Source organism: Streptomyces sp. NPDC098789 (assembly GCF_044759975.1).
In the GTDB taxonomy this organism is placed as follows: Bacteria; Actinomycetota; Actinomycetes; order Streptomycetales; family Streptomycetaceae; genus Streptomyces.
Genome location: NZ_JBIWAJ010000001.1, coordinates 542,267 through 599,775, shown reverse-complemented (window position 1 = coordinate 599,775; position 57,509 = coordinate 542,267). Strand labels below are relative to the sequence as shown.

Sequence of the window (57,509 nt, the reverse complement as noted above, 5' to 3'; positions counted from 1 at the left end):
GAGGCCGGCCTTGATCCGGGCCACCGCGCGGGTGATCTTGCGGGTCACGAAGGTCTCGCCGCGGCGCGGGGACTCGTGGTTGAAGAGGATGCCGTTCACCGCGAACATGCCGTACGCCTCGCGGTAGTTCACCGTGGTCCAGTAGGCGAAGACCTTGGCGGCGCCGTACGGGCTGCGCGGGTGGAAGGGGGTGCCCTCGTTCTGCGGCGGCGGAGTGGCGCCGAACATCTCCGAGGAGGAGGCCTGGTAGATCCGGGTGTCCACACCGCTGGCCCGGATGGCCTCCAGCAGGCGCAGCGCGCCGAGGCCGGTCACGTCGCCGGTGTAGAGCGGGGCGTCGAAGGAGACGCGGACGTGGGACTGCGCGCCGAGGTTGTAGACCTCGTCGGGCCGTATGTCGCGCAGCAGGTTCACGAGGGCGACGCCGTCCGAGAGGTCGGCGTGGTGCAGGACGAAGGACCGGTTGGCGGTCTGCGGGTCCTGGTAGACGTGGTCGATGCGCTCGGTGTTGAAGCTGGACGACCGCCGCACGAGGCCGTGCACCGTGTAGCCCTTGGAGAGCAGGAGCTCGGCGAGGTACGAGCCGTCCTGTCCGGTGACGCCGGTGATCAGTGCGGTCTTGCCCATGTGGTTCCCCTGGTGGTCGTTGCGGTTCGGTACGGGTGGGCGCGGCCCACCCCACTGCGGCGGGGCGGCGCCCCGGAGTTCGGCCCGGACGGTCGGGTCCCGGGCGCGGCGGCGGGAGTACCCGCGGGACTGCGGGCCCGGGTCCGACCGCGGATCCGGCGGCGGCTCCGGGTCCGGCAGGAGCCGCTGGGGAACTGGATGCGTACCGTACACGGCACATCCGGAGCCCCTTGATCCGGATCGCCCCCACGGCGGCCGGGGCGCACGACGGCTCCCGCACCCCGGGCGTGCGATCCGGCCGCTGCGGGCACCTGGGCCGCGGCGCGCTCCCGCGGGCTGGCATCATCGCCGGTATGACAAGCTCGCTGCCGCTCCTGCCCCCGCACGCCCGCGTCTTCGTCGCCGGTCACCGCGGCCTCGTCGGCTCCGCGGTCGCCCGACGGCTGACCGCCGACGGCCACGACGTGCTCACCCGGGGCCGTGCGGACCTCGACCTGCGGGACGCCGCCGCGACCGCCGCGTACCTGAAGGACGTCCGCCCGGACGCCGTCGTCCTGGCGGCCGCCAAGGTCGGCGGGATCATGGCCAACAGCACCTACCCGGTGCAGTTCCTGGAGGACAACCTCAAGATCCAGCTCAGCGTGATCGCCGGCGCGCACGACGCGGGAGTGGGCCGGCTGCTGTTCCTCGGCTCCTCCTGCATCTACCCGAAGCTCGCGCCGCAGCCGATCAGCGAGGACGCCCTGCTGACCGGCCCGCTGGAGCCGACCAACGAGGCGTACGCGCTGGCCAAGATCGCGGGCATCGTCCAGGTGCAGTCGTACCGCAAGCAGTACGGGGCCTCGTACGTCTCGGCCATGCCGACGAACCTCTACGGCCCGGGCGACAACTTCGACCTGGAGTCCTCGCACGTCCTGCCCGCCCTGATCCGGCGCTTCCACGAGGCGGCCGCGGCAGGCAGGGACGAGGTCGCGCTCTGGGGTTCGGGCACTCCCCGCCGGGAGTTCCTGCACGTCGACGACCTCGCGGCGGCCTGCGTGGTGCTGCTGGAGTCCTACGACGGGGACGAGCCGGTCAACATCGGCTGCGGCGAGGACCTCACCATCAAGGAACTGGCCGAGACGGTCGCCGAGGTGACCGGCTTCCGTGGCCGGCTCGCCTGGGACACGTCCAAGCCCGACGGGACCCCCCGCAAGCTGCTGGACGTGAGCCGGCTGACGTCGCTGGGCTGGAAGCCCGGCATCGGACTGCGCGAGGGCATCACGTCCACCTACCGGTGGTGGCTGGACTCCCAGGTCGGGAACTGAACGCATCGACTGACCTCAGTACGCTCCGCGACCGTCGACGACGGCGCGGAACGTACGGGCCACGACGTCGACGTCGCTGGTGAAGGACCAGTTGTCGACGTACTGAAGATCTAGCTGAATCGTTTCGTCCCACGACAGGTCGGAGCGTCCGCTGATCTGCCACAGCCCGGTCATCCCGGGACGCACGGTGAGCCGGCGCAGTGCGACCTCGTCGTACCGCGCCACCTCGTCCGGCAGCGGCGGGCGCGGGCCGACCAACGACATGTCCCCCGTCAGCACGTTCAGGAGCTGGGGGAGTTCGTCGAGCGAGGTCCGGCGCAGCAGCCGGCCGACCCGGGTCACCCGGGGGTCGCGGCGCATCTTGAACATCAGGCCGTCGTTCTCGTTGGAGCCGGAGAGCTCCGCCTTCTTCGCGTCGGCGTCGACCACCATCGTGCGGAACTTCCACATCACGAAGGGGGCGCCGTCGCGGCCGATCCGGCGCTGGCTGTAGAAGGCCGGGCCGCGGGAGCCGAAACGTATCGCCAGGGCGACCCCGAGGAAGAGCGGGGACAGCACCAGCAGCCCGAGCGCGGCCCCGACCCGGTCCAGTACGGACTTCAGTACGGGCTGGACGCCCCGGCTGACCGGCGGCGCGATCCGCAGCACGGTGAGCCCGCCGGCGGTCAGCGTCTCCAGCCGCTTGACGGATACCTCCACCAGACCGGGGAAGACGGCCAGTTCGAGGCCCGCGTCGTGCAGGGTCCAGGCGATCCGGCGCAGCCGCTCCCCCGCCATCCGGGCGCCGGGCGCCACGAGCACCAGGTCCGCGTGGTGGCTGGCGACCGCTTCCAGCACGGCCCCGGCGTCGCCGCCGGGCAGGGCGGGCATGTCCGCCGCGAGTCGGGCCGCGACCGGGAGGCCGCTGCCGAGCGCGCCCTGGCCGACCGGCACGACGCCGACGACCACGTACGGGTGGTCGGTGCGCGCGGCGAGGTGGGCGATGACGTCCTCGGCCGTGTCGGGCTCGCCGATGACGAGCACCCGGCTGACCGCCTGGGCCTCGCGGCGGGCGCCGGAGAGGTGCCGGTAGGTGAGCTTGTGGCAGGCGACCGTGATGAGGAGGGCGGGCAACAGCGCGCCGAGCGCGGCCATCCGAGGGGTGCTCTCGTCCGTCACCACGCGGGCCACGGCCAGGACACCGATGAGAATCAGCCAGTCGTGCACGACGGGCAGAACGCCGCGCGATTCTCCCAGCAGTCGGGAGGCATAACGGCGGCGCAAGGCCTGCACGGTGACCCAGGCGAAGGCCGCGCCGAGCGCGCAGTAGAAGGGTCGGGCCTGTTCGGCGGCCTCGAAGACCAGGCCGACGGGCACGGCCGCGCCGACGAGGTCGGCGGTCAGGGCCGCGGGCAGGTACCAACGGGCTTTGTCACCGAGGCGTCGCGCGGGCGCAGCTGTCCCCTGAGCCGTTCCGGCCACTCTTTGCGCAGGAAAATGGACATGCCTCATGGGCCCCCCTGGCACGTGGACTATGACGATGGCGTATGCCCGTGGCTTCCCCTGGCCCCGAACATGCGTCGCACCGGGAAACACTACGACAAACACCCGTACGGTAAGTGCCGTTTACGTGAACGAGCCGTCTCGTTGCCCGTTCGTTAGCGGCCGGTACGACCGGTTCCATATGTACGGCCCCTCCAACACGCACACGTTGGTGAACAGTTCGTATAGCGGACTCGTCTCTTCGGACAACGAACCGTTTCTGGCCAACCTTTTGACGCGCCCCTGACATCCCACTCGGTTGATGGCACTCTTCGATCCGTTCTGCGCACCAGCCTGTTCTGCCCGGAGGCCCACCCAGCTTCCGGAACCCCCTTGCAGAAGGAGTCTGCGTTGAGTCCCACCCCCCACCGGCGTGCCACCGCGGCCGGCGCTCTCGTTGCCGCTGCTGCACTGCTGGCCGTAGGCATCCAGACCGGCACCGCTTCCGCCGACGCCACCGCGTCGCAGGCCCGCACCGCCGCTCAGCCCAACCCGGGCGCGGCCGCTTACAACCTGTCGGCTTCGGAGCGTGCGACGCTCCTGTCAGAGGCCAACTCGACCACCGCGCAGGCTGCCAAGGCCCTCGGCCTCGGCGACCAGGAGAAGTTGATCGTCCGCGACGTCGTCAAGGACGTGGACGGCACCACCCACACCACCTACGAGCGCACCTTCGGCGGCCTGCCGGTGCTCGGCGGTGACCTGACCGTCCACGCCAAGGGCGGCGTCACCAAGAGCGTCACCAAGGCCACCAACGCCGAGATCAAGGTCGACACCACCGCCGCGGTGACCCCGTCCGCGGCCGAGGGCACGGCGTTCTCCGCCGCGTCCGCGGCGGGCGGCAAGGACGTCAAGGCCGCCAAGGGCGCGAAGAAGGTCGTCTGGGCGGCCGAAGGCGCCCCGGTCCTCGCCTACGAGACCGTGGTCGGCGGCGTCCAGCGCGACGGCACCCCGAGCGAGCTGCACGTGGTCACCAACGCCAAGACCGGCGCCAAGATCACCGAGTGGCAGAAGATCGAGTCCGGCGTCGGCAACACCATGTACAGCGGCCAGGTCACCCTGGGCACCACGCAGTCGGGCAGCAACTACACGCTGAACGACGCGGGCCGCGGCAACCACAAGACGTACGACCTCAACGGTGGTTCGTCGGGCACCGGCACCCTCTTCACCAACACCACCGACACCTGGGGCAACGGCGCGGCCTCCAACCGCGCGACCGCCGGTGCGGACGCGGCCTACGGCGCTCAGCTGACGTGGGACTACTACAAGAACGTGCACGGCCGCAACGGCCTGCGCAACGACGGCGTGGCCCCGTACAGCCGGGTCCACTACGGCAACGCGTACGTGAACGCGTTCTGGGACGACTCCTGCTTCTGCATGACGTACGGCGACGGTACGGGCAACACGCACCCGCTCACCTCGATCGACGTCGCGGCGCACGAGATGACCCACGGCCTCACCTCGGTCACCGGCAACATGACCTACAGCGGTGAGCCCGGCGGCCTGAACGAGGCGACCTCCGACATCATGGCGGCGGCCGTCGAGTTCAACGCCAACAACGCCAACGACGTCGGCGACTACCTCGTCGGCGAGAAGATCGACATCAACGGCGACGGCACCCCGCTGCGCTACATGGACAAGCCGAGCAAGGACGGCGGGTCCAAGGACGCGTGGTACTCCGGCATCGGAAGCATCGACGTGCACTACTCGTCGGGCCCGGCCAACCACGTCTTCTACCTGATGTCCGAGGGCTCCGGCGCCAAGGTCATCAACGGGGTCAGCTACAACTCCCCGACCTCGGACAACCTCCCGGTCACCGCGATAGGCCGCGACGCCGCCGCGAAGATCTGGTTCCGCGCCCTGACGGTCGGCTACTTCAAGTCGAACACCAACTACGCGGCCGCCCGTACGGCGACCCTGCAGGCGGCGGCCGACCTGTACGGCGCCAGCTCGGCCACCTACAACAACGTGGCCAACGCCTGGGCCGGTATCGCCGTCGGAGCCCGCCCGCCGGCGAGCGGAGTCTCCGTCACCGCGGTCCCCAACCAGACCACCCAGATCAACACCGCGGTGAGCCTGCAGGTCCAGGCCACCAGCACCAACCCGGGCGCGCTGAGCTACGCGGCGACCGGCCTCCCGGCCGGCCTGTCGATCAACGCCTCGACCGGTCTGATCTCGGGCACGCCGACCACCGCCGGCACGTCCAACGTGACCGTCACGGTGACCGACTCCGCCTCGAAGACGGGTACGACGTCCTTCACCTGGACCGTCGGCACCTCGCAGCAGAACGTCTTCGAGAACACGACCGACTACACGATCAACGACAACTCGACGGTCGAGTCGCCGATCACCGTGTCCCGCTCGGGCAACGCGCCGAGCACCCTCAAGGTCGACGTGAACATCGTCCACACCTACGTCGGTGACCTCAAGGTCGACCTGGTCGCCCCCGACGGCAGCGTGTACAACCTGCGCAACCGCACCGGCGGCAGCGCGGACAACATCGTCCAGCAGTTCACCGTGAACGCCTCCTCCGAGGTCGCCAACGGTGTCTGGAAGCTCCGGGTCGCGGACCTCGCGAGCCAGGACGTCGGCTACATCAACAGCTGGAAGCTCACCTTCTGATCCCCTCGGGGGCAGTGAGCACCAACTGATCCGACACGGGGCCGCCCGGGAGGAAACCTCCCGGACGGCCCTGTCCCATGTCCGGCGCCACGACCGCCGGGGCCACGGCCGAAGGGCCGCTCTGCTACGGGACCTGCTCCCCGCAGGTGCGGGACCTTCGGCGCCGGACAGGCGTGCCGGGCCGGTTCACACTGAACGGGAGCGAACCTACGGAACCGTAGGTTCAGGACACCCGCACCGGCACGGACGGACGCACACATGCCCGCGACAGCACAGCAGCCCCTCGCCGACACCCCCGCGCGCACCGGGTCCGACGACCACCCGTGGCTGATCCAGGGCGGCATGGGCGTCGGGGTCTCCGGCTGGCGGCTCGCCCGCGCGGTGGCGCTCACCGGTCAGCTGGGCGTCGTGTCCGGCACGGCCCTCGACGTGGTCCTGGCCCGCGTCCTGCAGACCGGCGACCCCGGCGGCCACGCGCGCCGCGCGCTCGCCGCCTTCCCGCTGGCCGAGCTCGCCCAGACCGTGCTCGACTGCTACTTCCGCGAGGAGGGGGACGTCGCGGACGGCGCCCCGATGCGCACCACCCCGCGGTTGCGCGCCACCGGCGGCAGCCAGGCCGAAGTCCTCACCGTGCTCGGGAACTTCGTCGAGGTGTGGCTCGCCAAGGAGGGCCACGACGGTCCCGTCGGCATCAACTACCTGGAGAAGATCCAGCTGGCGACCGCGCCCGCGATGTTCGGGGCGATCCTGGCGGGGGCCGACTACGTCTGCGTGGGCGCCGGGGTCCCCGGGCACATCCCCGCGCTCGCGACCCGCCTCGCCCGCTACGAGCCCGTCGTCTCCCGGATCCACGTCGAGGGCGACGAGGAACCGCTGGACCAGCTCTTCGACCCGCAGGCGCTGCTCGCCGGGCACCTGCCGGGGCCGCTGCGCCGCCCGCGGGTGATCGCCATCGTGTCGCTGCCGGTGCTGGCCACCTACCTCGCCCGGGACGCGGCCACCCGGCCCGACGGGTTCGTCATCGAGACCAGTTCGGCCGGCGGCCACAGCGCCCCGCCGCGCGGTCCGATGACCCTGGACGCGGCCGGCGAGCCGGTCTACGGCCCGCGCGACCATCCCGACCTCGCCAAGATGGCCGCGCTCGGGCTGCCGTTCTGGCTGGCCGGCGGCCAGGCCTCGCCGCGGGCGCTGGCGGACGCGCGGGCCCAGGGCGCGGCCGGGGTGCAGATCGGCAGCGCCTTCGCCCTGTGCGAGGAGTCCGGCATGGCCCGCCACCTGCGCGAGGAGGTGCTGGAGCGGGCCCGCGCCGGGACGCTGGTGGTCCGCAACGACCCGGACGCCTCGCCGACCGCCTTCCCCTTCAAGGTGGCGGAGTTGCCGGGCACGGTCTCCGAGCCGGAGGTCGCCGCCGCCCGGCGCCGGGTCTGCGACCTGGGCTTCCTGCGCACGCCGGTGCGCGGTCCGCGCGGGCTGGTGTACCGGTGCGCCGCGGAGCCGGTGGCCGCGTACGTCCGCAAGGGCGGCGAGGCGGCCGCCGCCGAGGGCAAGCAGTGCCTGTGCAACGGGCTGCTGGCCACGATCGGGCTGGCCCAGCGCCGCCCGGGCGGTCGGGTCGAACCGCCGCTGGTGACGATCGGCAAGGACCTCTCGTTCCTGCCGGAGGTCTCCCCGGACGCCTCCCCCTACACGGCGGCGGACGTGGTGGCGTGGCTGGCGGGCGGCCTGGCGGCCGGGGCGGCGCGGCCCGTGGCGCAGGCGCGGCCGGCGTAGCCGCGCAGCCGGAAAGGGCCCGGCCCCCCGGTCGCTGCCGGGGGGCCGGGCCCTTCACGTGGCGCCTGGGTCAGCCGGCGTGACCCATGAAGCCGTCCTCGAAGAAGCCGAGGCCGTCGTCGTGGATGAGCGAGTCGTCGGACTCGTCGTCCGCCTTGGCCGCGATCCGGTCACCGCGGTAGCTCTGCGGGGACTGCTGGGCGCGCCGGCCCTCGTCCTCACGAGGCCCCTGCGCCTGATCCGGGCCCTGCGCCTGGTCCGGGCCCTGCTCCCGCTCCGGGGCCTGGTTCTGGTCCGGGCCCTGCGCCTCGTCCGGGGCCTGGTTCTCCTCGGGCTGCTGAGCCTGGTCGGGGCGCTGGTTCTGGTCCGGACCCTGGTTCTCGTCCGGGCCCATCGCCTCGTCCGGGCCCTGGTTCTCGTCCGGGCGCTGGTTCTCGTCCGGACCCATCGCCTCGTCCGGGCGCTGGTTCTCGTCCGGGCGCTGGGCCTGGTCCGGGCCCTGCTCCTGGTCCGGGCGCTGGGCCTGGTCCGGGGAGGCCTGGTCCGGGGTCACCGGCTCCGGGCCGTCGTCGTCCATGCGGCTCTGCTCGTCGCGGCCGCCCTGCTCGTGCCGGCCCTCGCCGTCACGGCGCTGGTGGTGACGGTCGTCATCGTCGTCGTCCCAGCGCCCGTGGCCGCCGCCGTGGTGGTGGTCGTCATCGTCGTCGTCGGACGGCTTGAAGAGGACCGAGCGGACCTCCAGACCGCCCGTCGAGTCCCACGGGTTGAGGGTCCGCACCGCCCGCCCGCCACAGCTGCGGTCCTCGAACACCAGCGCCAGGGACCGCGTGTCGTTCTCGACGCGGGTGGCGGGCTGGTCCCAGCTGGTGCCGGTCAGCCGGTAGCAGGTGTCGTTCTCCGGGGGGTGGATCTCCCTCCATCCGTCGTCCTCGATCCGGTAGCGCAGCTCACCGAGCGAGCGGTGGTGCCCGTCGTCGTTGGCGAGCGCTTGGCCCGCCGCCGGAAGGACGAGGGCCAGCGCGCCGACGAACGTGGCCGCGGCGGTGGTGCGAAGACGCATGGGGAGTCCGTTTCTCGGGTTCCTCGGATACCGGGTCCGGTGGGCATCCGCCGGCAGCGTAGGAGCGGACGGGGTTGCCGAAACGGTTCGCCATGCGCAGCGCGTTCGAAGGTTCACTCGGGCGGGGCCGGGCCGTTGGCCCGGACGCGCTCAGGGTCGTACGGGCGTACGGTCCCCGGCCGACTGGGCGACCACCGGTCCGGCGGCCGCCGGGGCACCGGCCGGGGCCGGGGTCCGTGCGGCGCTCCGCACCAGGGCGAAGACCAGCGCCGCCCCGACCAGGCCCATCGCCCCCGACACCAGGAACGTCTCCCGCAGCCCGCTGGCGAAGGCCGCGTCCACCAGGTGGTCCAGCGTCTGCCGGGCCTCCCCCGCCGGGGCCGCGCCGAGCAGCTGCCCGGCTCCGCCCGAGGCCAGCGCGTCGGCCATCGGGCGCGCCCCCTGAGCGTCGCCCAGCCCGTCGACCAGGCCGGCGTGGAAGACCGCGCCGAGGACCGCGATGCCCAGGGCCGTGCCCAGCTGGCGCGCGGTGTTCAGCGCGCCGCCCGCCATGCCCGCCCGGGCCGGGGCCACCGCGCCCATCGCGGCCGCGGCCAGCGCCGGGGTCGCCATGCCCACGCCCACACCGGTCACCGCGAGCCCCGGCACCAGCGCGGCCCAGCCGTCACCGGCGTCCAGCATCAGGGCCTGGAGCAGCGCCCCCACGCCGATCAGCAGCAGCCCGCCGCCGATGGTGAGCCGCGGCGGGAGCCCGTGCAGCAGCCGCCCGGCCACCGCGGCGACCAGGAACGCGGCCAGGCTGAGCGGCACCAGCACCAGGCCGGCGCCGACGGGACTCATGCCCTCGGCGGTCTGGAGCCACAGCGAGGTGTACATGAGGCAGGAGAAGGCCGCGCCGGAGAGCAGCAGTCCGGCGGCCATGACCGCGACGAAGACCGGGCTGCGGAAGAGCGAGAGGTCCAGCATCGGGTGGGCGGCGCGCAGTTCGACCACGACGAAGCCGACGAAGGAGAGGACGGCGAGGGCGAAGAGGCCGAGGGTGGTGGCGGAGGTCCAGCCGTTCTCGCCGACCCGGATCAGGGCGTAGGTGACGGCGGCGGCGCCGACGGTGAAGGTGGCCATGCCGGGCAGGTCGATGCCCTTGGCGTGCGGGTTGCGGGACTCGGCGACGGCCTTGAGGGTGACGAGGACGGCGAGGGCGCAGACCGGCAGGTTGATGAAGAAGATCCAGCGCCAGCCGAAGTGTTCGGTGAGCAGGCCGCCGATGATCGGCCCGGCCGCGGCGGCGGCCCCGTTGACCGCGCCCCACACGCCGAAGGCGATCCCGCGGTCGCGGCCCTGGTAGGCGGCGCTGAGCAGGGCCATGGTGGTGGCGAACATGGCGGCGCCGCCGATGCCCTGCACGGCGCGGAAGGCGATCAGGGTGCTCGGGCCGTCGGCGAGGCCGCAGGCGAGCGAGGCCGCGGCGAAGACGGCGAGGCCACCGAGGTAGACCCGGCGGCGGCCGATCCGGTCGGCGAGCGAGCCCGCGCCGAGGAGCAGGGCGGCGAGGGCGAGCGCGTAGACGTCCATCACCCACTGGAGCCCGGCGAATCCGCTGTGCATGTCGGTGGCCATGTCGGGGAGGGCGACGGTCACGATCGTGACGTCGACCAGCAGCATGAACGCGCCGAGGCAGACCGCGGTCAACGGCAGCCACTTACGCATGGGGACTCTCCTTGGGCAGTTCTGGGGTTCCGGGGGCGGCGATGCCAGGATCCCGGCGGCCGGGGGCTGGCTCCCGGTGCTTCCAAGGTGACAGCCGCCCCTCGGATCCCCCATCCAGCAGCCCTCTGGTGCCGGATTTCTCCCATGCGGGGCTCTGGAATGATGGAAACCATGAATCCCGCGGAGCTGGACCGGCTCGACCACGCGCTCATCCAGGCCCTGATGATCGACGGGCGGGCGCCCTTCAGTCGCCTCGCCGAGGTGCTGGAGGTCTCCGACCAGACGGTGGTCCGCCGCTACCGCCAGATGCGCGCCACCGGGCTGGTGCGCGTGGTCGGGCTGCCGCTCGGCAGCAGGGTCGGGCTCCTGGAGTCCTGGCTGCGCGTGCAGTGCGCGCCGGACGCGGCGCTCGCGGTGGCCGGGGCGCTGGCGCGGCGGCCCGACATCGCGTGGGTGCAGCTCGCCTCGGGCGGGACCGAGATCCACTGCATGACCAAGGCGAGGAGCCGACGGGAGCGCGACGGGCTGCTGCTGGACAAGCTGCCGAGCACCCGGCGGGTGACCGGGATCAGCGCCCACACCATCCTGCGGACCTTCGCCGGTGGGCCCCTGGCCTGGTTCGGCCTGGACGTGCTCGGTCCCGAGCAGGTGGCCGCGCTCGCGCAGCCGGCCGTCGGGCGGCCCGCGTCGCGGGAGCGGTACGTACTGGACGAGGCCGAGCTGGCCCTGTTGGCGGTGCTGGGTCACGACGGACGGGCCGGCTATCCGGAACTGGCGCGCGCCTCGGGCCTGTCGGAGTCGACGGCGCGCCGTCGACTGGAACGGCTGCGCGAGCTGGGAGCGCTCTACTTCGACGTGGAGACGGTCCCGGGCGTGCTGGGGTACGAGGCGGAGGCCACCCTGCTGATCACGGCTGCGCCCGCCCGGCTGGCGGAGGTGGGCGCCGCGCTCGCCACGCATCCCGAGGTGCCGTTCGCGGCGGCCGTCACGGGGGCCGCGAACCTGCTCGCGGTGGTGGTGTGCCGGGACACGGAAGGGCTCTACACCTATCTGACCGAGCGGATCGGCGCGGTGGCGGGCGTACAGCAGGTGGAGGTGATCCCGACCCTGCGGAACATCAAGCGGGCCGGGATGCTGGTGGAGGACGGGCGGCTGGTGGATCCGCCGCCCGCCCCCTGACCGCCCGCCCGCCGGTGTCCCGGCGGGCGGGCCGCCTCAGCGCAGCAGCACCCCGCCGCCCGGGGCCGTCGGCGGGTCCACCGGGCCCGCGACCAGGCCCAGTTCGGCCGGGGTGGCCAGCAGTGGGTGGGCGGGCAGGATCCGTACGGTGTAGCCGAAGGGGCCCGTACGGTCCAGGGCGAGCGGGCCCTCGTACAGCCAGCGGCCCTCCAGGTCCGGTCCCCCGGCGGGCTTGAGCGGGAAGGTCCGCGCCTCGCCGATGACGTCCTGCGCGTCCACCCGCCCCGCGACGGCCTGCACCTCGACCTCGTCGGGCCCGAGCGTGTCCAGCGCGACCTGGACGCGCAGGGTGAGGGTGGAGCCCAGTTCGGCGGTGCCTCCCACGGCTCCCGCGGGACCGGCGGCCAGGGCCTCCACGTGGAGCGCCCCGACCCGCGGCCAGGCGGCCCGTACCCGCCCCTTCCAGGAGGCGAGTTCCCACGCCGCCTCGGCGGTGAGGGAGCGGTGGGCGAGCGCGGCCGGGGCGTACAGCCGCTCCACGTACTCGCGCACCATGCGCCCCGCGAGCACCTTCGGCCCCAGCGAGACGAGGGTGCGCCGGACCATCTCGATCCACCGGACGGGCAGCGTGCCGCGCCCGGAGCGGTCGTAGAAGCGCGGGGCGACCCGGTTCTCGATCAGGTCGTAGAGGGCGTTCGCCTCGACGTCGTCGCGCCGGTCCTCGTCGGTGCCGTAGCCGTCGGCGGTGGGGATGGCCCAGCCGAAGTCCGGCTCGAACCACTCGTCCCACCAGCCGTCCAGGACCGAGAGGTTGAGGCAGCCGTTCAGCGCGGCCTTCATCCCACTGGTCCCACAGGCCTCCAGCGGGCGCAGCGGGTTGTTGAGCCACACGTCGCAGCCGGGGTAGAGCTTTTGCGCCATCGCCATGCCGTAGTCGGGCAGGAACACGATGCGGTGGCGCACCCGCGGGTCGTCGGCGAAGCGCACCAGTTCCTGCACGAGCCGCTTGCCGCCGTCGTCGGCCGGGTGCGCCTTGCCCGCGACGACGATCTGCACGGGCCGCTCGGGGTCCAGGAGCAGTCGGCGCAGCCGTTCCGGGTCGCGCAGCATGAGCGTGAGCCGCTTGTAGGAGGGCACCCGGCGCGCGAACCCGATGGTGAGCACGTCGGGGTCGAGCACGGAGTCCACCCAGCCGAGCTCGGCGTCCCCGGCCCCGCGCTGGCGCCACGAGGCGCGCAGCCGGTCGCGGACCTCCTGGACGAGCTGCTCGCGCAGCACCCGGCGCAGGTCCCACACGTCCTGGTCGGCGATGTCGGCGACCGCGTCCCAGCGCTGCGATCCGCCGACGGACAGGGCGTCCTCGGTGCGCCCGGCGCCGATCTGGCGGGCGCCGAGGCGGACCACCTCGGGGGCGACCCAGGTCGGTGCGTGCACGCCGTTGGTGACGGAGACGATGGGGACGTCCGCGGGGTCGAATCCCGGCCACAGTCCCGCGAACATGCCGCGGCTGACGGCGCCGTGCAGGGTCGACACCCCGTTGGCGCGCTGGGCGAGCCGCAGCCCCATGACGGCCATGTTGAAGACGCCGGGATCGCCGCCCGGGTAGCTCTCGGCGCCCAGTTCGAGGATCCGGTCCACGGGTACGCCGACCAGTTCGCCGCCGTCGGCGAAGTGCCGGGCGACCAGCCCGCGCTCGAAGCGGTCGATGCCCGCGGGGACCGGGGTGTGGGTGGTGAACACCGTTCCGGCCCGGACCGCCTCGACGGCCGCGTCGAAGGCCAGGCCCCCGCCCGCCGGTTCCCCGCCCGCCAGTTCCCTTATGCGTTCGAGGCCGAGGAAGCCGGCGTGGCCCTCGTTGGTGTGGAACACCTCGGGGTCCGGGTGGCCGGTGAGCGCGCAGTACGTCCGTACGGCGCGGACGCCGCCGATGCCGAGCAGCATCTCCTGGAGCAACCGGTGCTCGCTGCCGCCGCCGTAGAGGCGGTCGGTCACCTCGCGCGCGGCGGTGTCGTTGTCCTCGACGTCGGAGTCGAGGAGCAGCAGCGGCACCCGGCCGACCCGGACCTGCCAGACGTGCGCGTGCAGGCTGCGGCCGCCGGGCAACGAGAGGGTGATCCGGGCGGGGAGGTCGTCGGGGCCGCGCAGGAGGGAGACGGGCAGTTCGTTGGGGTCGAGGACCGGGTAGTGCTCCTGCTGCCAGCCGTCGCGGGAGAGGGACTGGCGGAAGTACCCGTGGCGGTAGAGCAGGCCGACGCCGATGAGCGGGACGCCGAGGTCGCTGGCGGCCTTGAGGTGGTCGCCGGCGAGGATGCCGAGGCCGCCGGAGTACTGCGGCAGCGCGGCGGTGATGCCGAACTCGGGCGAGAAGTAGGCGATGGCGGCGGGCAGCTCGGCGCTGTTCTCCTGCCCCTGGTACCACCGGTCGCCGTGGACGTAGTCGTCGAGGTCGGCGGAGACGGCGTGAAGCCGGCGCAGGAACCTGCGGTCCCGCGCGAGTTCCTCCAGCCGGGCCGCGGCGACGTCCCCCAGCAGCCGGACGGGATCACCTCCGGCGGCCAGCCAGCCCTCGGGGTCGACGGATTGGAAGAGTTCCCGGGTCTCCCCGTGCCACGACCAGCGCAGGTTGCGCGCGAGATCGGCGAGCGGCAGGAGGGGTTCCGGCAGGACAGGGCGCACGGTGAATCGACGGATAGCCTTCACGTGTCCACCTTCGCAGGGGCTTACGCATCGGAGCGGCCGCACCACGCTGTGCACCCGCGCATCACCCCGGGAAGGCTAGCGGCGCGCCCGCTCCTCGGCCATCCCGCCTCCACCGCTCGGCGGGACCCGCGCGCGGACAGCGACCTGACGGGACGACATCGGCCACTGCGGACCCTCGCGCCTTGCGCTCGTCCTTACGTACGAGTAGTTAACCAAGCGCGCGGATTGGGCGGGCCGAGAGTGGGAAGGGCTCCCCGGGTACCGCGCACGGCACAGCCCCCGCCCCACCTCCCGCCACCCGAGTGAACGCGGACAGGAGCGGCCATGCCCGCAGCCCAGCCGTCCACTGAGCGGCTAGAAACAGAGCGAACAGAGCGTGCACGACCAGCCGGAACGTCGTCGGCTGTCCCGTTGTCACCGAGCCCTGCGAACTGCCCCCAGGTGATCCCATCATGATCGGTCGCATTCCCGTGCTGGACGTCCGCCCCGCCGTCGACTGCGGCGCCAGACCCGCCAAGGCGGTCGTGGACGAGGTATTCGAAGTATCCGCCACCGTGTTCCGCGAGGGACACGACGCGGTCGCGGCGCACGTGGTGCTGCGAGATCCGAGCGGGCGCCAGCGCCCGCCCGTGCCGCTCGGCGAGCTGGCGCCCGGCACCGACCGGTGGGGCGCCCGGGTGTCCGCCGACGCGGAGGGGAGGTGGACGTACGTCGTCGAGGCGTGGAGCGATCCGATCGCGACCTGGCGCGCGCACGCCTCGATCAAGGTGCCCGCCGGGATCGACGCGGACCTGATGCTGCTGGAGGGGGCCGAGCTGTACGAGCGGGCCGCCGTCAAGGTCCCCAAGCGGGACGGGCGCGAGGCGGTGCTGGCCGCCGCCGACGCGATGCGCGACGGGGACCGCCCGGCCGGGGCCCGGTTGACCGCGGCCCTGGCCCCGGAGGTCGACGCGGCGCTCGCCCGCAAGCCCTTCCGGGAGCTGGTGAGCGCCTCGAAGCCGCTGGCCGTGCTGGTCGAGCGCAAGCGGGCCCTCTTCGGTGCCTGGTACGAGCTGTTCCCGCGCTCGGAGGGCGCGGTGCTGGAGCCCGGTGGGGCTCCGGTCAGCGGCACCTTCGCGACCGCGGCCGAGCGATTGGCGGCCGTCGCCGCCATGGGCTTCGACGTGGTGTACCTGCCGCCGATCCACCCGATCGGGAGCACGTACCGCAAGGGGCCCAACAACACTCTGTCCGCCGGTAGTTGGGATCCGGGCGTGCCCTGGGCCATCGGCTCGACCGAGGGCGGGCACGACGCCGTCCACCCCGAGCTGGGCACGATCGAGGACTTCGACCGGTTCGTGACGCGGGCCCGCGAGCTGCGCCTGGAGATCGCGCTCGACTTCGCCCTCCAGTGCTCGCCGGACCACCCGTGGGTGGAGAAGCACCCGGAGTGGTTCCGCCACCGCGCGGACGGGACGGTCGCCTACGCGGAGAACCCGCCGAAGAAGTACCAGGACATCTATCCGATCCACTTCGACACCGACATGGGCGGGATCGTCGAGGAGACCCTGCGCATCCTGCGGTACTGGATGGACCACGGAGTACGCATCTTCCGGGTCGACAATCCGCACACCAAGCCCGTCGTCTTCTGGGAAAGGGTGATCGCGGACATCAACAAGAGCGATCCCGACGTGATTTTCCTGGCCGAGGCGTTCACCCGGCCCGCGATGATGCGCACGCTCGCCGCGATCGGTTTCCAGCAGTCCTACACGTACTTCACCTGGCGCAATACGAAGCGGGAGCTCACGGAATACGTCACCGAGCTGTCGGGTGATTCGGCTTCCTGCATGCGGCCCAATTTCTTCGTCAACACGCCGGACATCCTGCACGAGTACCTGCAGACCGGCGGCCGCCCCGCCTTCGAGATCAGGGCCGTGCTGGCCGCGACCCTCTCGCCCACCTGGGGGATCTACGCCGGCTACGAGCTGTGCGAGAACACCCCGGTGAAGGAGGGCAGCGAGGAGTACCTCGATTCCGAGAAGTACGAGCTGCGCCCGCGCGACTGGGCCGCCGCCGAACGCGAGGGCCGCACCATCGCGCCGCTGATCACCGCGCTGAACCGGCTGCGCCGGCGCAATCCGGCGCTCCAGCAACTGCGCGACGTGCATTTCCATCCGACCGACAACGAGCAAGTGATCGCCTATTCGAAGCACAGCGGATCGCATTGCGTACTGGTGGTCGTCAACCTCGATCCGCACCACACCCAGGAGGCGACGGTCTCGTTGGACATGCCGGTACTCGGCCTCGACTGGCACGGGTCCCTCGCGGTGCGCGACGAGCTCACCGGCGAGACCTATCACTGGGGCAGGGCGAATTACGTGCGTCTGGAACCGGGCCGTACGCCCGCGCACGTGCTGGCCGCTCTGCGACCGTCCCCGCTCACCGGAGGGTCACCCACCTCATGATGATCAACGATCCCGTCCACGACCTCTTCGAGGACACCCCCGCCAAGGACCGCGACCCCGACTGGTTCAAGCGTGCGGTGTTCTACGAGGTCCTCGTCCGCTCCTTCCACGACAGCAACGGCGACGGCGTGGGCGACCTCAAGGGGCTCACCGCCAAGCTGGACTACCTCCAATGGCTCGGCGTCGACTGCCTGTGGCTCCCGCCCTTCTTCGCCTCGCCGCTGCGCGACGGGGGCTACGACGTCTCCGACTACACCTCCGTACTGCCGGAGTTCGGCGACCTCGCCGACTTCGTGGAGTTCGTCGACGCGGCGCACCAGCGCGGCATGCGCGTGATCATCGACTTCGTCATGAACCACACGAGCGACCAGCACGAGTGGTTCCAGCAGTCGCGCAAGGATCCGGACGGCCCGTACGGCGACTACTACATGTGGGCCGACAACGACAAGCAGTACCAGGACGCCCGGATCATCTTCGTCGACACCGAGTCCTCGAACTGGACCTACGACCCGGTGCGCAAGCAGTACTACTGGCACCGCTTCTTCTCCCACCAGCCGGACCTCAACTACGAGAACCCGGCCGTCGTGGAGGAGATCGTCTCGGCCCTGCGCTTCTGGCTCGACCTCGGCATCGACGGGTTCCGGCTCGACGCGGTCCCGTACCTCTACGCCGAGGAGGGGACCAACTGCGAGAACCTCCCGCGCACCCACACCCTGCTCAAGCGGGTCCGGGCGGAGATCGACGCGCACTACCCGGACACCGTGCTGCTCGCCGAGGCCAACCAGTGGCCGGAGGACGTCGTCGACTACTTCGGCGACTACAGCAAGGGCGGGGACGAGTGCCACATGGCCTTCCACTTCCCCGTCATGCCGCGCATCTTCATGGCCGTGCGCCGGGAGTCGCGCTACCCGGTCTCCGAGATCCTCGCCAAGACCCCCGAGATCCCGGCGAGCTGCCAGTGGGGCATCTTCCTGCGCAACCACGACGAGCTGACCCTCGAAATGGTGACGGACGAAGAGCGCGACTACATGTACGCCGAGTACGCCAAGGACCCGCGGATGCGGGCCAACATCGGCATCCGGCGCCGGCTCGCCCCGCTGCTCGACAACGACCGGCACCAGATCGAGCTGTTCACCGCCCTGCTGCTGTCCCTGCCCGGCTCGCCGATCCTCTACTACGGCGACGAGATCGGCATGGGCGACAACATCTGGCTGGGCGACCGGGACGGGGTCCGGACCCCCATGCAGTGGACCCCGGACCGCAACGCCGGTTTCTCCTCGTGCGATCCGGGCAGGCTCAACCTGCCGGTCATCATGGACCCGGTCTACGGGTACCAGGTCACCAACGTCGAGGCCGCGATGTCCTCGCCCTCGTCGCTGTTGCACTGGACCCGGCGGTTGATCGAGATCCGCAAGGCGAACCCCGCCTTCGGCCTCGGTTCCTACACCGAACTCCCGTCGTCCAACCCCGCGGTGCTGGCGTTCCTCCGCGAGGCACCCTCCACCGAGGGCGAAGCGGACGACCTGGTGCTGTGCGTGCACAACTTCTCGCGCTTCGCGCAGCCGACGGAGCTGGACCTGCGGTCCTTCAACGGGCGGGTGCCGGTGGAACTCACCGGTGACGTCCGGTTCCCGCCGATCGGCGAATGGCCGTACCTGCTGACCCTGGCGGGGCACGGTTTCTACTGGTTCAGGCTGCGCGCCGAGCAGTAGCGGAGGGCGCCCGCCGCACGGCGGACAGGACCTCACCACGTGCGGATCCGTGGGCGGCGAATGGGTCAATCGCCGCCCTGTACGGACCATCCTGACCCGACACTCGCACACACCACCGGACAGCAACTGCCGCGATCCGGGACACTCTGCGCATTCTGTGACGGCCCGGGGAAAGGACGCGATGCCATGTCGGAGGCTGCATCCACCCGGAGCGAGGTCGGCCGGCCGGACCGCCGGGCGGCCGATCGCGCGACCCCCCGCCCGGACCGGCTCGGCCCACTCGAACCACTGCTGCGCGCCTGGCTGCCGAGACAGCGCTGGTTCGCCGGCAAGGGGCGCGCCATCGGCGCCCTGCGCCCGGTCTCGGCGGCCGAACTGCTCCCGCCGGGGTCCTCGCCCGGGCTGTTGCACCTCCTGCTCGACGTGGACGGCGACTGCTACCAACTGCTGCTCGGGATCCGTCCCGAGCTGCCGCCCGCGCTCGCGCCCGCGCTGATCGGCCGGGCCGAGGAGGGCCCGTACGCCGGTCAGGCGATCTACGAGGGCCTGGGCGATCCGCGGCTCGCGGCCCTGTTGCTGGAACGATTGCGCGCCCCGGGCTCCCTCGGTCCGCTCCGCTTCGACCGGGACCCGGCGGCGCCGATCCCGGCGGCGCTGGCGGCCCGGCCGCTGTCCGGGGAGCAGACCAACTCCTCGCTGATCTACGGGGACGCGTACATCCTCAAGGTGTTCCGGCGGGTCGGCCCCGGGGTCAATCCGGACCTGGAGCTGCCCCGGGCGCTGGCCGCCGCCGGATGCGCCCGGGTGCCGGCGCCGGTCGCCTGGTACGAGGCCCAGCTGGCCGGGTCCGAGCCGCTGACCCTGGGCGTGCTCCAGCCCTACCTGCGGGGCTCCGACGACGGCTGGCAGCTCGCGCTGCACCGCCTCGGCGCGGGCGCCGACTTCACCGCCGAGGCGCACGCCCTGGGCCGGGCCACCGCCGAGGTGCACAGCGCGCTGGCCGACGCCCTGCCGACCGTCGCGCTGGGCCCGGAGCAGACGGCCCGGCTGGCCGCCGGGATGACCGCGCGACTGGCCGCCACCGCACGTGAGGTGACGTCACTGCGCCCGTACGAGGCGGGGCTGCGCGGCGCCTTCGACGCGCTGGCGTCCTCGCGGGGCGCGGGGGTCCGCGCCCAGCGCATCCACGGCGACCTCCACCTGGGGCAGACCCTGCGCACCCTCGACGGCAGTTGGTCGTTGATCGACTTCGAAGGGGAGCCGGCCCGGCCGCTGGCCGACCGGCGCCGCCCCGAACCGGCGGTCCGGGACATCGCCGGGATACTGCGTTCCTTCGACTACGCGGCCCGCTCCCACCGGCCGTTCGCCCCCGCGTGGGCGGACGCCTGCCGGGCCGCGTTCTGCGAGGGGTACGCCCGGACCACCGGCCGCGACCCGCGCGAGGACCCCGTCCTGCTGCGCGCCTACGAGACCGACAAGGCGGTCTACGAGGCCCGTTACGAGTCCCGGCACCGCCCCGATTGGCTGCACGTCCCGATGGCCGCCGTCCGGCGGCTCTCCGAACGCGAGCGGCCGGCCCACCGCCTGCCGCCCCCGCCGCCCGCCGCCGATCCCCTCCCGCTCTCCCCCACCCCCCACCCCCGCGAGCAGCCCCCTAGGAGGCCGCACACGTGAGCGCCGCCCGACAGCCGTCGCCGACGTCCCGCCCGACCACCGCCCCCGCCGCCCCCGCGGAGGCGGCGAAGAAACCGCGCACGCCCCGGGCCCGGCGGACCGCCCCGCCGCACGGCGTCCGGCCCGCACCGGCGCTGGGCGCGGACGAACGGTCCCGGCTGCTGGAGGGCCGCCACCACGATCCGCACGCGGTGCTGGGCGCCCGGACCCACCGGGGCGGGGTGGCCTTCCGGGCGCTGCGTCCGCACGCGAAGGCGGTCACGATCGTCGCCAAGGGGCTGCGCGCCGAACTCCACGACGAGGGCGACGGGTTCTTCTCCGGGCTGCTGCCGCTGACCGGCGTGCCCGACTACCGGCTGCTGGTGACCTACGACAGCGACGAGGTGGAGGTCCACGACCCCTACCGCTTCCTGCCCTCGCTCGGCGAGCTGGACCTGCACCTGATCGGCGAGGGCCGGCACGAGGAGCTGTGGACGGCGCTGGGCGCGGAGCCGATGGAGCACCAGGGCGTGGCCGGCACCCGGTTCACCCTCTGGGCACCGAACGCCCTGGGGGTCCGGGTCACGGGCGACTTCTCCTACTGGGACGCGGTGGCCCACCCGATGCGCTCGCTCGGCGCGACCGGGGTGTGGGAGCTGTTCCTGCCGGGCGTCGGCGAGGGCGCGATGTACAAGTACGACGTCACGCGCCCGGACGGCAGCCACACCCTGCGGGCCGACCCGATGGCCCGGCGGGCCGAGGTGCCGCCCGCGAACGCGTCGATCGTGACCGCCTCGCACTACACCTGGCGGGACACCGAGTGGATGGCGTCCCGCGGGCTGCGGCCGGCGCACCAGGCGCCGCTGTCGGTGTACGAGGTGCACCTGGCCTCCTGGCGGCCCGGCCTGAGCTACGCGCAGTTGGCGGAGCAGCTCCCGGCCTACGTGAAGGAGCTGGGGTTCACCCACGTCGAGCTGATGCCGGTCGCCGAGCATCCCTTCGGCGGTTCCTGGGGCTACCAGGTCACCGGTTTCTACGCGCCCACCTCGCGGATGGGCACGCCCGACGAGTTCCGCGGCCTGGTCGACGCCCTGCACCGGGCCGGGATCGGGGTGATCGTCGACTGGGTGCCCGCGCACTTCCCGCGGGACGACTGGGCGCTCGCCGAGTTCGACGGACGGCCGCTGTACGAGCACCACGACCCGCAGCGGGCCGCGCACCCGGACTGGGGGACGCTGGAGTTCGACTACGGGCGCAAGGAGGTCCGCAACTTCCTGGTGGCGAACGCCGTGTACTGGTGCCAGGAGTTCCACGTCGACGGGCTGCGCGTGGACGCGGTGGCCTCGATGCTCTACCTGGACTACTCGCGCGGCGAGGGCGAGTGGACGCCGAACGAGCACGGCGGGCGGGAGAACCTGGACGCGGTGGCGCTGCTCCAGGAGATGAACGCGACGGTCTACCGGCGCTGCCCGGGCGTGGTCACGATCGCCGAGGAGTCCACGGCCTGGGAGGGCGTGACCCGGCCCACCGACGCGGGCGGGCTCGGCTTCGGGCTGAAGTGGAACATGGGCTGGATGCACGACACCCTGCGGTACGTGTCGAAGGAGCCGGTGCACCGCAAGTACCACCACCACGACATGACCTTCGGGATGGTCTACGCGTACAGCGAGAACTACGTGCTGCCGATCTCGCACGACGAGGTGGTGCACGGCAAGCGGTCGCTGGTGGGGAAGATGCCCGGCGACTGGTGGCAGCAACGGGCCTGCCACCGGGCGTACCTGGGCTTCATGTGGGCCCACCCCGGCAAGCAGCTGCTCTTCATGGGGCAGGAGTTCGCGCAGGGCGCCGAGTGGTCGGAGGCGCACGGGCCGGACTGGTGGCTGCTGGACTCCTCCTACGCCGCGGCCGCCGACCACCGCGGGGTGCGCGCCCTGGTGGGCGAGCTGAACCGGACCTACACGGCGACGGCCGCGCTGTGGGAGCGGGACACCGTGCCGGAGGGGTTCGCCTGGGTGGCCTCGGACGCGGCGGAGGACAACGTCATCGCCTTCCTGCGCTACGCGGTGGACGGCTCGCAGCTGCTGTGCGTCTCGAACTTCTCCCCGGTGGTGCGCCACGGCTACCGGGTCGGCGTGCCGGAGGAGGTCGCCGAGTGGCACGAGGTGCTGAACACGGACGCGGAGCGGTTCGGCGGCAGCGGGGTGCGCCATCTGCGGCCGCTGCGGCCGGAGCCGGTGCCCGCGCAGGGGCGGGCGGCCAGCCTGCGGATGACGCTGCCGCCGCTGTCCACGGTGTGGCTCAGGCCGTAGCCGGCGCCCCGGTCCGCTCCAGGACGTCTTCGAGGTCCTGGAGCAGCCGGCGCTTGGCCCGGGCTCCGACGAGGGTCTTGACCGGTTCGCCGTCGCGCAGGACGAGCAGGGTGGGCATGGACAGGACCCCGTAGCGGACCATGGTCTCGGGGTTGGCGTCCGCGTCGATCTGCACCACCTTCAGGCGGTGCGCCTCCTCGGCGGCGACGGCGGACAGCACCGGCGCCAGCTGGCGGCAGGGCCCGCACCAGTCGGCGGTGAACTCGACCAGCACGGGGCGCCCGCGCTCGGCGAGCACCTCCGCCGCGAAGGTCTCGTCGGTGACCTCGTCCACTCCGTGGGCACGCAGCATCTTCTTCTCCCCTGTCGTGATGTCGTTCGTCGTGTGTCGTTCGTCGTCGGCTCGGGTCGTCAGTCCTGTGCGGTGGTCTCGCAGCGCGGGGTGGCCGACTCTCCGGCGGCCTCCTCGGCGGTCGCGAGCTGCCGCGCGACCTGGTCCCGTACGTCGGCGAGCTTGCCGATCAACGAGTCCAGCTCGGCGAGCTTGCGGCGGTAGACGGCGAGGGAGGCGGGGCAGGCGTCGCCGGCCGGGTGGCCGGCCCGCAGGCAGTCCACGAAGGGTCGGGTCTCCTCCAGCTCGAAGCCGAAGTCCTGGAGCACCCGGATCTCGCGCAGCAGCCGCAGGTCGTCCTCGTCGTACGAGCGGTAGCCGTTGCCGGTCCGCCGTGCGGGCAGCAGACCCCGGTCCTCGTAGTAGCGCAGGGTCCGGGTGGTGGTGCCCGCCCGTTCCGCCAGTTCGCCGATTCGCATGGGCCGACCGTAATCCTTGACGTCCGCGTCAAGGCAAGGGTCGGGCGGTGCGGGCCGGGGGGAGTCCGGCGGGGCCCCTGGCGGTCATGGGGGCCCTCGCCACCCCCGTGTACGAGGGCCCCCGCCTGGTTCACGCCTGCGTGGCCGAAGTGGTTCAGGTGGCGTGACGGGGTGTGACGGGGTTCACTCGGACGGCAAGCCGTAGCCTTGGCTTGAAGCGGACCCCGGGAAATAGATCTTCACACCATCCGATTACCGGACGGTCGCGTAAATACCGGACTAAATACCCGAACACCGTAGGAGGTTCCTACGAGTTGTGGGCTTGTTTGAACGGTCTGTAGTCGCCAAGCCCGTTCCCCTCCTACGGTGTGGCTCGTGCACTCCAGCCCTCCTTTCAATGCTCCCGCCGCCCGCCGCCTGCGGGCGGCCCTGGGCATGGCACCCGGCCACGTCGCCTACGGCCTGCGCGCCCAGTACGGGCTCCTCGTCACCCCCGAGACCGTCATGGCCTGGGAGCGCGGCGAGATCACGCCGACCTCGGCCGAGCTGACGGCCCTCGCGGGCGTGCTGTGGTGTGCGCCCGGCGAGCTCTTGGCCGAACCGGTCACCTTGCGGGAGCACCGGATAGCGCGCGGCGTGTCACCGGAGGAGCTGGCCCGACGGGTCGGGCTGGAGCCCGCCTCCTACCAGAAGATGGAGGACACCGGGCGCTGGAAGGGCAACGAGCGGCAGTCGGCCACCCTCTCCTCGGTGCTGGGGCTGACGCTGGCCCAGTTCGTGACCGCCACCGGCAAGCAGGACGAGCTGGCGGAGCTGCTGCGCAACGCGGTCACCACCCGCTGGCAGGCCTATGTGAAGCCGCTGGCCAAGCTGCTCCCGGTACCCAAGGCCCAGCTGGAGCGGGTGCTGGAGCTGCTGCACGGGGACTACCAGGCCCGGATGCTGTCCACCTTGAGCTGGGGCGGCTCGGGCGGCCGGGCCGACAGCGGGGACGCGGGGCGCGAGTTCCTGATGGGCATCGTGGACCGGTTCTGGGAGCTCGCGCAGGTGCCGTAGGCGCGGCGCGGCGCGATCGGCCGGCCGATCGACCGGCCGAGAAGCGATGCGCGAAGGCCCCGACCGGTCCCGGGAGGGGACGAGATCGGGGCCCTTCGGCGCGCGGATCCAGGACGAAGGTCCCGGGCGCAGAGCCGGATGGCGCGCCTAGAAGACCGACTCGGCCTCGTACATGCGGTCCTCGGGGACGGTCTTCAGCTCGGTGACGGCCTGCGCGAGCGGGGCCATCACGATGTCGGTGCCGCGCAGCGCGGTCATGTTGCCGAAGTCGCCGCGGTGGACGCCCTCGACGGCGTGCCAGCCGAAGCGGGTGGCGAGGACGCGGTCGTACGCGGTCGGGGTGCCGCCGCGCTGGACGTGGCCGAGGATGACCGGGCGGGCTTCCTTGCCCAGGCGCCGCTCCAGCTCGACGGCCAGTCGGTTGCCGATCCCGGCGAAGCGCTCGTGACCGTACTGGTCGATCGCGCCCTTCTCGTACGGCATGGAGCCGTCGGCCGGGTGCGCGCCCTCGGCGACGCAGATGACGGCGAACTTCTTGCCGCGGGCGAATCGTTCCTCCACCATCTTCACCAGGGCGTCGACCTCGAACGGCCGCTCCGGCAGGCAGATGCCGTGGGCGCCGCCCGCCATGCCGGACTCCAGGGCGATCCAGCCCGCGTGGCGTCCCATGACCTCGACGACCATCACGCGCTGGTGCGATTCGGCGGTGGTCTTGAGCCGGTCGATCGCCTCGGTGGCCACCATGACGGCGGTGTCGAAGCCGAAGGTGCGGTCCGTGGAGGAGATGTCGTTGTCGATGGTCTTCGGTACGCCGACCACCGGCATCCCCGCGTCGGACAGCATCCGGGCCGCGGTCAGCGTGCCCTCGCCGCCGATCGGGATGAGGGCGTCGATCTCGTACCGCTGCGCCAGCTCCACCGCGTTCTCGGCGGCCTCGTGCAGCCGGGCGCGCTCCATCCGGGCTGAGCCGAGAATCGTTCCGCCGCGGGCCAGAATGCCACTGACCGCATTGATGTCGAGGGGGCGGTAATGACCGTCGAGGAGACCCTTGAAACCGTCCTCGAAGCCGATGACTTCGTCGCCGTGTCCGACCACGGCACGGTGTACGACCGACCGGATGACAGCGTTGAGGCCCGGGCAGTCGCCGCCTGCGGTGAGAACTCCGATACGCATCGTGCTGTGTCTCCTGCTCCTGGTCGTACCGAGCGGCCCGCGTGCGGGCGGACCACCGTACAGATGAAGGCCGTATTGATGAAGCCTGTCCGATTGTTCCACGCGCCACCGGTGGGCCGCGCTCCGAGCGACTGCCCCCCGAGGGCCTTTCGACCCCCCTGGACAGGCCTTTTTCCCGGCAAGCGCCCTATCCATCAGCAGAGGTATTGTCAAGAGGGCAAGCCCATACTAAATGGGTAAATTGACTCGGAAGATCCGCAGCCTGCCCCGTCCGGGGCCGGTGGTGACGCCGCCAACCGACACACATGGACGGAGAGCACGCGTGACGCGCAGCGTGTACGTGACCGGCATCGACCGGGGGGACGGCCGGCAGGTCATCGAGCTCGGACTCATGGAGCTGCTGACCCGCCAGACGGGTCGGGTGGGCGTGTACCGCCCGCTGCTGCACGACGGACCCGACCGCCTCTTCGACCTCCTCAAGGCGCGCTACCGGCTCGACCAGGACCCCTCCACCGCCTTCGGCATGGAGTACCACGAGGCCTCCGCGCTGCTCGCCGAGAAGGGGGCCGACGAACTGGTCTCGCAGCTCGTCGACGGCTACCACCGGGCCGCCCGCGACTACGAGGTCATGCTCGTCCTCGGCACCGACTACGCCGACACCAACCTCCCGGACGAACTGGCGCTCAACGCCCGCCTGGCCAACGAGCTGGGCGCGGTCGTCGTCCCGGTGGTCGGCGGCACCAAGCAGAGCGCCGAGTCGGTCCGCGCGGAGACCCGCAACGCCTACCGGGCCTACGAGAGCCTGGGCTGCGAGGTCGTGGCCGTGATCGTCAACCGGGTGGTCGCCGAGGACCGCGAGGTGATAGCCGAGCGGCTGGCCGCGCGCCTTCCCGTGCCCTGTTACGTGCTGCCGGACGACAAGACGCTCTCCGCTCCGACCGTCGCCCAGATCACCCGGGCGCTGGGGGGCGAGGTGCTGCTCGGCGACGAGGCCGGGCTGGCCCGCGACGCCGTGGACTTCGTCTTCGGCGGCGCCATGCTGCCGAACTTCCTGAACGCGCTGACCCCCGGCTGCCTGGTCGTCACCCCCGGGGACCGCTCCGACCTGGTCATCGGCGCGCTCGCCGCGCACACCTCCGGCACCCCGCCGATCGCCGGCGTGCTGCTGACCCTGAACGAGCGCCCCGGCAAGGACATCCTGACGCTGGCCTCGAAGCTGGCGCCCGGCACCCCGGTCGTCTCGGTCGCGGGCAACAGCTTCCCGACCGCCGCCGAACTCTTCGCGCTGCAGAGCCGCCTGAACTCCGCGACCCCGCGCAAGCTGGAGACCGCGCTCGGCCTCTTCGAGCGGCACGTCGACACGGCCGCGCTGCGCGACCGCATCTCGCTCACCCGCTCCACCCGGGTCACGCCGATGATGTTCGAGCACGAGCTGCTGGAGCAGGCCCGCTCCGAGCGGCGCCGGGTGGTCCTGCCCGAGGGCACCGAGGAGCGGGTGCTGCGCGCCGCGGACGTGGTGCTGCGCCGCGGGGTGTGCGACCTGACCCTGCTGGGCGAGGAGCAGGCGATCCTGAAGAAGGCCGCCGACCTCGGCATCGACATCAGCGCGGCGCAGCTGATCGACCCGGGGACCTCGCCGCTGCGGGAACGGTTCGCCGAGTACTACGCCGCCGCCCGCGCCCACAAGGGCATGACGGTCGAGCTGGCCAACGACGTGGTCACGGACGTCAATTACTTCGGCACGCTGATGGTCCAGGAGGGTCTGGCCGACGGCATGGTCTCCGGCGCGGTGCACTCGACCGCCGCCACCATCCGGCCCGCCTTCGAGATCATCAAGACCAAGCCGGAGGCGTCCATCGTCTCCTCGGTCTTCTTCATGTGTCTGGCCGACAAGGTCCTCGCCTACGGCGACTGCGCCGTGAACCCGGACCCCAACGCCGAGCAGCTCGCCGACATCGCCATCCAGTCGGCCACCACCGCCGCCGCCTTCGGGCTGGAGCCGCGGATCGCGATGCTCTCGTACTCGACCGGCACCTCCGGTTCGGGCGTGGACGTCGACAAGGTCCGCAAGGCCACCGAGATCGTCCGCGCGCAGCGCCCGGACCTGCTGATCGAGGGCCCGATCCAGTACGACGCCGCCGTCGAGCCGTCCGTGGCGGCGACCAAGCTGCCGGAGTCCGAGGTGGCCGGGCGGGCGACCGTACTGATCTTCCCGGACCTCAACACCGGCAACAACACCTACAAGGCCGTGCAGCGCTCCGCGGGCGCCGTCGCGGTCGGCCCGGTCCTGCAGGGCCTGCGCAAGCCGGTCAACGACCTCTCGCGCGGCGCGCTGGTCCAGGACATCGTCACCACGGTGGCGATCACCGCGATCCAGGCCCAGTCCAAGCCCGCCGCGGGCTGACCCCGCACGACGCACGACCACCCCGCACCCCCCACACGAGAAGGTTCCGCACCCGTGACCGCATCGCGCGTACTCGTCCTCAACTCCGGCTCCTCGTCGGTCAAGTACCAGCTGCTCGACATGGCGGACCGGTCCCGCCTGGCCGTCGGGCTGGTGGAGCGCATCGGCGAGGAGACCTCCCGGCTGGTGCACGAACGGCTCACCGACGCCCCGGGCCCGGAGACGGGCGAGGCCAAGCGTGAGGTCCTCGGGCCGATCGCCGACCACCGGGCGGCCCTGACGGCCGTCGCGGCCGAGCTGGCCGCCGACGGCATCGGCCTGGACTCCCCCGAACTGGCCGCCATCGGCCACCGGGTGGTGCACGGCGGCACCAAGTTCACCCAGCCGACCGTCATCGACGACGAGGTGCTGGCGGAGATCCGCGCGCTCGTGCCGCTGGCGCCGCTGCACAACCCGGCGAACGTGACCGGCATCGAGGTGGCCCGCGCGCTGCGCGCGGACCTCCCGCAGGTCGCGGTCTTCGACACGGCCTTCCACTCGACGATGCCGGAGTACGTGGCCCGGTACGCGATCGACGCCGCGACCGCCGACAAGCACTCCATCCGGCGGTACGGCTTCCACGGCACCTCGCACGCCTACGTGTCCCGCACGACCGCCGCGCTGCTGGGCCGGGCGCCCGAGGACGTGAACGTCATCGTGCTGCACCTGGGCAACGGCGCCTCGGCCTCGGCGGTCCGCGGCGGGGTGTGCGTGGAGACCTCCATGGGGCTGACCCCGCTGGAGGGCCTGATCATGGGAACCCGCTCCGGGGACCTCGATCCGGCCGTCGTCTTCCACCTGGCCCGGGTGGGCGGCCTCTCGGTGGATGAGATCGATTCGCTCCTGAACAAGAAGAGCGGTCTGCTGGGCATGTGCGGGGACAACGACATGCGCGAGGTGCTGCGGCGCGCGGGCGAGGGCGACGAGGCGGCGGGCGTCGCCTTCGCGGCGTACGTCCACCGCCTGAAGAAGTACATCGGTGCCTACTCGGCCGTGCTCGGCCGGGTGGACGCGGTGGTGTTCACGGCCGGGGTCGGCGAGAACGCCCACCAGGTGCGGGAAGCTGCCGTGGACGGTCTCGCCGAGCTGGGGCTCGCGCTGGACCTGGAGGCCAACGCGGTGCGCTCCCCCGAGCCCCGGCTGATCTCGGCCGACTACGCCCGGGTGGCCGTGGCCGTGGTGCCGACGGAGGAGGAGCTGGAGATCGCCACACAGGCGTACGAGCTGGTTACCCGTTAGTCACTTTGGACTTTCCACCAGACGGAATATTCCGCTACGAAACAAACCGATAGGATCCGCTCCATGCGCCGTTCCAAAATCGTCTGCACGCTGGGCCCCGCCGTCGACTCGTATGAGCAGCTGAAAGCGCTCATCGAGGCAGGTATGAACGTGGCCCGATTCAACTTCAGCCACGGATCCCAGGCAGAACACCAGGAGCGGTACGACCGCGTCCGGCAGGTCTCCGCGGACACCGGGCGTGCCGTCGGCGTCCTCGCCGACCTCCAGGGTCCCAAGATCCGTCTGGAAACCTTCGCCGAGGGTCCCGTCGAGCTGGTGCGCGGTGACGAGTTCACCATCACCACCGAGGACGTCCCGGGCGACAAGTCCATCTGCGGCACCACCTACAAGGGCCTGCCGGGTGACGTCTCCAAGGGCGACCAGGTCCTGATCAACGACGGCAACGTCGAGCTCCGGGTGACCGAGGTCGTCGGCCCGCGGGTCAAGACCATCGTCATCGAGGGCGGTGTCATCTCCGACCACAAGGGCATCAACCTGCCGGGTGCCGCCGTCAACGTCCCGGCCCTGTCCGAGAAGGACGTCGACGACCTCCGCTTCGCCCTGCGGATGGGCTGCGACATGGTCGCCCTGTCCTTCGTCCGTGACGCCAACGACGTCAAGGACGTCCACAAGGTCATGGACGAGGAGGGCCGCCGGGTCCCCGTCATCGCCAAGGTCGAGAAGCCGCAGGCGGTCGCCAACATGGAGGCCGTCGTCGACGCCTTCGACGCGGTCATGGTGGCCCGTGGTGACCTGGCCGTCGAGTACCCGCTCGAAAAGGTCCCGATGGTCCAGAAGCGGCTCATCGAGATGTGCCGCCGCAACGCCAAGCCGGTGATCGTCGCGACCCAGATGATGGAGTCGATGATCACCAACTCGCGGCCGACCCGCGCCGAGGCCTCCGACGTCGCGAACGCCATCCTCGACGGGGCCGACGCGGTCATGCTGTCGGCCGAGTCCTCGGTCGGCGCCTACCCGATCGAGACCGTCAAGACGATGTCGAAGATCGTCGTCGCGGCCGAGGAAGAGCTGCTCTCCAAGGGCCTGCAGCCGCTGGTCCCGGGCAAGAAGCCGCGCACCCAGGGCGGCTCCGTCGCCCGTGCGGCCTGCGAGATCGCCGACTTCCTCGACGGCAAGGCCCTGGTCGCCTTCACCCACTCCGGTGACACGGCCCGCCGCCTGTCGCGCTACCGCGCGGTCCAGCCGATCCTGGCCTTCACCACCAGCGAGAGCACCCGCAACCAGCTGTCGCTGAGCTGGGGCGTCGAGTCGTACGTGGTCCGCCACGTCGACAACACCGACGCGATGGTCGACCTCGTGGACGACGAGCTGCTCAAGCTCAAGCGCTACAACCAGGGCGACACCATGATCATCACGGCCGGTTCGCCCCCCGGCGTCCCGGGCACGACCAACATGGTCCGCGTCCACCACCTGAACGGTGGCGCCGGCGCCTGACGTCGCCGTGGCGCGGCGCCCGCGCCGCGCGTCCACCGCACGCACACGAGGGCGGCACCCCGATCGATCGGGGTGCCGCCCTCGGCGCGTCACGTGAGCCGGCCGCGCTTCCCGCGCGGGTCCCGCTCGGGTGGTTCCTGCTCCGGCTTCCCGCTCCGGTGGTTCCTACTCCGGCGGGCCGATGTAGTTGTGCAGACCGGGAACGGTCAGGTCGCCGCCGAACTGGCCCGCCTGGACGACCTTGACGTTCGTGAAGAACGCGAAGGGGACGTTCAGCGGCGGCGGGGTGTTCGGGGTGAACTCGATCGGGATGAGCCCGAACAGGTTCCCCTTCAGGCTCTCGGTGTACATCGTCACCGTGCCGCCGCGGATCGTGGACGTGGAGCCCGGGCGGGACTTGAGGTGCGCGACGTTCCCGCTCTTGCCGACCGTCTGGTAGAGGTCCTTGATGTCGAGCGAGTCCGCCGTGAACTTCAGGACCTTCTTGGTCGTGCCGTTCGCCGTCTTCACCTCGACGATGCCCGCGTAGTCCAGGCCGTAGAGGGTCAGCAGCGAGCTGTCGAGGTACCAGGGCTGGTCGGGCAGGACCGGAGCGCTCTGCTCCAGCTTGGCGTTGGCCAGGGCCTGGGCGTCCAGGGTCGGGCAGGGGAAGGGCGTCTTGCCGTCGACCGTCTTGCCGTCGTCGGCCTTGCCGTCCTTGTCCTTGTCCTTCGCGTCCTTGGCGTCCTTGTCCTTGCCGTCCTTGTCCTTGTCCTCGTCCGACGCGCCCGTCTCGTCCTTCGCCGCCTTCGCGGTGTCCTTGACGTCCTGCGGCAGCTCCGAGACCGAGACGCCGGCGTTCTTCGCCGCCTCGCGGATCGCGTCCGCGGCCGGGTCGGGCTTCGGCTTCGCGCTCGGGGTGGTGGCGGGCGCGGGGGTGACCGCGCCCTTGGCACCCTTGAGGGGCTTGCCGAGCTCGTCGAAGAAGTCCTTGACCGTGTCGCCCAGACCCAGCGGGTCCAGCGGGTTCGGGGTCTTGGTCGCCGACGGGGAGGCGCTCGCGGACGGCGAGGCGGAGGCGGCCCCCGGCTTCGCCGGTTGCGACGCGCTGCCGCTCTGCTTGGCCGCGGGCTTGGCCGCCGACGCGGAGGCCGAGGGAGCCGGGACCACCGGGACGCCCGCCGAGGGGGTCGCGCTGGGCGACGTACTCGGGGAGGGGCTCTTGGAGGTCGATGCCGACGGGGAGGGCGATTCCGTGGGCTCGTCGGACCGCGTGACGCACGGTCCGGGCGCGAACGGGATCTCCTTGTCGTCGGCCAGCGCCATCTTCGGCGCCATGCCCATCCCGACGAAGACCGCTGTCGGCATGGCGGCCAGCGCCATCGTCTTGCCGACGGGTATCTGGAGCTTGGTCAACAGCGACTTCCTGGGCGCCGCGTGGCGCGGGCCCCTTCTCTCACGGGACTCTTCGCCCGGGGACTGGCCCCTTTGCGTTTCGTCACCCCGCACTGTTCCTCCCGCCATCGGCGTGGGCAGTCGTCTGGGAAGCGTGGTCCGTTTCCGCCTCACGGGGAGCGGGCAGGTCGACCTCGGGCTCGACGGGCCTGCCGGGCGCCCACGCCAGGGCGAGGCAGCCGCCGATCAGCGCGGCCAGGAAGCCCAACATGAAGCCACCGATGTTGGACACCGGCAGGGACACCAGTCCGAGCAGGATCGTGGCGACTCCGGCGAAGATCCTGATGCTCTGCTGGAACCAGAGGGCGAAGCCGAGCGTGACCAGCAGGACACCGATGATCAGTGAACCCGCGCCGGCCGTCGTGGCCATGGCGATCGTGATGTTGCCCAACCGGACGTCCGCGTACGGGAAGTACGCGATCGGGATGCCGCCGAGCAGCGTGAAGACTCCCGCCCAGAACGGCCGGGCCCCGCGCCAGGCGCGGAACCGGTACCGGAGCGCCGTGAGCCAGTGATCATCTGCCGGGGTTACGGGGGCCTCGGGGTACATGGACAACAGCTCCCTGAAAACGGTCGTACGGAGAACTACGTGGAGCGCCCGGACGGGCGGACGGGGCGGCGGATCGGCCACCGCGCCCACCCGGCCGGTTCAAGCGACCGGACGGACTACTTGGCGTCCTGGTAGCACGGCTGGTCACCGCTGAGCAGACGCAGCTTGAGGTCCGGCAGCGTGAAGGTGCCCGCCGTCGTCGCCCATGCCTTCTGCCGCACGTTGGTCAGCGTGGCCTTCTTCGCGCGCTGCGAGAAGAGACCACCATCGGCCACCGTGCCCGCCACCGGCTTGGTGACGTGGCTCGGGTCGCCGACCGCGACACCGATGTCGAGCTGCTCGAACTTGGCGTCCGCGTCCAGCTCGGCGACATCGAGGTAGATGTTCTCCGCGACGGCGGGACGGCCCTTGTTGCCCGTCCGCAGCTGCAGGGTGATGTTGCCGAGGCCGGGCACCGGGGTGACCAGCGACTGGCACATGTTGGTGATCTCGGCGTGACTGAACCCGGAGATGGTGACCGGGTGGTACGCGTCCTTCTTGTCGTCGCCGAGGGTCTTGCCCTTGGCCACGCTGCCGTACTGGATCAGGTTGTCACCGACGAGCTCGTCGGCCGACACCTTGAAGTCCTGGCCCGAGACGCTGAAGGACGCCGCGAGGGCACCCTGCGCCAGACCCACGCCCACCGCGGCGGTGGCCGCGATGCTCGGCACCATGACGAGAGCGAAGCGCTTCCATCTGGTCCCACCACGAACCTGGGAAATCATGTTGTTCCTCCTCATCGGACGTACATCTCCGGTCCGGGCCCTGCCCGTCCTGGGATGGGAGAAGTGCTACGTCCTCGGGAAGGAGCGCAGGCGGCCGAGTCACGGCTGTGCCGCGTCAGGAACACCGGCGATCACCCCCGAGCGACAACCACTGGGCCACGCGTTCGCGCAACCTGATGAGGACAGGCACCACCGGAAGTGGTGGCGACCCCCCTGTCCCACGGCCGGTGCCACTGCCACCGGCCGGCTCGGTGGGGACCCATCCTCGCGGTTCCGGGTGACCGGCGCTGCGGGATGGACCGAGCGTGGCCGATCGTTGTCCATTACCGGCCGGGGCACAAGGGGGTTCGTTACTGGCGGGTAACGGCTGGATAACCCCAGTGCGACATGTCGCCGTCGAGCAGCAACACAGGGTGTCACCCATGGCCACGACAGATGGGTGGAAGAACGAACCAACCGGACAGTTCACGGGGTTCGGCTTACTACGAGTAACAGCGGCCGCGATTGCCAAGTTTTGGCAAAGCGCGGCCGCTGTTTATCTCCGTGTCAACAAATCGTCGGCGGTCCACCGACACCCGAGCGAGCCGCGGGACCGGCCCCGGGCCTGCCCTAGAAGAGCACCCGCGCCAGCGCCGTGCGCGCCGCCGGGACCCGCGGGTCGTCCGCGCCGATGACCTCGAACAGCTCCAGCAGCCGGACCCGCACCGCGTCCCGGTCGTCACCCGCCGTGACGCGCACCGCGTCCACCAGCCGCCCGAAGGCGTCCTGGACGTGACCGCCGGCCATGTCCAGGTCGGCCGCGGCGATCTGCGCCGCCGGATCGGTCGGATTGGCGGCCGCCGCGGCGCGCACTTCCTGCGGGTCCATGTGCTGCACCCGCGCGAGGAGTTCGGCCTGGGCCAGACCCAGCTTGGCCTCGCTGTTGGCCGGATCGTCGGCCAGTACGTTCTTGTACGCCTGGACGGCTCCGCCCAGGTCGCCCCCGTCCAACGCGACGACGGCCGCTTCGAGCAGAGCGTCGTACGGGCCTTCCGGCTCCTCGTCCGCGCCACCGGCGCCGGCGGCGCCCCCGGCGCCCCCGCCTGCGGGATCCACCACGATGCCGGTGAGGCCGTAGCGCTCCTCGGCGACCTGGATGAGCTGGCCGAGGGTCTCGCGGATCTGCTGCTCGGGCACCGCGCCCTGGAAGAGCGGCAGCGCCTGACCGGCGACGACCGCGAACACGGCGGGAATGCCCTGGACGCCGAACTGCTGCATCAGCATCTGGTTGGCGTCGACGTCAATCTTGGCCAGAACCAGTCGGCCGTTGGCTCCGGTGATCAGGCGTTCCAGCACCGGGCTGAGCTGCTTGCACGGCTCGCACCACTCGGCCCAGAAGTCGATGACGACCGGTACCTGGTGGGAGAGTTCGAGCACGTCGAGTTCGAAACCGGCCTCGTCGACATCGATGACGAGCGCCGACGGCGCCACGGCACCGGGGACGCCGGCGTCGGAGCCGCCGCCCTGCCGGGCCGCGGCCGCGCGCGCCTGCTCCGCCTTCGCCTTGGCCTCGCCGGCCGCCTTCACCGCGGCGAGGTCGACGACGCCGCTCATGGACATGTTTCTGGGCTGCATGCGTACATCCTCCCCCGTGTGCGCGCGCCGACGAAAAGACCTCGTGAAAGACGTCGTAAAACTGCACTGCTCACCACGGCCGGACCCCGTCCGAACTGCCGTGCACCTGAACTGCTGTGGCGCCGGGTCCCCACCTGGCGCCGTAGCTTCGCGTGGTTGTCGCTCTTACGCTACGAGCCGTAGCGTAACTCCCCGCGGCCCCTCGCGCCCCGTGATCTGAACCACACCGTCCGGGGTCGTCCCGGTTGCACTACTGGCGGGTATGGTCACCGTCCATGCGCAACCCCGTCTCCGGTTCCGGCCGCACCGGCCGCCCCCGCAGCGCCACCGCGGACGCCGCGATCCTCGCCGCCACACGGGACGCGCTGGTGGAACTCGGCTGGTCCAAGCTGACGATGGGCGACGTATCGGCCCGCGCCGGGGTCGCCAAGACCACGCTCTACCGACGCTGGGCGGGCAAGAGCGAGCTGGTCGTGGACGCCGTCGCCGAGCTCTTCGACTCCCTCGAACTCCCCGACCGGGGCTCGCTCCAGGGCGACATCGAGTACGTCGTCCTGCGCTTCGCGGAGCTGCTGCGGCGTCCGGAGGCCCGTACGGCGCTCATGGCGGTGGTCTCCGAGTCCACCCACGACGAGGCGCTGCGCGACCGGATCCGGTCGGCGATCGTGGACCGGCAGAAACGTCTCGTCGTGCTGGGCCGGGAACGCGCGCAGGCCCGCGGCGAACTCCCCCACGAACCGGACCCGTACCTCGCGGGGCGCACCACGGACCTGATCTTCGACGTCATCGCGGGCACCGTGGTGCACCGCGCCCTGGTGAGCGCCGAACCGGTGGACGAGATCTGGGTCGCCACCTTCACCGGCCTGCTGATGCACGGCCTGCTGGGCGCGGGCGCCGCCGGTACGACCTGACGGCGGGCCCCCGGTGGTCGGGGGCCCGCCGTCGGGGCGCGGTCTTTCGAAGGGGCGGCCTCGCGAAGAGCCGGCCTCGCGAAGGAGCCGCCTCGCGAAGGGCCGGATCAGAAGCCGGGCGGCTCCGTGTAGGTGCCCCACTCGTCCCGGAGGACGTTGCAGATCTCGCCGAGCGTCGCCTCGGCCCGTACGGCGTCCAGCATGGCCGGGATCATGTTCGAGCCGTCGCGCGCGGCGGCCAGCATCGCGTCCAACCCGGCCCGCACCTTCGCGTCGTCCCGGCGGGCCTTGCGCTCCGCCAGTTCGCGGACCTGGACCACCTCGACCTCGTGGCTCACCCGGAGGATCTCCAGGTCGCCGGTGACGGAGCCGTGGTGCACGTTGACGCCGACGACCCGCTTGTCGCCCTTCTCCAGCGAACGCTGGTACTGGAAGGCCGACTCGGCGATCTCGCCGGTGAACCAGCCGTCCTCGATGCCGCGCAGGATGCCCGAGGTGATCGGCCCGATCGGGTGCTGCCCGTTCGGATGGGCGCGCAGCCCGCGCTCCTTGATCTGGTCGAAGATCTTCTCGGCCTCCGCCTCGATCCGGTCGGTGAGCTGCTCGACGTACCAGGCACCGCCGAGCGGGTCGGCCACATTGGCCACCCCGGTCTCCTCCATCAGCACCTGCTGCGTGCGCAGCGCGATCTCGGCGGCCTGCTCGCTCGGCAGCGCGAGGGTCTCGTCGAGGGCGTTGGTGTGCAGGGAGTTGGTGCCGCCGAGGACCGCCGCCAGCGCTTCGACGGCCGTGCGGACGACGTTGTTGTACGGCTGCTGGGCGGTGAGGGAGACCCCGGCCGTCTGGGTGTGGAAGCGCAGCCACATGGACTTGTCGGACTTCGCCTCGTACACCTCCTTCATCCAGCGCGCCCAGATCCGGCGGGCGGCGCGGAACTTGGCGATCTCCTCGAAGAAGTCGAGGTGCGCGTCGAAGAAGAAGGACAGGCCGGGGGCGAAGACGTCCACGTCCATGCCGCGCGAGAGCCCGAGTTCGACGTAGCCGAAGCCGTCCGCGAGGGTGTACGCCAGCTCCTGCGCGGCCGTCGCCCCGGCCTCGCGGATGTGGTAGCCGGAGACGGAGAGCGGCTTGTAGGCGGGGATGCCCTGCGCGCAGTATTCCATCAGGTCGCCGATGAGGCGCAGGTGCGGCTCGGGTTCGAAGAGCCACTCCTTCTGGGCGATGTACTCCTTGAAGATGTCGGTCTGCAGCGTGCCGTTGAGGACGGCGGGGTCGACGCCCTGGCGCTCGGCGGCGACGAGGTACATGCAGAAGGCGGGCACGGCGGGCCCGCTGATCGTCATCGAGGTGGTCACGTCGCCGAGCGGGATGTCCTTGAACAGGACCTCCATGTCGGCGGCGGAGTCGATGGCGACGCCGCAGTGCCCGACCTCGCCGAGGGCGCGCGGGTCGTCGGAGTCGCGGCCCATCAGGGTCGGCATGTCGAAGGCGACCGAGAGGCCGCCGCCGCCCGCCGCCAGGATCATCTTGTAGCGCTCGTTGGTCTGCTCGGCGTTGCCGAAGCCGGCGAACTGCCGGATGGTCCAGGTCCGCCCGCGGTAGCCGGTGGCGTGCAGGCCCCGGGTGTACGGGTACTCCCCCGGCCAGCCGATGCGCTCGAAGCCCTCGTAGGTGTCTCCGGGCCGGGGGCCGTACACCGGGTCGACCTCGTCGCCGGAGAGCGTGGTGAAGTCGGCCTCGCGGGTGCGGGCCCTGTCATAACGGGCCTGCCAGCGAAGGCGGCCTTGCTCGATGGCGTCAGCGTCCATGCTTCGAATTTACTAGGACGTCCTAGTAAATGTCGATGGCCCACCCCGGGAAGTCGTCCCGGGGTGGAGGAAATCGAGTGCCGCTCCAGTGCGGAGCGGCGTCCTCAGGCCTTGGCGGTCGCGGGCACGGGGGCGCCGCTCACCAGGGGCTCGATCTCGGCGCGGACCTTGCGCTCGACGAAGAACGCGGCGAGCGGGATCGTGCCGGAGACCATGACCCACAGCATCTTGCCGAAGGACCACTTGGCCTTGGAACTGAGGTCGAAGGCGAAGACCAGGTAGATCATGAAGAGCACGCCGTGGGCCTGGGAGACCACGAAGGTCAGGTCGGCGCCCTTGTCGAAGCCGTACTTGAAAATCATGCAGGTGCACAGCACCAGCAGCATCACTGCGGTGGCATAGGCCATCACCCGGTAGCGGGTCAGCACGCTTCGTTTCATGAACACGAGCGTAACCGTCCGTTTTGCGCGATCTTGACGGGGGTGGCGGCCCCTCCCGGGCGTCGGCCGGGCCCGCGGCGGCCCGGCCTACTTCTCGTCGAAGTCGTCCGCGGCCACCCGCAGCGGCCGCAGCAGCGCGAAGATCTCGCCGCACTCCTCCGCGTCGTAGGCGCCCAGCCCGAACTCCACCGCCATCAGGTCCCGGGTCGCCGCCTCCACGACCTCGCGCCCCTTGTCCGTGATCGAGGCGAGCGTGCCGCGGCCGTCGTTCGGGTTGGGGCGCTTGGCCACCAGGCCGGAGCGGACCAGGCGGTCCACGGTGTTGGTCACCGAGGTCGGGTGCACCATCAGCCGCTCGCCGATCTTCGACATCGTCAGCTCGCCGGCCTTGGAGAAGGTCAGCAGGACGAGCGCCTCGTAGCGCGCGAAGGTGAGTCCGTACGGCTTCACCACGGCGTCGACCTCGCCGAGCAGGATCTGGTGCGCCCGCATGATCGAGGTGATCGCGGCCATCGAGGGCACCGGCCCCCAGCGCCGCTGCCAGAGTTCGTCGGCGCGGGCGATGGGGTCAAAGGGGAGACTGAGCGGCTTGGGCACGCACCCGACCCTACCCGCCGGTCATTTGAGGGCGGGGGCCGTCTCACACTTCGACCCGGAGGGGGCGCTCGCCCGCAGTTCGGCCAGCAGGAACAGCACGCATCCGGTGCCGAGGACCCCGGACCCCACCACCACCGCGTGCACCGGCCAGAACTCCGCCGCGAGCCCGGCCAGCGCCATGCCCACGCCCTGGAGGGTCATCAGCCCGGTGCTCAGCAGGGTCATGGCCCGCCCGCGCAGTTCATCGGGGACCGCTTCCACGTACCACTGGTCGAGGCCGAGGGTGTAGGCGTGCGCCAGGCCGGCGGCCAGCAGGAGGGCCGCCAGCGGCCACACCCCCGGGCGGACGGCGTACCCGAGCAGCGGCAGCAGGCCCACGGTCGCCAGCGGGGCCACGATCCGGGAGCGGGCGCCGGCGCCGAGCGCCGAGCCCGCCCAGAGTTCGCCGGCGATGGTGCCGACGGGCATCGCGCACATCAGCAGGCCGAGGGCGACCGTGCCGGCGCCGAGGTGCTCGACGTACGGCGCCATCAGCGCCTCCGGTACGACGACGAAGAGCGGCGGCAGCCAGAACATCAGGGTGACCGCGCGCAGCCGGCGGTCGCCGAAGACGGCCCGGACCGCGGCGAAGGGCGAGGTCGCGGCGGCGCCGGCGGCCCGGGCCGGACGGGCGCGGGTGCCGAACCGCAGCAGCAGGGCGGAGCAGACGAAGGTCACGGCGGTGATCGCGATCGCCCCGCGCGGCGGGACCGCGGTGAGCAGGATCCCGCCGACGCCGAAGCCGACGAGCTGGGCGCTCTGGGCCACCATCCGCAGCAGCGAGCGGCCCAGGACGTAGGCGTCGCCGTCGCCGAGGATGTCGGCGAGCGAGGCGCTGCGGGTGCCCTGGAAGAGCGGCGCGACGAAGGCCATGGCGCAGCGCAGCACGAAGAGCAGGGCGACGGGCGTCCCCGGCAGCACCATCGCGGCGGCGCACAGCGCGCAGACGAGGTCGCAGACGACGAGCACCCGGCGGGCGGGATGGCGGTCGGCGATCCCGGCGAGGAGCGTGCCGCCGAGGGCGTAGGGGAGGAAGCCGAGGGCGAAGGTGAGGGCGCTCAGGAGCGGGGAGCCGGTCGCCCGGAAGACCAGGACGGTGAGCGAGATCTCCGCGACGACGAGGCCGAGGACGGACATGAGGTGGGCGGCGAAGACGGGGCGGAACTCGCGGACGCGGAAGGCCGCGCCGTAGCCGGGGGGTGCGGATGCCATGTTCCGCAGCCTGCCGCCGCCGTCCCACCCGCCCCAGTGATTCGGGCCCACCCGAATCTCCCGCGAGGTGTCCGGCTCCCCGGGCGGCCCGGGTCCCCCGTACGGCCCAACGGAGAGGGTCGGGATCGAGGATCGCCCGCTCGGCCGCATCCCGTTCGACACGCCCAGAATTGTCCATTTTTGTAGGAATATCGATTCTGGATCGAGCACTGGAGGGACCGTGCGGCCGCAAGGCTTCGACTACGAGACCCACCGCCGTCTCGCCGGTCCGCTCGAAGAGCCGGAACCGGGTCCGACCGGTGTCTACCGGGTCCGGTACCGCTCCCTCCTGTCGCGCGAGCCCCATCGAATACGCGCCGTCGCGCTCATGACGCTCGCACCGGTGCTCTCCGCCGTGCTCTTCCTCTACCTCGTCTGGCCGAGCCACTGGACGGTCCGTGAGGGCGCCGCCCGCTGGCTGGTCCACTGCGACACCGTGATGCTCGTGTCCATCGCGCTGATCATGCTCTTCATGCTGGTCAACGTGGTGTCCATCGCCCACGCCACCATGGTGGCCCGCGATCCGGTCCCGGTCCCGGCCGAGCCCGGCACCCGGGTGGCGTTCCTGACGACGTACGTGCCCGGCAAGGAGCCCCTCGCCATGGTGCGGACCACCCTCCGGGGCGCCGTGGGCATCCGCCACGACGGACCGCTCGACGTCTGGCTGCTCGACGAGGGCGACGACCCGGCCGCCCGGGAGCTGTGCGCGGAGCTCGGTGTCCGGCACTTCACCCGCAAGGGCATACCCGAGTGGAACACCCGCAAGGGCGCCCACCGCGCGAGGACCAAGCACGGCAACTACAACTCCTGGCTGGTCGGGCACGGGGAGGACTACGACTTCTTCGCCTCGGTCGACACCGACCACGTCCCGACGCCCGACTTCCTGGAGCGGATGCTCGGCTACTTCCGTGACCCCGACACCGCCTTCGTCGTCGGTCCGCAGGTCTACGGGAACTACACCGCCTCCGTCACCAAGGCCGCCGAGTCCCAGCAGTACCTCTTCCACGCGCTGATCCAGCGCGCGGGCAACCGCTACGGCGCCCCGATGTTCGTCGGCACCAACAACGCCGTGCGGATCAGCGCGCTGCGCCAGGTCGGCGGACTGTACGACTCGATCACCGAGGACATGGCCACCGGTTTCGAGCTGCACCTGCGCCGCAACCCCGCCACCGGACGGTTCTGGCGCTCCGTCTACACCCCGGACGTGCTCGCCGTCGGCGAGGGCCCGGCCTCCTGGACCGACTTCTTCACCCAGCAGTTGCGCTGGTCGCGCGGGACCTACGAGACCCTCCTCCGGCAGTACTGGAAGAGCTTCTTCCGGATGCCTCCCGGCCGCTGGCTCAACTACACGCTGATGCTCGTGTACTACCCGATGACCGCCGTGAACTGGCTCCTCGGCATCCTCAGCTGCGTGCTGTTCCTCTGGCTCGGCGCCTCCGGCACCCAGGTCTCCTCCGAGGTCTGGCTGATGCTGTACACCGACGCCGCCGCCCTCCAGGTGGGCCTCTACCTGTGGAACCGCCGCCACAACGTCTCGCCCCACGAGCCCGAGGGGTCCGGCGGACTGGCCGGCATGGCGATGTCCGCGATCTGCGCCCCCGTGTACCTGAAGTCGCTCGGCTCCGCGGTGCTGCGCACCCGGGGCTCCTTCGTCGTCACCCCCAAGGGCGGCGACGCCAGCCCGGACCGGCTGACGACCTTCCGGATCCACCTCTTCTGGGCCCTCGTACTGATCGCCTCCCTGGCCGCCTCGGTGCGCTACGACCACACCCACGTGGCCATGCGCGTCTGGGCGGTCCTCGCGCTCTGCATCACCTTGGCCCCCCTCGCCGTCTGGACCGCGACCCTCCTGCGCGCGCGCCGCACCGGGGGCCGGGCCGGCACCCGGCGCGGCCGGGGCGGCGCGGGCGGCGGCCAGGAGCCCGGGGAGGAACCGGAACCGGCCCTCGCGACATCAGGAGGGAAGTGACCCATGGCCTACCGGCCCTCGAAGCGGTTCAAGAAGACGGCCCTGGGCGCGAGCGCGGCCCTCGTGCTGGTGGCGCTCAACGCCCCGGCCACGCTCTCCTTCGCCGGGGACACCTTCCACTCTTACAAGATCGGTCAGTCCAGCTACAAGATCCAGTACGGCTCGTGGAACCTGATCGCCCTTCCCGACCGGTACAAGGTCAACGCCATGCACGCGGCCCTGCTGCACACCGGCAAGGTGCTGCTGATCGCGGGCTCCGGCAACAACCAGCGCAACTTCGACAAGGGCACCTTCGACACCATCCTGTGGGACCCCTCGAACGACACCTTCAAGAAGATCCCGACCCCCGAGGACTTCTTCTGCTCCGGGCACGCCCAGCTGCCCGACGGGCGGCTGCTGGTGGCGGGCGGCACCGCCCGCTACGAGGTGCTCGACGGCAAGGTGACCCGGGCCGGCGGCGGCATGCGGGTCAAGAACGAGAGCCCCGACAAGGCCGTCACCCTGAAGAAGGGGACCCGCTTCCGCTCGCCGACCGGGGTCGAGTACGTCTCCCGCTTCGACGTCACCGTGCCCAGGGCCACGCGCGAGTTCGAGGTCACCTACGGGCGGGGCGGGCAGATGCGGCCCTGGCGCACCAAGGTGACCGCCGCCGAGGCGCGGGTCTTCGTGGAGGCCGTGCGGGAAGGCCGCCAGGGACTGACCACCGAGGCGGCGCAGTACGAGGTCCTCGGGCTGCGGGGCAAGGACGCCGACAACGTCTACGGTCTGGCCGAGCGGCTGAGCACCGTCAAGCAGGACTTCCAGGGCATCAAGTCGGCCTACGAGTTCGATCCGCTGGCGGAGAAGTACGTCCCCGTCGACCCCATGAAGGACGCCCGCTGGTACCCGACCCTCGTCGGCCTCCAGGACGGCCGGGTGCTCGCGGTCTCCGGCCTCAACGACGTCGGCGACGTGGTTCCGGGCGACAACGAGATCTACGACCCGCAGACCAAGAAGTGGACCAAGGGCCCCTTCCACTACTTCCCCACCTACCCCGCCCTCTTCCTCACCCAGGGCGGCAACCTGCTCTACACCGGCTCCAACGCGGGCTACGGGCCCAAGGACAAGGGCCGCGCGCCGGGCGTGTGGAACCCGACGACGAACGAGTTCAAGAAGGTCGGCGGGCTCGCCGACACCGACCAGCTCGAAACCTCCTCCTCCGTCCTGCTGCCGCCCGCCCAGGACCAGAAGGTGATGGTGCTCGGCGGCGGCGGCGTCGGCGAGTCCAAGCTCTCCACCCGGCGCACCGCCGTGATCGACCTCAAGGCGGACTCGCCCGTCTTCCGCACCACCGCCCCGCTGCCGCAGGGCACCCGGTACCTGAGCAGCGTGCTGCTCCCCGACGACTCGGTCTTCACCACCGGGGGCTCCACCGACTACCGCGGCCGGGGCGCCTCCGACATCCACAAGGCGCAGTTCTACTACCCGCGCAGCGACTCCTTCGTGGCCGCCGCCGACCCCACCGTGGGCCGCGACTACCACTCCGAGGCCCTCCTGCTGCCCGACGGGCGGGTGGCCACCTTCGGCTCCGACCCGCTCTTCGCCGACAAGGACAACACCAAGCTCGGCACCTTCGAGCACCGGCTGGAGGTGTACACCCCGCCCTACCTCTACCGGGACCCGGCGCGCCGGCCCGTCCTCGGCGCGGGTCCGGACGAGGTGGAACCGGGCGGCCGGGCCGCCTTCACGAGCCCGCACCCGGAGCGGATCGAGCGGGCCCGGCTCATGCGGCCCAGTGCGGTCACCCACTCCACGGACGTCGAGCAGCGCTCCGTCGAGCTGGGGCTGACCCGGACGAAGGACGGCGTCACGCTGGAGGTGCCGGGCGACCCCACGCTCGTACCCCCCGGCTGGTACATGCTCTTCGTGGCCGACGCGGACGGGACGCCGTCGGTGGCCAAGTGGATCCGGGTCAGGGAGCCGCGGACGGCGCCGCCCACCTCGGACGTGGGGTGGATGCCGCCCGAGTGAGGTCGCGGGTCGGTCCCCGGCGGACCCGGCTCCCGGCCTCGCGGGTCAGTCCCTGGCGCGGCGGGCGAGGCCCAGCGCGTAGTCCGGCCACCAGCGGCCGGCGGCCGGGCCGCCCCGGCAGGGGCCGTCCGACTCCCCCGGGCGCTTGATCCACAGGTACGCGTCGACCAGCGGATCGCCGGTCCGGTCGGTGGGCCGCACGCCCAGCGCCCGGCCCGGCGGATTGCACCAGGCCTGCTGCCGGCCGCCCGGCAGCGGGCCCTCGCCGTTGCGACTGGTGTCGATGACGAAGTGCTTGCCGTTGGTGCCCTTGGAGAGGACCGCGCCGTACGCCCGCCCGGCCGCGTCCGGCTGGAAGTTGGACACGTTGAGCGAGAAGCCGTCGGCGCGGTCGATGCCCGCCTTGAAGAGCGGTCCGACCAGCTTCATCGGGTCCGGGATCCACGCCGGGTTGCCCGCGTCCAGGTAGACCTTGGTGTTCTTGTTCCGCTTCAACCGGTCGACGGCCTCCGACAGCAGCCGGGAGCGCTCCTCGTGGTGGTCGACCTGGGTGCAGCCGTCCACCATGTGCGGGACGGCGTCCGGCTCCAGGACGACGATCGCCTTCGCGTCGCCGATGTTGTCGGCGAAGGCGCCGATCCAGCTGCGGTAGGCGGTGGCGTCCGGGGCCCCGCCCGCCGAGTGCTGGCCGCAGTCGCGGTAGGGGATGTTGTACGCGGCGAGCACCACCGTCCGCCCCGCCGCGCGGGCCCCTTCCACGGCCCGGCGGATCTCCGGCCCGGGATCGTCGCCCGGCCCCCACAGGGCCATCGGCTGGTCCGCGATCCGGCGCAGCACCTGGGCGTCGCTGTTGCGGCCCTGCGCCTCCCAGGTCTCCACCTGCCGGGCCGCGTCGCTCTGCGGGTCCACCCAGTACGGCGACCCGACGGCCGCCGGGTCGGCGGGCGCGGCCGCCTGCGTCCGCGCGGGCGCGGCGCCCTGCCCGGACGAGGTGCAGGCGGCGGTGACCGACAGTGACAGGAGGGCGAGGCTGGTCACGATGGTGATGCGGCGGCGGCCTGGCATCCGGCTCCCTCGGGACGGCGGGACGGGCTGCGGACCGGGACATCGTGACATGACGGACAGTAGCCGCGCGGTCGCGACACCGCGGGCGGGGCCGCTCACGACTCGGCCGGGGGCACCCCCGTGGCCAGCGCGATCCCGAGCGGGGTGCGCTCGTAGAACACCTGGTGGCGCTGGCGGCGCGGCTCCAGCAGGCCCGCGCCGCGCAGTGCTTGGAGGTGCGCCGAGACGGAGGAGGGGGCGAGGCCGAGGCGGTGGGCGAGCGCGGTCGTCGAGGCCGGTTCGCGCAGCGCGCACAGGACGTCGGCCCGCGCGCGGCCCAGCAGCCGGGCGAGGGCCGCCGGGGTCTCCTCGGCCGCCCTCGACCACAGCGCGCCGATACCGCGGGCCGGATAGACGACGGTGGGCTGCCAGGGCGGGTCGTAGATGCCGATCACCTTCGGCCAGACGAAGGCGCTCGGCATCAGGAGCAGGCCCTGGCCGTCGAGCGTGCGGTCGTGCTGGGTACGGCGCTCGATCGTCAGCGTCCCGTCGGACCAGCTGAGGTCGGGGTGGAGCCCCTCGAAGAGCCCGGCCAGCCCGGAGGCGGCGAAGCGGCGCGAGTGGAAGAGGACGTCGGCCTCCAGGATGGCCCGCAGCCGGGGCCAGTGCGGGGCGACCAGCGCGTGCCAGGCCCGCTCGGTGAGGTCGGCCAGGTCCCGGACGGCCCGCTCGGGATCGGCGAGCAGCGCCCGGCCGATCCCGCTCTCCAGGGCGCCGGGGGTGCAGGAGAGCGAGAGCCGGATCTCCGCCTGCGCGGCGATCGGATCCACGGCGCGCACCCGGGCCAGCTCCTCCTCGAAGGTGACGTCGGGGCCGAGCGGGGGCGGGCACAGGAAGTCGGGATTGTGCCCGCGGTGCGGCATGAGCAGCCACAGGGGCCGCAGGTCGAGCCCGGCCGCGGCGCCGCGGATGCCGTCCAACCAGGGCAGGTGGTAACCGTGCCGCTCGGGCAGCTTCAAGGTCCGCACCGCCTCGACGGTCTCCCAACGCGGCGAGATCGCGAACCGACACCGCAACAGATCGGCGGCCCCGAACCGATACCGAACCGCCATGCACTCCCGCCCTTCCGCCGCGCTTGCTCCTCGCCCGGCCTGACCGGCCAGCACCCTGGCGAGCCCGTCGTCGCACTTGGCCCAGCGTCATACGCGTCATACACTTTGGTGGTGGCCAAGACCAGGATCACCATCAGCCTCGACGAAGACCAGGCCGACCGCATCAGGCTGCACGCCGAGCGGGCTGGCCTGGACGTCTCCGCGTACCTCGTACACGCGGCGACACGGCAAATGGCGGAGACCGAGGCCATAGAGGATCAGTTCGCGAGCGTGGACGGCACCATCGCGGCGGCCGAGGCCGCGGCCGCAGGCATCCCTCCAGAGGCCGCTGCCCCTCGCGACGCGTTGACCGAGCAGGAGCGACGGGAAATCGAATCCGCCCTCGATCTCGTCTACGGGCCCGACCGATCCGGTGCCCGCTCGGGTGAAGCCGCGTGACCGTACGGGTCCCTGTCTATGACACGGGCATGCTGATCGCCCTGGCGGACCGCAAGGCCAAGCCCGCCCACCTGCACGAGGCCTTGAAGGCCACACCTCACCGGGCACTCGTCCTCGGGCCGGTACTGGCCCAGGCGTGGCGCCCGAACCCGGCGCTCGTGCACGCGCTGGGGGCAACGCTCAAGGACTGCACGGTGCCGCAGGCCCGTAGTTCGGCCCCGCCGATGCGCGGGACCAGGGCGGGCCGGCCCGAGTGCATCGCCTGCGCAACGGGCTTCGACCTCGCCGACTGGCACCGGATCGGCACCGTCCTGGGCCAGGCCCAGCTCCCGCCGAAGAAGCGGCCCGACGCGGTGGACGCCTGCGTGGCCCTGGCCGCCGCTAAGCACGGCAGTGCGGTGATCTTCACCAGCGACCCGGAGGACATCGCCGCGTACCTGGCCGTGCTGAATCCCCCGGACGTGCACGTCCACGCCGTGTGAGGGCGCTGGGGGCGTCAGCCCTCGGCGAGGTGGCGTTCGACCGTTTCGATCTTCGAGGTCATGCCGTCGCTGACGCCGGGGCGGATGTCGGCCTTGAGGATGAAGGAGACCCGGGGGGCGCGCGCCTCCACGGCGGCCACCGCGCGCTTCACCACGTCCATCACCTCGTCCCACTCGCCCTCCACCGTGGTGAACATGGCGTCGGTGCGGTTGGGCAGCCCGGACTCGCGCACGACGCGGACCGCGTCGGCGACGTACTCGCCGACCTCTTCGCCGACCCCCAGCGGGGTCACGGAGAACGCGATGATCATGCGCGCGCCGCCTCGCGGGCCCGCGCGGCCAGCACGCTGTCGGCCTCGTCGCGCTTGAGGATCCGGTCGCCGAAGAGGCCGCCGAAGGGCAGCAGCGCGAACAGGAAGAACAGGGCGACCTTCTTGAGCGGCCACTTCGCCTTGAACCACACGTCGAGCAGGAAGACCGCGTAGATCACGAACAGGATGCCGTGCAGGATGCCCAGCGGCATCATCAGGTAGTCGATGTCCGAGATCCGGCTGAGCACCGAGCCGAAGATCAGCAGCGCCGGGAACGACAGCGCCTCCGGTACGGAGATGAGGCGCAGCCGGTGCAGGGCGGAGGCGGTCTTGATGTCCACGGGGAACCTTCGGGGTGGAGGCCGGGGGTCGCCTCCAGTGTCTCAGCAGCCGCCGGTGATCTTCCGGCGGGTCCGGCTATGACGGATATCGGCCAGCGGGCTCTGTTCGCACCGCCCCGCTGCCGATAACGTCTTCCCGTGGCTCAGTTCCGACTCCAAGGCAGCAAGGTGCTCGCCGTCGACCTGACCGGGGATGCCGTGAAAGCAAAGAACGGCTCCATGGTCGCGTACGACGGTCAGATGGCCTTCAAGAAGATGACCGGCGGTGGCGAGGGCCTCCGCGGGATGGTCACGCGACGGCTCACCGGTGAGCAGATGACCGTGATGGAAGTGCAGGGGCACGGCACCTGCTTCTTCGCCGACCGCGCGAGTGAGATCAATCTGGTCGATCTCCGTGGCGAGAAGCTCTACGTCGAGTCCAGCAACCTCCTGTGCACCGACGCCGGCCTGCGCACCGGCACCACCTTCACCGGGCTGCGCGGCGGGGCGACGGGCAACGGCCTGTTCACCACGACCGTCGAGGGCTCGGGGCAGGCGGCGATCATGTCCGACGGTCCGGCCGTGGTGCTGCGGGTCAGCGGCCAGTACCCGCTCTCCGTGGACCCGGGCGCGTACATCGCGCACACCGGCAACCTCCAGCAGCACTTCCAGTCCGGGGTGAACTTCCGCACCTTGATGGGCGAGGGCTCGGGCGAGTCCTTCCAGATCCGCTTCGAGGGCGAGGGCCTGGTCTACGTGCAGCCCAGCGAGCGCAACACCATCGGGGGCGACCTCTGATGCCGTTCCGCGAGATCAACTCGAAGATGATCGAGGCCCAGGTCGTGCCCGGGCAGAAGCTCTACAGCCAGCGCGGGGCGATGCTCGCCTACCGCGGCGAGGTCTCCTTCACCCCGAACCTCACGGGCGGCCAGGGCGGCGTCATGGGCATGATCGGGCGCCGGGTGGCGAACGAACAGACCCCGTTGATGACGGTCGAGGGCAGCGGCACCGTGATGTTCGGCCACGGCGGCCACCACGTCCAGGTCATCAACCTCACCGGCGAGACCCTCTACGTCGAGGCCGACCGACTGCTCGCCTTCGACGGAACCCTCCAACAGGGCACGATGTTCATGGGATCGCAGGGCGGGGTCATGGGCATGGTGCGCGGCCAGGTCACCGGCCAGGGCCTGTTCACCACGACCCTCAAGGGGCACGGCGCGGTCGCCGTGATGGCGCACGGCGGGGTCATCGAACTGCCGATCACCCCGCAGCGCCCGATCCACGTGGATCCGCAGGCCTACGTCGCCCACCACGGCGAGGTGCGCAACAAGCTCTCCACCGCGCTCGGGTGGCGTGACATGGTGGGGCGCGGTTCGGGCGAGGCGTTCCAGCTGGAGCTGTCCGGCCAGGGCGCGGTGTACGTACAGGCCTCGGAGGACAAGCTGTGAACTACGGACCGGTGCCGGGCGGCCCCGGCGGGCCGACGGTCTTCGACCCGCACACGCTGCCGTCCGACGACAACGTCAACGCGTACACCTTCTGCGTGGAACTCAAAGGGAGTCAGTGGTTCCTGCAGAAGGGCAAGATGATCGCCTATTACGGGCGCATCGAGTTCAACGGGATCGGCCACGGCCGGTTCGACCGGCTGCTGCGCACGAGCTTCCATTCGCCGCTGCACGCGAGCGACTGGGTGGTGGCCGAGGGGCAGGGCAAGATGCTCCTCGCCGACCGGGCCTTCGACGTGAACTCCTTCGACCTGGAGGACGGGAACCTGACGATCCGGTCGGGGAACCTGCTGGCCTACCAGCCCACCCTGGCCCTGAAGCAGTCGATCGTCCCCGGCTTCCTGACGCTGATCGGAACCGGGAAGTTCGTGGCCGCGTCCAACGGACCGGTGGTGTTCATGGAACCGCCGCTGCGGGTGGATCCGCAGGCGCTGGTGGGCTGGGCGGACTGCCCCTCGCCGTGTCACCACTACGACCACGGGTACATGTCCGGAGTACTGGGCGGGCTGCGTTCGCTCACCGGCATCGGCGGCACCTCGGGCGAGGAGCACCAGTTCGAGTTCATCGGGGCGGGCACGGTGCTGCTCCAGTCCACCGAACTGTTGATGGCGGAGCAGGCGGTCGGGGCCGTGGGAGCGGGCGCCGGCGAGCCGGGCGTGCCGGGGGCCGGGATCGGGGCGCAGGGGCCGCTGTCCCAGCTGGGCGTGCCGCGGATGCCGGGGCAGCTCGGGGACCTCCAGCGGCGCTTCGGCCTGTGAAGCCGGTTTGACATGCAATTTTGTACGTAATTCAACTTCTTAGGTAGAGTTCATTCATGGAGACCATGGAGACCGACACGGCCACTCGTTGGCTCACCGACGCCGAGCAGTGCGTGTGGCGCACGCACCTGGACGTCAGCAGGCTGCTGATGCACCAGCTGGAAAAGGATCTCCAGCCCTTCGGGCTCACCAACAACGACTACGAGATCCTGGTCAACCTCTCCGAGTCCGAGGGCATGCGGATGCGGATGAGCGACCTCGCCACCTCGACCCTCCAGTCCAAGAGCCGGCTCTCGCACCAGATCACGCGCATGGAAGCGGCGGGTCTGGTGATCCGGGTCAACTGCGAGTCCGACCGGCGCGGCCTGTACGCCGTGCTCACCGAGGCCGGCACGGAGCTCATGCGCAAGGTCGCCCCGCACCACGTGGCGTCGGTGCGCAAGCACTTCATCGACCTGCTGACCCCGGAGGGCCTGGCGGACCTGCGGGCCTCGCTGGGACCGGTCGCCGACCACCTGCGGGACCAGCGCGGCAAGGCCTGAGCGGGCGCGCGGCCGGCCCGCCCGCGGGCCCGCCGCGCCGATCCTCCCGGCACCCCCCAGCATGGTGAGGGGGTCTTTTCCGGCAGGGAGGTCACTCATGAAGCGCAATGTGTTCGTCTCGTCCGCCGCGGCCGTGGTCCTGGTCGCCGGCGGCCCCGTCGCCGCCGCCGCCGCATCGACGGCGGGCGACGCGGCGAGGGCCCCGACGGCGGTGACCGCCGTACCGGCCGACGTATCGGCCGAGACGGCCGCCGCCGCGGCGCTGAAGAAGTTCCCCGGCGTCGTCGAGTCGCTCGACAAGGACGGCTCCGTCTGGCACGTCGACGTGATCGGCAAGGGCGGCAAGCACGCGGAGCTGGAGGTCGACTCCGGCAGCGGCGCGGTCACCCAGCAGAACAGCGACGACAACGACGAGAACGACAACGGGTACGCGGCCCTGATCGCCGCCAAGGTCACCGCCGTACAGGCCCTGAAGGCCGCCGTCGCCGCCCACCCCGGCCAGGTCCGGTCGGTCAGCTGGGACGACGACGACAATGACAACGGCAAGACGTCCCGCTACTGGAACGTCGAGGTCAAGACCTCGGGCGGGCAGACGCAGAACGTCCACGTCGACCCCACCTCGGGCAAGGCCACCCTGTCGCACGACAACGACAACAACGACAACAACGACAACAGCGACGGCGGCAGCAATTGACGCACGAGAGCCGCGCCCCCGGCTTCCGGGGACGCGGCTCTCCGCACGCGGGTCGGGCGGTCCGATCAGGCGTTGGGACGCTTGCCGTGATTCGCCTTCTTCTTCCTGCGGGCTCGCTTCTTGTTGCCGCGCTTCGCCATGACGCACTCCCTGGGTCGGGGCATTCCGGGCGTTCGCCAGTTTAGGCGGACCCCGCGGAGCGCGCATCAGAACGCCGGATCAGGCCTCCGTCAGCGTCGCCAGCAGGGTGTCGGAGGCGGCGTACGGATCCATCTCGCCGGCCGCCACCCGCGCGGCCAACGCGTCCAGTCGGGCGTCCCCGTGCAGGTCGGCCAGCCGGGCCCGCAGCTCGGTGATCGCGATCGTCTCGACCTCCCGGGCCGCACGCGCCCGGCGGCGCTCCTCCAACACCCCGCGCTCGTCCATCCACGCCCGGTGCTTCTCCAGGGCCTCCACGACCTCGTCGATGCCCTCCCCCCGGTACGCCACCGTCTTGATGATGGGCGGCCGCCAGCCGCCCGGCCCCCGGGACTCCCCCAGGCCCAACATGTGGTTCAGCTCGCGGGCGGTGGCATCGGCCCCGTCCCGGTCCGCCTTGTTCACGACGTACACGTCGCCGATCTCCAGGATGCCGGCCTTGGCCGCCTGGATCCCGTCGCCCATGCCCGGCGCCAGCAGGACGACGGAGGTGTCCGCCTGCGAGGCGATCTCCACCTCCGACTGCCCCACGCCCACGGTCTCCACGAGGACCACGTCGCAGCCCGCCGCGTCCAGCACCCGGATCGCCTGCGGGGCGGACCAGGCGAGGCCGCCCAGGTGCCCGCGGGTGGCCATCGAGCGGATGTAGACCCCGGGGTCCGAGGCGTGGTCCGACATCCGCACCCGGTCGCCGAGGAGCGCCCCGCCGGAGAACGGCGAGGAGGGGTCCACGGCCAGCACCCCGACGCGCTTGCCCGCGCGCCGGTACGCCGATACGAGCGCCGAGGTCGACGTGGACTTGCCCACACCGGGCGAGCCCGTGAGGCCCACCACGTACGCCCCGCCGGTCAGCGGGGCCAGGGCCGCCATCACCTCGCGCAGCTGCGGGGACGCCCCCTCGACCAACGAGATCAGCCGGGCCACGGCCCGTGGCCTGCCCTCCCGGGCCTGGGCCACGAGCGAGGGAACGTCCACCGTCGTCATGCGATCAGCCCTTACGCCTTCGAGTCGGAACCGGGAGCCGGCACGCGCACGATCAGCGCGTCGCCCTGACCGCCGCCGCCGCACAGGGCGGCCGCGCCGACCCCGCCGCCGCGCCGCTGCAGCTCCAGCGCCAGGTGGAGCACCACGCGGGCGCCGGACATGCCGATCGGGTGGCCCAGGGCGATCGCGCCGCCGTTGACGTTCACCCTTTCCGGGTCGACGCCGAGGTCCTTCATTGACTGGACCGCGACGGCCGCGAAAGCCTCGTTGATCTCGATCAGGTCCAGGTCGGCGACCTCCAGCCCGTCCTTCTTCAGGGCGTGCAGGATCGCGTTCGAGGGCTGCGACTGGAGCGAGTTGTCGGGACCCGCCACATTGCCGTGGGCACCGATCTCGGCGATCCACGACAGGCCCAGCTCCTCGGCCTTCGCCCGGCTCATCACGACCACGGCGGCCGCGCCGTCGCTGATCTGGGACGAGGTACCGGCGGTGATCGTGCCGTCCTTCGCGAAGGCCGGGCGCAGCCGGCCCAGGGACTCGACCGTGGTCTCGGCGCGGATGCCCTCGTCCTCGGCGAAGACGACCGGGTCGCCCTTGCGCTGCGGGATCTCCACCGGGGTGATCTCGGCGGCGAAGACGCCGTTCTTCTGCGCGGCGGCGGCGCGCTGGTGGGAGGTGGCCGCGAAGGCGTCCTGCGGGGCGCGCTCGATGCCCAGGCGGGTGTTGTGCTTCTCCGTGGACTCGCCCATGGCGATGTTCTCGAAGGCGTCGGTGAGGCCGTCGTAGGCCATCGCGTCGAGCATCTCGATGGCGCCGTACTTGTAGCCCTCGCGCGACTTGGGCAGCAGGTGCGGGGCGTTGGTCATCGACTCCTGGCCGCCCGCGACCACGATGTCGAACTCTCCGGCGCGGATGAGCTGGTCGGCGAGCGCGATGGCGTCCAGACCTGACAGACACACCTTGTTGATGGTGAGCGCGGGAACGTTCATGGGGATGCCGCCCTTGACCGCCGCCTGGCGGGCGGGGATCTGGCCGGCGCCCGCCTGGAGCACCTGACCCATGATCACGTACTGCACCTGGTCACCGGTGATCCCGGCCCGGTCCAGCGCGGACTTGATGGCGAAACCGCCGAGGTCGGCACCCGAGAAGGACTTCAGCGAGCCGAGCAGACGCCCCATGGGCGTGCGGGCCCCGGCGACGATCACTGAAGTGGTGTTGTTCGTTCCGGACATGAGGCACAGCCCCTTGGATGAGAGGAGTGAACGAGGGTTTACCCGAATGTACTGAGCGGTACCCGCGCCGTCACCGGGGCGCAGGTGTGATCGCCGGCACGTTGCGTGACCGCCCTCCTCCAGAGTGCACTGGTCCCATGCTGACAAGAATCGACCACATCGGGATCGCCTGCTTCGACCTGGACAAGACCGTCGAGTTCTACCGTGCCACGTACGGCTTCGAGGTGTTCCACTCCGAGGTCAACGAGGAGCAGGGCGTCCGCGAGGCCATGCTCAAGATCAACGGGACCTCCGACGGCGGCGCCTCCTACATCCAGCTCCTGGAACCCACCCGCGAGGACTCCGCGGTCGGCAAGTGGCTGGCCAAGAACGGCGAGGGCGTGCACCACATCGCCTTCGGCACCGAGGACGTCGACGGCGACTCCGAGGCCATCCGCGGCAAGGGCGTCCGCGTCCTGTACGACGAGCCGCGCAGGGGCTCGATGGACTCCCGGATCACCTTCCTGCACCCCAAGGACTGCCACGGCGTCCTCACGGAACTGGTCACCGCCAACCCTGAGCACTGACCGCCCGATTCCCCGGCCGGTAGAGTGAGGGTGGCTCGGCCGGGGTTCGGTGCGCAGAGGGGTCGGGGCCTGTGGGTCTCGGCCCGCCATCTGACACCATTCCCCCGGGGGCGTCGTTCAGCGGGCGGACGATGCTCATTTGGGAGTGAGCTTGCGACCAGGGGACGGATGGGACCGCGCTGTGCGGGGCTACGAAAGCCAGGAGAGCCATCAGGCCGAGGCCGACCATCTCTCGCGGTTCGAGGCCGAGATGGAGCGGCTGAAGAAGGAACGCGGGAAGGCCGTCCAGCACGCCGAGGACCTGGGGTACCAGGTCGAGGTGCTGCGCGCCAAGCTCCATGAGGTGCGCCGCAGTCTCGCGTCCCGCCCCGCCTACGACGGTGCGGACATGGGCTACCAGGCGGAGCAGCTGCTCCGCAATGCCCAGATCCAGGCCGATCAGATGCGGTCGGACGCCGAGCGCGAGCTGCGCGATGCCCGGGCCCAGACCCAGCGCATCCTCCAGGAGCACGCCGAGCACCAGGCGCGCCTGCAGGCCGAGCTCCACGGCGAGGCCGTCAACCGGCGCCAGCGCCTGGACCAGGAGCTGAACGAGCGTCGGCAGACCGTCGAGGCCCACGTCAACGAGAACGTGGCCTGGGCCGAGCAGCTGCGCGCCCGTACGGAGGCCCAGGCCCGCCGGCTCATGGAGGAGTCCCGCGCCGAGGCCGAGCAGTCGCTGAACGCGGCCCGGACCGAGGCCGCCCGGCTCGCCGAGGAGGCCCGCCGCCGGCTCACCGCCGACGCGGAGGCCTCCCGCACCGAGGCCGAGTCCACCCTGCTGCGGGCCCGCAAGGAGGCCGAGCGGCTGCTGACCGCCGCTTCCGCGCAGGCCCAGGAGGCGACCGAGCACGCCGAGCGGCTGCGCACCAGCACGTCCGCCGAGGCCGAGCAGACCCGCCAGCAGACCATGGACCTCGGCCGGGTGGCCGAGCAGCGGGTGCAGGAGGCCGACGGCGCCCTGCGCGAGGCCCGCTCCGAGGCGGAGCGGGTGCTGAGCGACGCCAAGGAGAGCGCCTCCCGCCAGCTGGCGTCGGTGGAGTCCGTCAACGAACAGCGCACCCGCACCGCCAAGGAGCAGGTCGCCCGGCTCGTCGGCGAGGCCACCAAGGAGGCCGAGGTCCTCAAGGCCGAGGCCGAGCAGCTGCTCGCCGATGCCCGCGGTGAGGTCGACCGGGTGACCGCCGAGGCCGGCGACAAGGCACGTAGCGCGGCCGCCGAGGACACCGCGGCCCAGCTCGCCAGGGCGGCGCGCGCCGCCGAGGACGTGCTCGACAAGGCGTCCGAGGACGCCCGCGCGACCACCCGGGCCGCCTCCGAGGAGGCGGAACGGATCCGTGGCGAGGCCGAGGCGGAGGCCGAGCGGCTGCGCGCCCAGGCCGCGGCCACCGCCGACGAGCTCAAGGGCGCGGCGAAGGACGACACCGAGGAGTACCGCGCCCGCACGGTCGAGCTCCAGGCGGACGCCCGGCGGCTGCGCGGCGAGGCCGAGCACCTGCGCGCCGAGGCCGTCGCCGAGGGCGAGCGGATCCGCGGCGAGGCCCGCCGCGAGGCCGTCCAGCAGATCGAGGAGGCGGCCCGGACCGCCGAGGAGCTGCTCGGCAAGTCCAAGGCGGACGCCGACGAGCTGCGCGGCGGGGCGACCGCCGAGAGCGAGCGGGTGCGCGCCGAGGCCGTCGAGCGCGCCACCACCCTGCGCCGACAGGCCGAGGAGACCCTGGAGCGCACCCGCGCCGAGGCCGACCGGCTGCGCGCCGAGGCCCAGGAGCAGGCCGAGGCGCTGCACGCCGAGGCGGATGCGGCCGTGGCCGCGCGCCGCGAGGAGACCGACCGGGCCCTGGCGGCGCAGCGCACCGAGGCGGACGCCGAGTTGGTGCGCCTCCAGCAGGAGGCCGAGAGCCGTCTCGTGGGCGCCGAGCAGACGCTGAAGGACGCCCGTGCGGCGGCCGAGGGCATCCGCCGGGAGACCACCGAGGAGAGCGACCGGCTGCGCGCCGAGGCGGCCGAGCGGATCCGCACCCTCCAGGCGCAGGCGGAGGCGGAGGCCACCGGCCTGCGCACGGACGCCGCCGAGGAGGCCGGGCAGACCCGGGCCGAGGCCGAGCAGACCGGGATCCGGCTGCGCGCGGAGGCGCAGACCGAGGCCGAGCGACTGCGCACCGAGGCCCAGGAGACCGCGAACCGGCTGCGCGCCGAGGCGAAGGCGGCGGCCGAGCGGGTCGCCGCGGAGGCCGCGGAGGCGCTGGCCGCCGCGCAGGAGGAGGCCGCCCGGCGTCGTCGGGAGGCCGAGGAGACCCTGACCTCGGCCCGTACCGACGCGGAGAGCGAGCGGGCGCAGGCCCGCGAGCAGAGCGAGGAACTGCTGGCGCAGGCCCGCAAGCGCTCGGAGGAGGCCACCGCCGAGGCGGTCTGGCTGACCGAGGAGGCCGAGCGGCGCGCGTCCGAGGTGGTGTCGGCCGCCGAGACGACCGCCCAGCAGGTCCGCGACGCCGTCGCCGGCCTGCACGAGCAGGCCGAGGAGGAGGTCGCCGGGCTGCGCAGCGCGGCGGACCACGCCGCGGAGCGCACGAAGACCGAGGCGCAGGAGGAGGCGGACCGGGTCCGCGGCGACGCGTACGCCGAGCGGGAGCGGGCCACCGAGGACGCGAACCGGATCCGCAGCGAGGCCCGGCTGGAGACCGACGCGGCGAAGGCACTGGCCGAGCGGACCGTCGGGGACGCGATCGCCGAGGCCGAGCAGCTGCGCACGGACACCGCCGACTACGCGCAGCGGGTGCGCACCGAGGCCACGGACGCGCTGGCCGCGTCCGAGCGGGACGCCTCGCGGACCCGCGCCGACGCCCGTGAGGACGCCAACCGCATCCGCGGGGAGGCGGCGGAGTCCCTGGAGGCCTCCCGCGCCGAGGGTGTCCGGATCGTCGCCGAGGCGACGGAGCGGGCCGAGGCCCACACGGAGCGGACCCTGGCCGCGAACGCCCTGACCGTGGGCGAGGCCGCGGCCGAGGCGGAGCGGCTCACCACCGAGGCGGTCGCGGCGGCGGACGCCACCCGCGCCGAAGCCGCGAGCACCCTCG

Annotated in this window: 47 protein-coding genes (1 of these 47 cut by a window edge); 24 read left to right on the top strand and 23 right to left on the bottom strand. The window is 71.8% G+C overall.

What is annotated here, in order from left to right:
- A protein-coding gene (gmd, locus tag ACIQWR_RS02940; protein WP_404004655.1) for a GDP-mannose 4,6-dehydratase crosses the window boundary here: on the bottom strand, positions 1-627 show its 5' portion. 387 nt of this gene lie to the left of the window's left edge; the window shows 627 of its 1,014 coding nt (coding positions 1-627); its start codon is at positions 625-627; the stop codon falls past the left edge of the window.
- A 353-nt stretch (positions 628-980) separates the two neighbouring features.
- Between gmd and ACIQWR_RS02935 the strand changes: the two genes are divergently transcribed.
- The gene (locus ACIQWR_RS02935; RefSeq protein WP_399262856.1) at positions 981-1,934 is read left to right on the top strand and encodes a GDP-L-fucose synthase family protein; all 954 of its coding nucleotides are present in this window, start codon (positions 981-983) and stop codon (positions 1,932-1,934) included.
- A 15-nt stretch (positions 1,935-1,949) separates the two neighbouring features.
- Here the strand turns inward: ACIQWR_RS02935 and ACIQWR_RS02930 are convergent, their stop codons facing one another.
- The gene (locus ACIQWR_RS02930; protein WP_404004653.1) at positions 1,950-3,425 is read right to left on the bottom strand and encodes a sugar transferase; all 1,476 of its coding nucleotides are present in this window, start codon (positions 3,423-3,425) and stop codon (positions 1,950-1,952) included.
- A gap of 381 nt (positions 3,426-3,806) precedes the next feature.
- Between ACIQWR_RS02930 and ACIQWR_RS02925 the strand changes: the two genes are divergently transcribed.
- Positions 3,807-6,074, top strand: coding sequence for a M4 family metallopeptidase (locus ACIQWR_RS02925; RefSeq protein WP_404004651.1), 2,268 nt, complete (start codon positions 3,807-3,809; stop codon positions 6,072-6,074).
- A gap of 258 nt (positions 6,075-6,332) precedes the next feature.
- Positions 6,333-7,844 carry a nitronate monooxygenase gene (locus ACIQWR_RS02920; protein WP_404004649.1) on the top strand — a complete coding sequence of 504 codons (1,512 nt, stop codon included), beginning with the start codon at positions 6,333-6,335 and terminating at the stop codon, positions 7,842-7,844.
- Between the two features lie 70 nt (positions 7,845-7,914).
- Here ACIQWR_RS02920 and ACIQWR_RS02915 read toward each other — a convergent pair whose 3' ends face one another.
- Positions 7,915-8,904, bottom strand: coding sequence for a hypothetical protein (locus tag ACIQWR_RS02915; protein WP_404004647.1), 990 nt, complete (start codon positions 8,902-8,904; stop codon positions 7,915-7,917).
- Positions 8,905-9,054: 150 nt separating this feature from the next.
- Positions 9,055-10,611, bottom strand: a complete 1,557-nt coding sequence (locus ACIQWR_RS02910) for an MFS transporter (protein WP_404004645.1) — start codon at positions 10,609-10,611, stop codon at positions 9,055-9,057.
- 171 nt (positions 10,612-10,782) lie between these two features.
- Here ACIQWR_RS02910 and ACIQWR_RS02905 point away from each other — a divergent pair, with 171 nt between their 5' ends.
- On the top strand, positions 10,783-11,790 hold the full coding sequence (locus tag ACIQWR_RS02905) for an Lrp/AsnC family transcriptional regulator (RefSeq protein WP_404004643.1): 1,008 nt from the start codon (positions 10,783-10,785) through the stop codon (positions 11,788-11,790).
- 36 nt (positions 11,791-11,826) lie between these two features.
- On the opposite strand, the gene glgP is transcribed toward ACIQWR_RS02905, so the two are convergent.
- Entirely contained in the window at positions 11,827-14,490 is a 2,664-nt protein-coding gene (gene glgP / locus ACIQWR_RS02900; RefSeq protein ID WP_404004641.1) for an alpha-glucan family phosphorylase, read from the bottom strand.
- A gap of 452 nt (positions 14,491-14,942) precedes the next feature.
- Between glgP and ACIQWR_RS02895 the strand changes: the two genes are divergently transcribed.
- The 4 genes from ACIQWR_RS02895 (at position 14,943) to glgB (ending at position 22,608) form a co-directional block, all read left to right on the top strand.
- Positions 14,943-16,934: a maltotransferase domain-containing protein gene (locus ACIQWR_RS02895; protein ID WP_404004638.1), complete on the top strand. Its 1,992-nt coding sequence runs from the start codon at positions 14,943-14,945 to the stop codon at positions 16,932-16,934.
- Positions 16,931-18,646 carry a maltose alpha-D-glucosyltransferase gene (gene treS / locus ACIQWR_RS02890; RefSeq protein ID WP_330332717.1) on the top strand — a complete coding sequence of 572 codons (1,716 nt, stop codon included), beginning with the start codon at positions 16,931-16,933 and terminating at the stop codon, positions 18,644-18,646. Before ACIQWR_RS02895 ends, treS begins: the two co-directional genes overlap by 4 nt.
- 186 nt (positions 18,647-18,832) lie before the next feature.
- Positions 18,833-20,320, top strand: a complete 1,488-nt coding sequence (locus ACIQWR_RS02885; RefSeq protein WP_404004636.1) for a maltokinase — start codon at positions 18,833-18,835, stop codon at positions 20,318-20,320.
- Positions 20,317-22,608, top strand: a complete 2,292-nt coding sequence (gene glgB, locus ACIQWR_RS02880) for a 1,4-alpha-glucan branching enzyme (RefSeq protein WP_404004634.1) — start codon at positions 20,317-20,319, stop codon at positions 22,606-22,608. The genes ACIQWR_RS02885 and glgB overlap by 4 nt, the downstream gene beginning before the upstream one ends.
- On the opposite strand, the gene ACIQWR_RS02875 is transcribed toward glgB, so the two are convergent.
- Both ACIQWR_RS02875 and ACIQWR_RS02870 read right to left on the bottom strand, forming a co-directional pair.
- Positions 22,598-22,960, bottom strand: coding sequence for a thioredoxin family protein (locus ACIQWR_RS02875; RefSeq protein ID WP_404004632.1), 363 nt, complete (start codon positions 22,958-22,960; stop codon positions 22,598-22,600). The genes glgB and ACIQWR_RS02875 overlap by 11 nt on opposite strands.
- 59 nt (positions 22,961-23,019) lie before the next feature.
- Positions 23,020-23,418, bottom strand: coding sequence for a MerR family transcriptional regulator (locus ACIQWR_RS02870; RefSeq protein WP_404004630.1), 399 nt, complete (start codon positions 23,416-23,418; stop codon positions 23,020-23,022).
- 435 nt (positions 23,419-23,853) lie between these two features.
- On the opposite strand from ACIQWR_RS02870, the gene ACIQWR_RS02865 reads away from it, so the two are divergent.
- A complete protein-coding gene (locus ACIQWR_RS02865) occupies positions 23,854-24,474 on the top strand; it encodes a helix-turn-helix domain-containing protein (protein WP_404005030.1) in 621 nt (206 codons plus the stop codon).
- Positions 24,475-24,621: 147 nt separating this feature from the next.
- Here the strand turns inward: ACIQWR_RS02865 and ACIQWR_RS02860 are convergent, their stop codons facing one another.
- The gene (locus tag ACIQWR_RS02860) at positions 24,622-25,647 is read right to left on the bottom strand and encodes an ATP-dependent 6-phosphofructokinase (protein ID WP_354379945.1); all 1,026 of its coding nucleotides are present in this window, start codon (positions 25,645-25,647) and stop codon (positions 24,622-24,624) included.
- 322 nt (positions 25,648-25,969) lie between these two features.
- Between ACIQWR_RS02860 and pta the strand changes: the two genes are divergently transcribed.
- From pta to pyk, 3 genes are all read left to right on the top strand, one after another.
- The gene (pta, locus tag ACIQWR_RS02855; protein WP_404004626.1) at positions 25,970-28,051 is read left to right on the top strand and encodes a phosphate acetyltransferase; all 2,082 of its coding nucleotides are present in this window, start codon (positions 25,970-25,972) and stop codon (positions 28,049-28,051) included.
- Positions 28,052-28,105: 54 nt separating this feature from the next.
- The gene (locus ACIQWR_RS02850; protein ID WP_404004624.1) at positions 28,106-29,329 is read left to right on the top strand and encodes an acetate kinase; all 1,224 of its coding nucleotides are present in this window, start codon (positions 28,106-28,108) and stop codon (positions 29,327-29,329) included.
- Positions 29,330-29,392: 63 nt separating this feature from the next.
- Entirely contained in the window at positions 29,393-30,823 is a 1,431-nt protein-coding gene (pyk, locus tag ACIQWR_RS02845; protein WP_404004621.1) for a pyruvate kinase, read from the top strand.
- Between the two features lie 165 nt (positions 30,824-30,988).
- On the opposite strand, the gene ACIQWR_RS02840 is transcribed toward pyk, so the two are convergent.
- The 4 genes from ACIQWR_RS02840 to ACIQWR_RS02825 all read right to left on the bottom strand — a co-directional run bounded on the left by ACIQWR_RS02840 (position 30,989) and on the right by ACIQWR_RS02825 (position 35,185).
- Positions 30,989-32,311, bottom strand: coding sequence for a hypothetical protein (locus ACIQWR_RS02840; RefSeq protein WP_404004618.1), 1,323 nt, complete (start codon positions 32,309-32,311; stop codon positions 30,989-30,991).
- Positions 32,301-32,807: a DUF6114 domain-containing protein gene (locus ACIQWR_RS02835; RefSeq protein ID WP_404004616.1), complete on the bottom strand. Its 507-nt coding sequence runs from the start codon at positions 32,805-32,807 to the stop codon at positions 32,301-32,303. The genes ACIQWR_RS02840 and ACIQWR_RS02835 overlap by 11 nt, the downstream gene beginning before the upstream one ends.
- Before the next feature lie 116 nt (positions 32,808-32,923).
- On the bottom strand, positions 32,924-33,571 hold the full coding sequence (locus ACIQWR_RS02830) for a DUF6230 family protein (RefSeq protein WP_404004613.1): 648 nt from the start codon (positions 33,569-33,571) through the stop codon (positions 32,924-32,926).
- Positions 33,572-34,180: 609 nt separating this feature from the next.
- Positions 34,181-35,185, bottom strand: coding sequence for a tetratricopeptide repeat protein (locus tag ACIQWR_RS02825; protein ID WP_404004611.1), 1,005 nt, complete (start codon positions 35,183-35,185; stop codon positions 34,181-34,183).
- A gap of 275 nt (positions 35,186-35,460) precedes the next feature.
- On the opposite strand from ACIQWR_RS02825, the gene ACIQWR_RS02820 reads away from it, so the two are divergent.
- Positions 35,461-36,096 carry a TetR/AcrR family transcriptional regulator gene (locus ACIQWR_RS02820; RefSeq protein ID WP_404004608.1) on the top strand — a complete coding sequence of 212 codons (636 nt, stop codon included), beginning with the start codon at positions 35,461-35,463 and terminating at the stop codon, positions 36,094-36,096.
- Positions 36,097-36,203: 107 nt separating this feature from the next.
- Here the strand turns inward: ACIQWR_RS02820 and ACIQWR_RS02815 are convergent, their stop codons facing one another.
- The 4 genes from ACIQWR_RS02815 to ACIQWR_RS02800 all read right to left on the bottom strand — a co-directional run bounded on the left by ACIQWR_RS02815 (position 36,204) and on the right by ACIQWR_RS02800 (position 40,192).
- Positions 36,204-37,904, bottom strand: a complete 1,701-nt coding sequence (locus tag ACIQWR_RS02815) for a methylmalonyl-CoA mutase (RefSeq protein ID WP_404004606.1) — start codon at positions 37,902-37,904, stop codon at positions 36,204-36,206.
- Positions 37,905-38,008: 104 nt separating this feature from the next.
- The gene (locus tag ACIQWR_RS02810) at positions 38,009-38,344 is read right to left on the bottom strand and encodes a DUF3817 domain-containing protein (protein ID WP_404004603.1); all 336 of its coding nucleotides are present in this window, start codon (positions 38,342-38,344) and stop codon (positions 38,009-38,011) included.
- 87 nt (positions 38,345-38,431) lie between these two features.
- Positions 38,432-38,941 (bottom strand): MarR family winged helix-turn-helix transcriptional regulator, encoded by a 510-nt coding sequence (locus tag ACIQWR_RS02805; RefSeq protein WP_404004601.1) that lies wholly within the window; start codon positions 38,939-38,941, stop codon positions 38,432-38,434.
- 21 nt (positions 38,942-38,962) lie between these two features.
- Complete coding sequence (locus ACIQWR_RS02800) at positions 38,963-40,192, bottom strand: MFS transporter (RefSeq protein ID WP_404004598.1); 1,230 nt, start codon at positions 40,190-40,192, stop codon at positions 38,963-38,965.
- A 220-nt stretch (positions 40,193-40,412) separates the two neighbouring features.
- On the opposite strand from ACIQWR_RS02800, the gene ACIQWR_RS02795 reads away from it, so the two are divergent.
- Positions 40,413-42,200 (top strand): glycosyltransferase family 2 protein, encoded by a 1,788-nt coding sequence (locus ACIQWR_RS02795; RefSeq protein WP_404004596.1) that lies wholly within the window; start codon positions 40,413-40,415, stop codon positions 42,198-42,200.
- A gap of 3 nt (positions 42,201-42,203) precedes the next feature.
- Entirely contained in the window at positions 42,204-44,210 is a 2,007-nt protein-coding gene (locus ACIQWR_RS02790) for a galactose oxidase-like domain-containing protein (protein WP_404004593.1), read from the top strand.
- A 45-nt stretch (positions 44,211-44,255) separates the two neighbouring features.
- On the opposite strand, the gene ACIQWR_RS02785 is transcribed toward ACIQWR_RS02790, so the two are convergent.
- Entirely contained in the window at positions 44,256-45,275 is a 1,020-nt protein-coding gene (locus ACIQWR_RS02785; protein WP_404004590.1) for a glycoside hydrolase family 6 protein, read from the bottom strand.
- Positions 45,276-45,370: 95 nt separating this feature from the next.
- Positions 45,371-46,366 carry a DUF5937 family protein gene (locus ACIQWR_RS02780; protein WP_404004587.1) on the bottom strand — a complete coding sequence of 332 codons (996 nt, stop codon included), beginning with the start codon at positions 46,364-46,366 and terminating at the stop codon, positions 45,371-45,373.
- Between the two features lie 111 nt (positions 46,367-46,477).
- On the opposite strand from ACIQWR_RS02780, the gene ACIQWR_RS02775 reads away from it, so the two are divergent.
- A complete protein-coding gene (locus ACIQWR_RS02775) occupies positions 46,478-46,804 on the top strand; it encodes a hypothetical protein (RefSeq protein WP_404004584.1) in 327 nt (108 codons plus the stop codon).
- A gap of 29 nt (positions 46,805-46,833) precedes the next feature.
- Positions 46,834-47,286, top strand: coding sequence for a hypothetical protein (locus ACIQWR_RS02770; RefSeq protein WP_404004581.1), 453 nt, complete (start codon positions 46,834-46,836; stop codon positions 47,284-47,286).
- Between the two features lie 14 nt (positions 47,287-47,300).
- Here ACIQWR_RS02770 and ACIQWR_RS02765 read toward each other — a convergent pair whose 3' ends face one another.
- Both ACIQWR_RS02765 and ACIQWR_RS02760 read right to left on the bottom strand, forming a co-directional pair.
- Positions 47,301-47,597, bottom strand: a complete 297-nt coding sequence (locus tag ACIQWR_RS02765; RefSeq protein WP_365618316.1) for an MTH1187 family thiamine-binding protein — start codon at positions 47,595-47,597, stop codon at positions 47,301-47,303.
- Positions 47,594-47,938 carry a DUF3817 domain-containing protein gene (locus ACIQWR_RS02760; protein WP_404004579.1) on the bottom strand — a complete coding sequence of 115 codons (345 nt, stop codon included), beginning with the start codon at positions 47,936-47,938 and terminating at the stop codon, positions 47,594-47,596. The genes ACIQWR_RS02765 and ACIQWR_RS02760 overlap by 4 nt, the downstream gene beginning before the upstream one ends.
- 138 nt (positions 47,939-48,076) lie before the next feature.
- Between ACIQWR_RS02760 and ACIQWR_RS02755 the strand changes: the two genes are divergently transcribed.
- The 5 genes from ACIQWR_RS02755 to ACIQWR_RS02735 all read left to right on the top strand — a co-directional run bounded on the left by ACIQWR_RS02755 (position 48,077) and on the right by ACIQWR_RS02735 (position 51,416).
- Positions 48,077-48,715 carry an AIM24 family protein gene (locus ACIQWR_RS02755; RefSeq protein WP_330332690.1) on the top strand — a complete coding sequence of 213 codons (639 nt, stop codon included), beginning with the start codon at positions 48,077-48,079 and terminating at the stop codon, positions 48,713-48,715.
- Complete coding sequence (locus ACIQWR_RS02750; RefSeq protein WP_354379920.1) at positions 48,715-49,365, top strand: AIM24 family protein; 651 nt, start codon at positions 48,715-48,717, stop codon at positions 49,363-49,365. Before ACIQWR_RS02755 ends, ACIQWR_RS02750 begins: the two co-directional genes overlap by 1 nt.
- Positions 49,366-49,376: 11 nt before the next feature.
- Complete coding sequence (locus ACIQWR_RS02745; protein ID WP_404005028.1) at positions 49,377-50,180, top strand: AIM24 family protein; 804 nt, start codon at positions 49,377-49,379, stop codon at positions 50,178-50,180.
- Positions 50,181-50,245: 65 nt separating this feature from the next.
- Positions 50,246-50,722 carry a MarR family winged helix-turn-helix transcriptional regulator gene (locus ACIQWR_RS02740; protein WP_404005027.1) on the top strand — a complete coding sequence of 159 codons (477 nt, stop codon included), beginning with the start codon at positions 50,246-50,248 and terminating at the stop codon, positions 50,720-50,722.
- 97 nt (positions 50,723-50,819) lie between these two features.
- Positions 50,820-51,416: a PepSY domain-containing protein gene (locus ACIQWR_RS02735; protein WP_404004577.1), complete on the top strand. Its 597-nt coding sequence runs from the start codon at positions 50,820-50,822 to the stop codon at positions 51,414-51,416.
- Between the two features lie 65 nt (positions 51,417-51,481).
- Here the strand turns inward: ACIQWR_RS02735 and ACIQWR_RS02730 are convergent, their stop codons facing one another.
- The 3 genes from ACIQWR_RS02730 to ACIQWR_RS02720 form a co-directional block, all read right to left on the bottom strand.
- Positions 51,482-51,556: a 50S ribosomal protein bL37 gene (locus ACIQWR_RS02730; RefSeq protein ID WP_107089157.1), complete on the bottom strand. Its 75-nt coding sequence runs from the start codon at positions 51,554-51,556 to the stop codon at positions 51,482-51,484.
- Positions 51,557-51,635: 79 nt separating this feature from the next.
- Positions 51,636-52,598, bottom strand: coding sequence for a methylmalonyl Co-A mutase-associated GTPase MeaB (gene meaB, locus ACIQWR_RS02725; protein ID WP_404004575.1), 963 nt, complete (start codon positions 52,596-52,598; stop codon positions 51,636-51,638).
- A gap of 11 nt (positions 52,599-52,609) precedes the next feature.
- Positions 52,610-53,830, bottom strand: coding sequence for an acetyl-CoA C-acetyltransferase (locus tag ACIQWR_RS02720; RefSeq protein ID WP_404004573.1), 1,221 nt, complete (start codon positions 53,828-53,830; stop codon positions 52,610-52,612).
- A 137-nt stretch (positions 53,831-53,967) separates the two neighbouring features.
- On the opposite strand from ACIQWR_RS02720, the gene mce reads away from it, so the two are divergent.
- Together mce and scy are read left to right on the top strand one after the other, a co-directional pair.
- Complete coding sequence (gene mce / locus ACIQWR_RS02715; protein ID WP_354379916.1) at positions 53,968-54,396, top strand: methylmalonyl-CoA epimerase; 429 nt, start codon at positions 53,968-53,970, stop codon at positions 54,394-54,396.
- 181 nt (positions 54,397-54,577) lie between these two features.
- Positions 54,578-57,509 (top strand): polarized growth protein Scy (gene scy / locus ACIQWR_RS02710; protein WP_404004570.1); only part of this gene is annotated, 2,932 nt, incomplete at its 3' end.

What these genes read in the sequence shown, in the direction of transcription:
- ACIQWR_RS02865 (WP_404005030.1), top strand. Translation starts at nt 23,854, where the DNA reads ATGGCACCCGGCCACGTCGCCTACGGCCTGCGCGCCCAGTACGGGCTC.
- ACIQWR_RS02930 (WP_404004653.1), bottom strand. Translation starts at nt 3,425, where the DNA reads ATGAGGCATGTCCATTTTCCTGCGCAAAGAGTGGCCGGAACGGCTCAG.
- ACIQWR_RS02830 (WP_404004613.1), bottom strand. Translation starts at nt 33,571, where the DNA reads ATGATTTCCCAGGTTCGTGGTGGGACCAGATGGAAGCGCTTCGCTCTC.
- ACIQWR_RS02910 (WP_404004645.1), bottom strand. Translation starts at nt 10,611, where the DNA reads ATGCGTAAGTGGCTGCCGTTGACCGCGGTCTGCCTCGGCGCGTTCATG.
- pyk (WP_404004621.1), top strand. Translation starts at nt 29,393, where the DNA reads ATGCGCCGTTCCAAAATCGTCTGCACGCTGGGCCCCGCCGTCGACTCG.
- ACIQWR_RS02800 (WP_404004598.1), bottom strand. Translation starts at nt 40,192, where the DNA reads ATGGCATCCGCACCCCCCGGCTACGGCGCGGCCTTCCGCGTCCGCGAG.
- ACIQWR_RS02810 (WP_404004603.1), bottom strand. Translation starts at nt 38,344, where the DNA reads ATGAAACGAAGCGTGCTGACCCGCTACCGGGTGATGGCCTATGCCACC.
- ACIQWR_RS02765 (WP_365618316.1), bottom strand. Translation starts at nt 47,597, where the DNA reads ATGATCATCGCGTTCTCCGTGACCCCGCTGGGGGTCGGCGAAGAGGTC.
- mce (WP_354379916.1), top strand. Translation starts at nt 53,968, where the DNA reads ATGCTGACAAGAATCGACCACATCGGGATCGCCTGCTTCGACCTGGAC.
- ACIQWR_RS02915 (WP_404004647.1), bottom strand. Translation starts at nt 8,904, where the DNA reads ATGCGTCTTCGCACCACCGCCGCGGCCACGTTCGTCGGCGCGCTGGCC.
- ACIQWR_RS02895 (WP_404004638.1), top strand. Translation starts at nt 14,943, where the DNA reads ATGATCGGTCGCATTCCCGTGCTGGACGTCCGCCCCGCCGTCGACTGC.
- ACIQWR_RS02835 (WP_404004616.1), bottom strand. Translation starts at nt 32,807, where the DNA reads ATGTACCCCGAGGCCCCCGTAACCCCGGCAGATGATCACTGGCTCACG.
- ACIQWR_RS02935 (WP_399262856.1), top strand. Translation starts at nt 981, where the DNA reads ATGACAAGCTCGCTGCCGCTCCTGCCCCCGCACGCCCGCGTCTTCGTC.
- ACIQWR_RS02860 (WP_354379945.1), bottom strand. Translation starts at nt 25,647, where the DNA reads ATGCGTATCGGAGTTCTCACCGCAGGCGGCGACTGCCCGGGCCTCAAC.
- ACIQWR_RS02885 (WP_404004636.1), top strand. Translation starts at nt 18,833, where the DNA reads ATGTCGGAGGCTGCATCCACCCGGAGCGAGGTCGGCCGGCCGGACCGC.
- ACIQWR_RS02750 (WP_354379920.1), top strand. Translation starts at nt 48,715, where the DNA reads ATGCCGTTCCGCGAGATCAACTCGAAGATGATCGAGGCCCAGGTCGTG.
- ACIQWR_RS02825 (WP_404004611.1), bottom strand. Translation starts at nt 35,185, where the DNA reads ATGCAGCCCAGAAACATGTCCATGAGCGGCGTCGTCGACCTCGCCGCG.
- ACIQWR_RS02720 (WP_404004573.1), bottom strand. Translation starts at nt 53,830, where the DNA reads ATGTCCGGAACGAACAACACCACTTCAGTGATCGTCGCCGGGGCCCGC.
- ACIQWR_RS02820 (WP_404004608.1), top strand. Translation starts at nt 35,461, where the DNA reads ATGCGCAACCCCGTCTCCGGTTCCGGCCGCACCGGCCGCCCCCGCAGC.
- ACIQWR_RS02770 (WP_404004581.1), top strand. Translation starts at nt 46,834, where the DNA reads ATGCTGATCGCCCTGGCGGACCGCAAGGCCAAGCCCGCCCACCTGCAC.
- ACIQWR_RS02785 (WP_404004590.1), bottom strand. Translation starts at nt 45,275, where the DNA reads ATGCCAGGCCGCCGCCGCATCACCATCGTGACCAGCCTCGCCCTCCTG.
- ACIQWR_RS02790 (WP_404004593.1), top strand. Translation starts at nt 42,204, where the DNA reads ATGGCCTACCGGCCCTCGAAGCGGTTCAAGAAGACGGCCCTGGGCGCG.
- ACIQWR_RS02815 (WP_404004606.1), bottom strand. Translation starts at nt 37,904, where the DNA reads ATGGACGCTGACGCCATCGAGCAAGGCCGCCTTCGCTGGCAGGCCCGT.
- ACIQWR_RS02740 (WP_404005027.1), top strand. Translation starts at nt 50,246, where the DNA reads ATGGAGACCGACACGGCCACTCGTTGGCTCACCGACGCCGAGCAGTGC.
- meaB (WP_404004575.1), bottom strand. Translation starts at nt 52,598, where the DNA reads ATGACGACGGTGGACGTTCCCTCGCTCGTGGCCCAGGCCCGGGAGGGC.
- ACIQWR_RS02870 (WP_404004630.1), bottom strand. Translation starts at nt 23,418, where the DNA reads ATGCGAATCGGCGAACTGGCGGAACGGGCGGGCACCACCACCCGGACC.
- ACIQWR_RS02780 (WP_404004587.1), bottom strand. Translation starts at nt 46,366, where the DNA reads ATGGCGGTTCGGTATCGGTTCGGGGCCGCCGATCTGTTGCGGTGTCGG.
- ACIQWR_RS02920 (WP_404004649.1), top strand. Translation starts at nt 6,333, where the DNA reads ATGCCCGCGACAGCACAGCAGCCCCTCGCCGACACCCCCGCGCGCACC.
- ACIQWR_RS02875 (WP_404004632.1), bottom strand. Translation starts at nt 22,960, where the DNA reads ATGCTGCGTGCCCACGGAGTGGACGAGGTCACCGACGAGACCTTCGCG.
- ACIQWR_RS02735 (WP_404004577.1), top strand. Translation starts at nt 50,820, where the DNA reads ATGAAGCGCAATGTGTTCGTCTCGTCCGCCGCGGCCGTGGTCCTGGTC.
- treS (WP_330332717.1), top strand. Translation starts at nt 16,931, where the DNA reads ATGATGATCAACGATCCCGTCCACGACCTCTTCGAGGACACCCCCGCC.
- ACIQWR_RS02905 (WP_404004643.1), top strand. Translation starts at nt 10,783, where the DNA reads ATGAATCCCGCGGAGCTGGACCGGCTCGACCACGCGCTCATCCAGGCC.